Origin of the sequence: Luteimonas sp. BLCC-B24 (genome assembly GCF_028550595.1) — a bacterium.
Lineage (GTDB): Bacteria > Pseudomonadota > Gammaproteobacteria > Xanthomonadales > Xanthomonadaceae > Luteimonas.
The window spans coordinates 1-57,671 of the sequence record NZ_JAQQGN010000008.1; the positions used below are offsets into that span (position 1 = coordinate 1).

49 protein-coding genes (1 of these 49 running past the window's edge) are annotated in these 57,671 nt (G+C 69.0%); 27 read left to right on the forward strand and 22 right to left on the reverse strand.

Annotated features, from left to right (window positions below):
• Positions 1–231: 231 nt before the first annotated feature.
• The 8 genes from PQS31_RS14350 to PQS31_RS14385 all read right to left on the reverse strand — a co-directional run bounded on the left by PQS31_RS14350 (position 232) and on the right by PQS31_RS14385 (position 10,721).
• Complete coding sequence (locus PQS31_RS14350) at positions 232–900, reverse strand: hypothetical protein (protein ID WP_272763432.1); 669 nt, start codon at positions 898–900, stop codon at positions 232–234.
• A 331-nt stretch (positions 901–1,231) separates the two neighbouring features.
• Positions 1,232–1,909 (reverse strand): hypothetical protein, encoded by a 678-nt coding sequence (locus PQS31_RS14355; RefSeq protein WP_272763434.1) that lies wholly within the window; start codon positions 1,907–1,909, stop codon positions 1,232–1,234.
• Between the two features lie 66 nt (positions 1,910–1,975).
• Complete coding sequence (locus tag PQS31_RS14360; protein ID WP_272763435.1) at positions 1,976–2,872, reverse strand: restriction endonuclease; 897 nt, start codon at positions 2,870–2,872, stop codon at positions 1,976–1,978.
• A gap of 94 nt (positions 2,873–2,966) precedes the next feature.
• Positions 2,967–3,746: a hypothetical protein gene (locus PQS31_RS14365; RefSeq protein WP_272763436.1), complete on the reverse strand. Its 780-nt coding sequence runs from the start codon at positions 3,744–3,746 to the stop codon at positions 2,967–2,969.
• Between the two features lie 146 nt (positions 3,747–3,892).
• Positions 3,893–4,447, reverse strand: coding sequence for a restriction endonuclease (locus tag PQS31_RS14370; protein ID WP_272763437.1), 555 nt, complete (start codon positions 4,445–4,447; stop codon positions 3,893–3,895).
• 79 nt (positions 4,448–4,526) lie between these two features.
• Positions 4,527–5,264: a hypothetical protein gene (locus tag PQS31_RS14375; protein WP_272763438.1), complete on the reverse strand. Its 738-nt coding sequence runs from the start codon at positions 5,262–5,264 to the stop codon at positions 4,527–4,529.
• 100 nt (positions 5,265–5,364) lie between these two features.
• Complete coding sequence (locus tag PQS31_RS14380; RefSeq protein ID WP_272763439.1) at positions 5,365–6,897, reverse strand: AAA family ATPase; 1,533 nt, start codon at positions 6,895–6,897, stop codon at positions 5,365–5,367.
• 59 nt (positions 6,898–6,956) lie between these two features.
• Positions 6,957–10,721, reverse strand: a complete 3,765-nt coding sequence (locus PQS31_RS14385; RefSeq protein WP_272763440.1) for a methylmalonyl-CoA mutase family protein — start codon at positions 10,719–10,721, stop codon at positions 6,957–6,959.
• A gap of 548 nt (positions 10,722–11,269) precedes the next feature.
• On the opposite strand from PQS31_RS14385, the gene PQS31_RS14390 reads away from it, so the two are divergent.
• Positions 11,270–11,464 (forward strand): hypothetical protein, encoded by a 195-nt coding sequence (locus tag PQS31_RS14390; protein ID WP_272763441.1) that lies wholly within the window; start codon positions 11,270–11,272, stop codon positions 11,462–11,464.
• A 282-nt stretch (positions 11,465–11,746) separates the two neighbouring features.
• Here the strand turns inward: PQS31_RS14390 and PQS31_RS14395 are convergent, their stop codons facing one another.
• From PQS31_RS14395 to PQS31_RS14410, 4 genes are all read right to left on the reverse strand, one after another.
• The gene (locus PQS31_RS14395) at positions 11,747–12,676 is read right to left on the reverse strand and encodes an alpha/beta hydrolase (protein ID WP_272763442.1); all 930 of its coding nucleotides are present in this window, start codon (positions 12,674–12,676) and stop codon (positions 11,747–11,749) included.
• A 15-nt stretch (positions 12,677–12,691) separates the two neighbouring features.
• Positions 12,692–13,330: a TetR/AcrR family transcriptional regulator gene (locus PQS31_RS14400; protein WP_272763443.1), complete on the reverse strand. Its 639-nt coding sequence runs from the start codon at positions 13,328–13,330 to the stop codon at positions 12,692–12,694.
• A gap of 117 nt (positions 13,331–13,447) precedes the next feature.
• Entirely contained in the window at positions 13,448–15,514 is a 2,067-nt protein-coding gene (locus PQS31_RS14405; protein WP_272763444.1) for a C1 family peptidase, read from the reverse strand.
• A 414-nt stretch (positions 15,515–15,928) separates the two neighbouring features.
• Positions 15,929–16,693, reverse strand: coding sequence for a 3-oxoacyl-ACP reductase (locus tag PQS31_RS14410; RefSeq protein ID WP_272763445.1), 765 nt, complete (start codon positions 16,691–16,693; stop codon positions 15,929–15,931).
• A 98-nt stretch (positions 16,694–16,791) separates the two neighbouring features.
• Here PQS31_RS14410 and PQS31_RS14415 point away from each other — a divergent pair, with 98 nt between their 5' ends.
• From PQS31_RS14415 to PQS31_RS14425, 3 genes are all read left to right on the forward strand, one after another.
• Entirely contained in the window at positions 16,792–18,354 is a 1,563-nt protein-coding gene (locus PQS31_RS14415; RefSeq protein ID WP_272763446.1) for a phospholipase D family protein, read from the forward strand.
• A gap of 485 nt (positions 18,355–18,839) precedes the next feature.
• Positions 18,840–19,943, forward strand: coding sequence for a Glu/Leu/Phe/Val dehydrogenase dimerization domain-containing protein (locus PQS31_RS14420; RefSeq protein ID WP_272763447.1), 1,104 nt, complete (start codon positions 18,840–18,842; stop codon positions 19,941–19,943).
• A 147-nt stretch (positions 19,944–20,090) separates the two neighbouring features.
• Positions 20,091–21,248: an isovaleryl-CoA dehydrogenase gene (locus PQS31_RS14425; protein ID WP_272763448.1), complete on the forward strand. Its 1,158-nt coding sequence runs from the start codon at positions 20,091–20,093 to the stop codon at positions 21,246–21,248.
• 184 nt (positions 21,249–21,432) lie between these two features.
• Here the strand turns inward: PQS31_RS14425 and PQS31_RS14430 are convergent, their stop codons facing one another.
• A complete protein-coding gene (locus PQS31_RS14430) occupies positions 21,433–24,282 on the reverse strand; it encodes an autotransporter serine protease (RefSeq protein WP_272763449.1) in 2,850 nt (949 codons plus the stop codon).
• 183 nt (positions 24,283–24,465) lie between these two features.
• Here PQS31_RS14430 and PQS31_RS14435 point away from each other — a divergent pair, with 183 nt between their 5' ends.
• The 7 genes from PQS31_RS14435 to PQS31_RS14465 all read left to right on the forward strand — a co-directional run bounded on the left by PQS31_RS14435 (position 24,466) and on the right by PQS31_RS14465 (position 30,249).
• Positions 24,466–25,641: a thiolase family protein gene (locus PQS31_RS14435; protein WP_272763450.1), complete on the forward strand. Its 1,176-nt coding sequence runs from the start codon at positions 24,466–24,468 to the stop codon at positions 25,639–25,641.
• 125 nt (positions 25,642–25,766) lie between these two features.
• On the forward strand, positions 25,767–26,102 hold the full coding sequence (locus PQS31_RS14440; protein ID WP_096208994.1) for a hypothetical protein: 336 nt from the start codon (positions 25,767–25,769) through the stop codon (positions 26,100–26,102).
• Positions 26,103–26,327: 225 nt separating this feature from the next.
• On the forward strand, positions 26,328–26,687 hold the full coding sequence (locus PQS31_RS14445; protein ID WP_272763452.1) for a hypothetical protein: 360 nt from the start codon (positions 26,328–26,330) through the stop codon (positions 26,685–26,687).
• A 158-nt stretch (positions 26,688–26,845) separates the two neighbouring features.
• Positions 26,846–28,453, forward strand: a complete 1,608-nt coding sequence (locus PQS31_RS14450; RefSeq protein WP_272763453.1) for a carboxyl transferase domain-containing protein — start codon at positions 26,846–26,848, stop codon at positions 28,451–28,453.
• 222 nt (positions 28,454–28,675) lie between these two features.
• Complete coding sequence (locus tag PQS31_RS14455) at positions 28,676–29,245, forward strand: polymer-forming cytoskeletal protein (protein ID WP_272763454.1); 570 nt, start codon at positions 28,676–28,678, stop codon at positions 29,243–29,245.
• Positions 29,242–29,652 carry a hypothetical protein gene (locus tag PQS31_RS14460; protein ID WP_272763547.1) on the forward strand — a complete coding sequence of 137 codons (411 nt, stop codon included), beginning with the start codon at positions 29,242–29,244 and terminating at the stop codon, positions 29,650–29,652. Before PQS31_RS14455 ends, PQS31_RS14460 begins: the two co-directional genes overlap by 4 nt.
• A gap of 30 nt (positions 29,653–29,682) precedes the next feature.
• Entirely contained in the window at positions 29,683–30,249 is a 567-nt protein-coding gene (locus tag PQS31_RS14465) for a hypothetical protein (RefSeq protein ID WP_272763455.1), read from the forward strand.
• A gap of 18 nt (positions 30,250–30,267) precedes the next feature.
• Here PQS31_RS14465 and PQS31_RS14470 read toward each other — a convergent pair whose 3' ends face one another.
• The 3 genes from PQS31_RS14470 to PQS31_RS14480 are packed head-to-tail and all read right to left on the reverse strand — an operon-like array spanning position 30,268 to position 32,621.
• A complete protein-coding gene (locus PQS31_RS14470; RefSeq protein ID WP_272763456.1) occupies positions 30,268–30,504 on the reverse strand; it encodes a DUF6587 family protein in 237 nt (78 codons plus the stop codon).
• A 15-nt stretch (positions 30,505–30,519) separates the two neighbouring features.
• A complete protein-coding gene (locus tag PQS31_RS14475) occupies positions 30,520–32,379 on the reverse strand; it encodes a ferrous iron transporter B (RefSeq protein WP_272763457.1) in 1,860 nt (619 codons plus the stop codon).
• Positions 32,376–32,621, reverse strand: a complete 246-nt coding sequence (locus PQS31_RS14480) for a ferrous iron transport protein A (protein WP_272763548.1) — start codon at positions 32,619–32,621, stop codon at positions 32,376–32,378. The genes PQS31_RS14475 and PQS31_RS14480 overlap by 4 nt, the downstream gene beginning before the upstream one ends.
• A 111-nt stretch (positions 32,622–32,732) precedes the next feature.
• Between PQS31_RS14480 and PQS31_RS14485 the strand changes: the two genes are divergently transcribed.
• The 7 genes from PQS31_RS14485 to yeiP all read left to right on the forward strand — a co-directional run bounded on the left by PQS31_RS14485 (position 32,733) and on the right by yeiP (position 41,034).
• Positions 32,733–33,518, forward strand: a complete 786-nt coding sequence (locus PQS31_RS14485) for an enoyl-CoA hydratase-related protein (protein ID WP_272763458.1) — start codon at positions 32,733–32,735, stop codon at positions 33,516–33,518.
• Positions 33,519–33,590: 72 nt separating this feature from the next.
• Positions 33,591–35,570, forward strand: a complete 1,980-nt coding sequence (locus tag PQS31_RS14490) for a biotin carboxylase N-terminal domain-containing protein (protein ID WP_272763459.1) — start codon at positions 33,591–33,593, stop codon at positions 35,568–35,570.
• Positions 35,571–35,575: 5 nt separating this feature from the next.
• Positions 35,576–36,472, forward strand: coding sequence for a hydroxymethylglutaryl-CoA lyase (locus PQS31_RS14495; RefSeq protein ID WP_272763549.1), 897 nt, complete (start codon positions 35,576–35,578; stop codon positions 36,470–36,472).
• 14 nt (positions 36,473–36,486) lie between these two features.
• Positions 36,487–39,045 (forward strand): EAL domain-containing protein, encoded by a 2,559-nt coding sequence (locus PQS31_RS14500; protein WP_272763460.1) that lies wholly within the window; start codon positions 36,487–36,489, stop codon positions 39,043–39,045.
• 64 nt (positions 39,046–39,109) lie between these two features.
• Entirely contained in the window at positions 39,110–39,880 is a 771-nt protein-coding gene (locus tag PQS31_RS14505) for an SDR family NAD(P)-dependent oxidoreductase (protein ID WP_272763461.1), read from the forward strand.
• Positions 39,881–40,471, forward strand: coding sequence for a retropepsin-like aspartic protease (locus PQS31_RS14510; RefSeq protein WP_272763462.1), 591 nt, complete (start codon positions 39,881–39,883; stop codon positions 40,469–40,471).
• Positions 40,468–41,034 (forward strand): elongation factor P-like protein YeiP, encoded by a 567-nt coding sequence (gene yeiP / locus PQS31_RS14515; RefSeq protein ID WP_180545367.1) that lies wholly within the window; start codon positions 40,468–40,470, stop codon positions 41,032–41,034. Before PQS31_RS14510 ends, yeiP begins: the two co-directional genes overlap by 4 nt.
• Positions 41,035–41,290: 256 nt before the next feature.
• Here the strand turns inward: yeiP and PQS31_RS14520 are convergent, their stop codons facing one another.
• The 3 genes from PQS31_RS14520 to PQS31_RS14530 form a co-directional block, all read right to left on the reverse strand.
• A complete protein-coding gene (locus tag PQS31_RS14520) occupies positions 41,291–43,156 on the reverse strand; it encodes a DUF4105 domain-containing protein (RefSeq protein WP_272763463.1) in 1,866 nt (621 codons plus the stop codon).
• Between the two features lie 122 nt (positions 43,157–43,278).
• On the reverse strand, positions 43,279–43,578 hold the full coding sequence (locus PQS31_RS14525) for a DUF2388 domain-containing protein (RefSeq protein ID WP_272763464.1): 300 nt from the start codon (positions 43,576–43,578) through the stop codon (positions 43,279–43,281).
• Positions 43,579–43,652: 74 nt separating this feature from the next.
• Positions 43,653–45,041 carry an FAD-binding oxidoreductase gene (locus PQS31_RS14530; protein WP_272763465.1) on the reverse strand — a complete coding sequence of 463 codons (1,389 nt, stop codon included), beginning with the start codon at positions 45,039–45,041 and terminating at the stop codon, positions 43,653–43,655.
• Between the two features lie 125 nt (positions 45,042–45,166).
• On the opposite strand from PQS31_RS14530, the gene serA reads away from it, so the two are divergent.
• Positions 45,167–46,399 (forward strand): phosphoglycerate dehydrogenase, encoded by a 1,233-nt coding sequence (gene serA, locus PQS31_RS14535; RefSeq protein ID WP_272763467.1) that lies wholly within the window; start codon positions 45,167–45,169, stop codon positions 46,397–46,399.
• A gap of 208 nt (positions 46,400–46,607) precedes the next feature.
• Here serA and PQS31_RS14540 read toward each other — a convergent pair whose 3' ends face one another.
• Positions 46,608–47,078, reverse strand: a complete 471-nt coding sequence (locus tag PQS31_RS14540) for an NUDIX hydrolase (RefSeq protein ID WP_272763550.1) — start codon at positions 47,076–47,078, stop codon at positions 46,608–46,610.
• A gap of 286 nt (positions 47,079–47,364) precedes the next feature.
• Between PQS31_RS14540 and PQS31_RS14545 the strand changes: the two genes are divergently transcribed.
• The 7 genes from PQS31_RS14545 to PQS31_RS14575 all read left to right on the forward strand — a co-directional run bounded on the left by PQS31_RS14545 (position 47,365) and on the right by PQS31_RS14575 (position 53,805).
• A complete protein-coding gene (locus PQS31_RS14545) occupies positions 47,365–48,837 on the forward strand; it encodes an amino acid permease (protein WP_272763468.1) in 1,473 nt (490 codons plus the stop codon).
• A gap of 88 nt (positions 48,838–48,925) precedes the next feature.
• Complete coding sequence (locus PQS31_RS14550) at positions 48,926–50,236, forward strand: amino acid permease (RefSeq protein WP_272763469.1); 1,311 nt, start codon at positions 48,926–48,928, stop codon at positions 50,234–50,236.
• Positions 50,233–50,475, forward strand: coding sequence for a hypothetical protein (locus PQS31_RS14555; RefSeq protein ID WP_272763470.1), 243 nt, complete (start codon positions 50,233–50,235; stop codon positions 50,473–50,475). The genes PQS31_RS14550 and PQS31_RS14555 overlap by 4 nt, the downstream gene beginning before the upstream one ends.
• Positions 50,476–50,505: 30 nt before the next feature.
• Complete coding sequence (locus PQS31_RS14560; RefSeq protein WP_272763471.1) at positions 50,506–51,153, forward strand: methylthioribulose 1-phosphate dehydratase; 648 nt, start codon at positions 50,506–50,508, stop codon at positions 51,151–51,153.
• Between the two features lie 110 nt (positions 51,154–51,263).
• Positions 51,264–51,818 (forward strand): acireductone dioxygenase, encoded by a 555-nt coding sequence (locus tag PQS31_RS14565; protein ID WP_272763472.1) that lies wholly within the window; start codon positions 51,264–51,266, stop codon positions 51,816–51,818.
• 372 nt (positions 51,819–52,190) lie between these two features.
• On the forward strand, positions 52,191–52,877 hold the full coding sequence (gene mtnC, locus PQS31_RS14570) for an acireductone synthase (RefSeq protein ID WP_272763473.1): 687 nt from the start codon (positions 52,191–52,193) through the stop codon (positions 52,875–52,877).
• 28 nt (positions 52,878–52,905) lie between these two features.
• Entirely contained in the window at positions 52,906–53,805 is a 900-nt protein-coding gene (locus tag PQS31_RS14575) for a C13 family peptidase (protein WP_272763475.1), read from the forward strand.
• Between the two features lie 72 nt (positions 53,806–53,877).
• Here the strand turns inward: PQS31_RS14575 and PQS31_RS14580 are convergent, their stop codons facing one another.
• Positions 53,878–55,428 (reverse strand): calcineurin-like phosphoesterase C-terminal domain-containing protein, encoded by a 1,551-nt coding sequence (locus tag PQS31_RS14580; protein ID WP_272763476.1) that lies wholly within the window; start codon positions 55,426–55,428, stop codon positions 53,878–53,880.
• Positions 55,429–55,633: 205 nt separating this feature from the next.
• Here PQS31_RS14580 and PQS31_RS14585 point away from each other — a divergent pair, with 205 nt between their 5' ends.
• Positions 55,634–57,424, forward strand: coding sequence for a diguanylate cyclase (locus tag PQS31_RS14585; RefSeq protein ID WP_272763478.1), 1,791 nt, complete (start codon positions 55,634–55,636; stop codon positions 57,422–57,424).
• A gap of 34 nt (positions 57,425–57,458) precedes the next feature.
• On the opposite strand, the gene PQS31_RS14590 is transcribed toward PQS31_RS14585, so the two are convergent.
• Positions 57,459–57,671, reverse strand: partial view of an EAL domain-containing protein gene (locus PQS31_RS14590; RefSeq protein WP_272763479.1) — the 3' portion only. It continues 2,622 nt past the right edge of the window; 213 of the gene's 2,835 nt are visible here — the last part of the coding sequence; its start codon lies beyond the right edge, outside the window; the stop codon is at positions 57,459–57,461.

The window sequence follows — 57,671 nt, forward strand, 5'->3', positions numbered from 1 at the left end:
CAAACCCACCAACCCAAAGTACCCTTCAACCCCGGGCTCTCCCAGTAACTCGTGGTACGGCTACTGGGGGCAGGTCAATTGCGCCGCAACAGTTCAGTGACCGAAGGCGACGGATACGCGGCCAGGTCACGCGCGACCCGCGCATGGAAGAGAACACATCGACTTGCGTCGTCCTTCGAACCGAGACGCCACCCGCAGCACGCACCAGCGCGGCGGCGGGTGGCGTTGAGCTCAGTGCAGCTCGGCGCGGTGCTGGGCCTTCGGCTCAGCGGCCGCGACGGTGCGCACACCGTACGCCGGCGGCATTTCACGCACACGCCGGGGCTTGGCGCGCGGGTCGTCGTCGTCGAGGATCTGCGCTTCCACCTGGTTGATGATGGCGTCCACGGCCTCGGCGCCATCGAAGATCGCCGAGCCCGTCACGATGATGGTCTCCTTGGCCACATCGCCTTCGCCGCTCGCCATCATCAGATCGCCCTGGGCGCGCAGCAGATCGAGCAGGCGGTGCAGCTCGTCCAGCTGGTCCAGGGTCATGCCGAAGGCGTAATCATCGTCAGCGGAGGCTGTGGCGGGCGCCGCGTCGTCCTCGGCCTCATCCGCGTCCTCGGCGTCGTCATCGTCGGCCTGCGGCCTCACCTTCAGCGGCTTGCCCTTGGGCTGCAGGCGCGCCGGCCAGGCCACCGTATCGAGCACCTGCTGCACCTGCTCGGCCAGCAGCTCCAGGCAGCCGGCCAACGCGGAGTGATCGATCTCGGGGCCGTCCTCTTCCTCGTCCACGCGTGGCTCCGCCAGGCGCGCCAGGAACCCGATGTGCTGGTGCAGCTTGCGCAACCGGGACTGGCCGTCCTCGCTCAGGAAATAGCCCAGCGCGCCGCGATCTTCCGTCTCGAACTTCGACATCGTCGTCTCCTCATTCCATGAAGTGCCCGTCCGCCAGACGGAGGACGGGAAGTCGGGAGGTTCGAAACCGCGTACAGACGGCGGGCGTATTTCCCCGAAGGGTGTTGTATTAGCCGCCCTCCCGACGCAGGCATCGCGTCGGTCCATGCCCGCGAACAAGCGCACGGGCACAAAAAACCCACCGGTTTGACGGAGGTGGGGACCGCTGTACGAGGAGTTTCGACGCTCCTTGGGATCGAGTCTGCTACGGGTGAAACGAATGGTCAAGGCACTGCGGCGAAAAATCCTTCAGTGCGGCAGCTTGTGTCACGGATCGCCAATTCATAGGGAATCAGGCTTGTGAGAATCGCCCGTCCACGAAAGAAGCAATCTCTTCGAGACGTGCACTGGAAGGCCGTGCTCCCGTCGGGTGCGGAATTGCTATCCACGCCTGCTCGCCACCTTGAAGCTCGACTACGGTCCGCCTCCCGCCGCCTGAGTCAGAATCGCTCGCTTTCAGCTTGTAGTGCTCTTCCATCACTTTCAGAAGCCCGAGCCCAGCCACGATAACGAGCCTGGGCTTATGCAGCGCGAGCAACTTCTGGTTGGCATCAGCGCAGAATTTAAGAAGCTGATCTTGTTTCTCTAAATCGCTTCCGTACCTCAGCTTGAAATGCTTCTTGCGGTCCCTTGAACTCCAGAGAAAGACGTTTGTGTAAGCGACGCTGCGACCGCCCGTGATCTTCGACAGACGGGTCGACCAGCTTCGACTGGCCGCAAGTGCCCGGCCACTCAGCGCGTGCTGGAAATTCGATCTTGAGGACTCCTCCCGTATCGTCCTTCCGTCCCAATCCGCCGCAAGAGCGGCTGATTCACCGGGGTTGCACCCGATCACGACGATCTCAACTGGCGTTCCGGGGTGACTTCGTACATCGAAGCTCCAGTGACTAGGCGTCTTCCCGCACTCTGACAGCTCTGAAGACTTCTGCTCGATTGAAGAAAAGATCTCGTCGAGTTTCGTACTTGTCATTACGTCTCCGCTTCGGTTTTCTATTACAGCCATAGCCATGCTCAACTGAAAAAACTCAAGATTGAGTTACATCTCAGGTGTAGAAGCACGCAGAACATCCATAGCCGCGTCCGCCTTGCGTTGCGACTCGCGCACTTCTGCAAGGGTTGGCTTCGGGCGTGCGGCGTGTTCGGCGCAGCGGTCGACACTGGCACCGGTGCGCGGATCCTGATCGATGCAGAAGCTCGCGACTGCAGGCGTGGGCGCGACGGCCGGGCGCGACGGCACGAACTGGGGCGCTGGTGCGGGACGCTGGATGGACGCAGTCGCAGGTCGGCCGACGGCCTGCAGGCTTTGGTCGAGATTTCGACCAAGTGCCTGGATCACCTGATAGGCGATCAGCAGCATCACGACGAGGGCAAAACCCTTCAGCGCCAGTGTGGCGGCAGTGGCCTTGGCCCAAGACGTTGCCGCTTTGCGGCCAGCCGGCAAGGCGCGATCCATGGCAGCGTGCAGCAGATGTTCTCCGACCTGCGCGGCCAGGCTGTCGGCGGTGCGTGCTGCGGGCGGCGCCTCTGGCAAAGGCCCCAGCATGGCGCGAAGTTCGTCGCCATCGATAAGCTGGACCAACCCGTTGCGGGTCGCGGCCTCGATCGCGGCCTTGGTGAACTCACCGCTGGTCACAAGGATCGCGGCATCGGCGCGCGCGTTGACCATCAGCCCGATCAGCTGATGCACCTCATTGTGCGGCACCTTGTAGGCGTTCCAGTGCTTCACTTGCACCAGCACGACCCGACCATCGCGTTGCAGCTTCAGATCGACGCCGCCATCGAACCGACCAGCCGATGCGCCCGTCCCCACATGCTCGACCTGATAGCCCGCTTCCCGATAGTACGCGGCGAGCAGATGCTCCAGCCGGTCCCACCGCACCCCTGTCAGCGCATCGTCCCGACGATGCGCCACCCGCTTCAATCCCTGTCGCATGCCGTTCCCCTGACTGGCCTACATCGCCGCTCGCGCAGCGTCATCCTAGATAAGTGAACCTGACCCCGTTACTGCTGATTTGACCTGCGCCCCTTTAAATTCCGATTGCACACAGACCGTCGCAACGCGCATCGGAAAACGTGTGGCGAATGATTTCCAGGTCCCTACGCGCATCGGAATCGGCGCTCTTCTCCACCTGAATCACGGAGGCCAGCACCCTGAGACGTGCTGCTACCGGCAGCGTGCGCGACATTGGTGTTGCTGCCACGACCAGCTCTTTGCGCAAACGCTCACGGTCCGCGGCTGCCAATCGCTCATCGGCAAGTGTGCTCAACCCACCGAGGTAGAGGGCTTCGGCTCCAACCTTGGTTTGGCGAAGTCCGTTCAATCGGACGTCAGTCCACTCTTCGTCAGCCAACACATCAAGGCGCGTAGCCAATAGCGATAGCTGGATGGTCATGCAGCGCACCAAGACCGGCGCCAACAGGACAAGCTCATCCCGAAACCGACTGGAGTTCTCAAGAAAGACCTGCTGCATTGTCGCAAGCATTTCTGCCGGATCAGTAATCGCCTCAGACTGACTCTCCCAGCCAAAGGACGCATACCGGGTCATTGCACTTAACGGCACATGGCAGACGTGGACCAGGGTCTCAAAGTCTGCGGGCCCAAATGGGTGTTGAGCCAACACTTGGACATCAGACATGCGGCCCAAAACATCCGCAACGGCCGGGTCGGCGCGCCGAGGCAACGTGCCGTGCTTCAACGTCTCGGCAATCATGCTGTCCAGGCGCTCACCGGCCAAGACGATATCGTTGAGCTGTGGCTCACTGGCTGAAAGCGTCGCGCTCGCCGCCACACACAACATCAACAGCACCGATCCGCGCTTCGTCAGGACCGCTCGTAGATGAGTGAACCTGGCACCGTTAACTTCCCGCTTCAATCCCTGTCGCATGCCGTCCCCCTGACTGGCCTACGTCGCCGCTGGCGCGGCGTCATACTAGATAAGTGAACCTGACCCCGTTAACGCCCGGTGCCGGTGGCTTCGGCATAAGACTTCGCGGCCTTGCGTCCCACAGGCATGGCTCGACTGAGCGCGGCATTCAACAGGTGCTCGCCGACTTGGGCGGCAAGTGTCTCGTCAGAGCGGGTTGCGACAGGTGGTGCGTCCGGCAGCGGGCCGAGCATGGCGCGAAGTTCATCGCCGTCGATCAACTGGACCTGGTCGTTCCTGGCGGCAGCTTCGACGGCGGCGCGGGTGAACTCACCGCTGGTCACGACGATCGCGCCGTCGGCTTTGGCGTTGACCATTACGCCGATCAGCTGATGCACATCGTTGTGCGGCACTTGGCAGGCGTTCCAGTGTTTGACCTGCACCAGCAACAGCCGCCCTTCGCGCCGCAGTTCGAGATCGACGCCGCCATCGAACCGGCCCGCCGTCGCGCCCGTCCCCACATGTGTGACTTGATACCCCGCATCCCGGTAGTACGCGGCGAGCAGATGCTCCAGCCGGTCCCACCGCACTCCTGTCAGCGCATCGTCCCGACGATGCGCCACTCGCTTCAATCCCTGTCGCATGCCATCCCCCTAACTGGCGTACGTCGCCGCTCGCGCGGCTTCATCCTAAAGAAGTGAATCCACCACCCTATCTCGACTGCTAGCGATAGCCCCCGGCACAGAACCATTGGGAATCAGCCAAGGCTTCATAAGCAGCACGACGCCACGAATTCGCATGTGCCGCAGCGCGACTTAAAGCGACTTCGCGCAAGTGGGCGCTAATCTTATGCGGAGCGTTTCTACGAGACATACTGATCAATCCGAATCGAATATCGCTTATCTCAACGGCAGCATGCGATGCATAAAGCTCTGCAAGCTTAAATATTCTAAAATGAGATGAGATCCTTTGCGATTTAACAGCCCCCCAGTTATCTGGAGGACTTGTCCTGAATACAAGTGCAGCGGGCGTTGTTTCCAAAACTTCCGCAAAGAGCCAGCGACCATCGTCCGCATCCTCGAAGTAGGGGTGAAATGTCTGATCACCAGCCACCGCTGCTTGCAGCGCAAGCTTTGTCTTATTACATTCACTACAAACGGGAACGAGATTCAGAGGAGTCACTGTAAAAGCAGGGTTGGCCGACTGCGGCAAATAATGATCCAGTTGCGATATCGTTCTCTGCGAGCAAAGCGGACAGATATCGTTCTCTGACGCTGATTTAATGGCCCCATAATATTCACGAGTCGCCTTACTTTTAACAAAAGTCCCCTTGTACACACGCTCCATCTCAGCAGTAGAAACAGTTCCATTAACGCCATCCGCCCCTTCCACAAGATGCAGGCTTCCTTCCGCACCATGATTTGAGTAATCGAGCTCTGCTGAAACAATGAAGTCCTTCACTAGAGCAAGCCGACCAGAAAGATCTGCATCCCTAATGCTTCCAATGCATGCACTCAATGTGGCTTCTACATTCATCCCGGGAGGTGTAAGACGCCGCACGTCAGGTCTCCCCGCGCTGTGCAATTAGCGCACGAACTATCGCTCTTGCCTCGTCACCTAATTGAGCGTCAAAAGCATTAACCACCCGCTCGTAGACCCGATGCTCATCGACTGCTTTCTGCAGAAGCTGATGAAATCCAGCCCTAGTCACCTCCAGCCCAAAGACCTCCCTTGTCAGCAACCCGATATTCTCTCCGAAAGTTTCGATAGTAGGCCGCTCCACTACTGAAACGTCGCGACTTCGCCTCACTTTCCACGCACACAGACGGGGAACCTCTTGCAACACTACAGGCGAATGCGTTGCAATAATGGCCACTCCATTTCTTTTAACGAGCAAATCTGAAAGACACCTTATGAAAGCTGAAAGAAGCGGCGGATGGAGGTGCCCTTCTGGCTCGTCTATGAGCACAAGAGTGCGCTCGTCTACAAGCTCAACAAGGCGAGTTACCGTGAGCAAAATAATGGCATGACCCGAACTCAGGCGTTTGAACAGATCCTCTGCTCGCTCATCCCAATCAGGGCTTGACGGCTGATCAATAAGTGCCCTTACGTTTGCTTCTGCGAAAAGATCATCAATCTCAAGAGTCTGTACAGCGTCTCTCCAGCGTTGAGCTGAAAGACCCAAGCGACAGCGAGCTAGGCTCTTTCGAAAATCCACCGCCAATTCTGGCGCCGACTTAATCCCCGACGTCGCCCTCTGCTGATCGCCCTCGCGACGATGAAGACCCACTTGCGCGCATCCTATTCGGTCGCTCTCCAGCGGACTTAGCTCGAAGTCATCGAAAGCACTAAATGAAACAAGAACCAATCTTGCGAAAGACCAGTCTTCAAGTGGACTCCTAACTAGTTCAATCTCTCCACTCGGCCTAGCGATATTTTCACGACCTAACAAAGCCTCAGCGAGGCCGCGCATGCATCGCGTTTTCCCAACGCCGTTGCGGCCAATCAAAACATGAACATTGGTCGGAGGTATGGATTCAGGTGTCACCTCAAAATCCATCACTGCGGGAGGCACACCTTCCGGCAACGGAAGCCGATATTTAAAATGAAACCGCGTAAGACTGGCATCCCCGCGAGTGATCCGGTTGAAGCGATTCCTCACACTTGCTTCGTGAACATCGCGAAGCAAGGACTCCGACATCACTGTCTCATCCAAGTGTGCATCAAAAAGTTCTAAGTCATACGCGACATCTCTAAGCCCTATGAGAACCCTCCTCTTCAGATCCTCACTGAGCGAATTCAACGTTACATAGTAGTCTTCACCCTGCCCAAGCGAAAAGAATTGCTCGTTCAGCGCATCAAAATCGGTGCCGATTTCAGGCGCCCTTTGTCCGGGCTCGACTGTCCCTGCAGGCCTTAGTCCAACCTGCCCGATTTTTACCGCCCCCACGTCATGTACAACACCCAACTCATCAGCAACTCGAAGATAGAATTGCGTTCTGTACTTGCCCCAGTCATCCCAGCGGTCGGTAACGAGAAACGCGCGATCACGCGCGCCTGCCGGCACGCTCCCACTTAATACCGTGAAAAACATAACGCCCACTCCTTGGCTCAGTCAAAGATGTAACTCCTAGGAAAATCGCGACGACAGTTCTACATATTCCGCCGATACTCCCCACCCACGTCATACAACGCATGGCTGATCTGCCCCAGGCTGTGCGTCTTGACCGCTTCCATCAGCGCCGCGAACACGTTCTTGCGCTCGCGGGCGGTGCGCTGAAGATACGACAGGTGTTCGGTATCTGACACGTCGGCTGTAGAAGCACCCTCACCCCGGCCCTCTCCCTGGGGGAGAGGGGGAAGAGCGGAGGCAGCGGCGGCGGGCAGAGCGACGGCGTTACGGCTGGTCTGCCAGGCCTGGACGTTGGCGATCTGCTGGCCCTTCTCGTCCTCGGTGCTGCGGATCAGCTCGATCTCGGTGGCGATCTCGCCGGCGTGTTCCTTGGGCAGGAACATGTTCACGCCCACCAGGGGCAAGGAGCCGTCGTGCTTCTTGTGCTCGTAGTACATGGACTCTTCCTGGATCTTGCCGCGCTGGTACATGGTGTCCATGGCGCCCAGCACGCCGCCGCGCTCGCTGATGGCTTCGAACTCCTTGTAGACGGCCTCTTCCACGATGTCGGTGAGGTAGTCGACGGCGAAGCTGCCCTGCCAGGGGTTCTCGATGAAGTTGAGCCCCATTTCCTTGTTGATGATCATCTGGATGGCGACGGCGCGGCGCACGCTTTCTTCCGTGGGCGTAGTGATGGCTTCGTCGTAGGCGTTGGTGTGCAGGCTGTTGCAGTTGTCGAACAGCGCGTAGAGCGCCTGCAAGGTGGTGCGGATGTCGTTGAACTGGATCTCCTGCGCGTGCAGGGAGCGGCCGCTGGTCTGGATGTGGTACTTCATCATCTGGCTGCGCTCGTTGGCGCCGTAGCGCTCGCGCATGGCGCGTGCCCAGATGCGGCGGGCGACGCGGCCGATGACGGTGTACTCCGGGTCCATGCCGTTGGAGAAGAAGAACGACAGGTTGGGCGCGAAGTCGTCCACCTTCATGCCGCGCGCGAGGTAGTACTCGACGATGGTGAAGCCGTTGCTCAGGGTGAAGGCGAGCTGGCTGATCGGGTTCGCGCCGGCTTCGGCGATGTGATAGCCGGAGATGGACACCGAATAGAAATTGCGGACCTTCTGGTCCACGAAGTACTGCTGGATGTCGCCCATCATCCGCAGCGCGAACTCGGTGCTGAAGATGCAGGTGTTCTGGGCCTGGTCCTCTTTCAGGATGTCGGCCTGCACGGTGCCGCGCACGGTGGCGAGGGTTTCGGCCTTGATGCGGGCGTAGGTCTCGGCGTCGACGAGCTGGTCGCCGGACACGCCCAGCAGGCCGAGGCCGAGGCCGTCGTTGGTGGGCGGCAGCTCGCCGTGATAGCGCGGGCGCTCGCGGCCTTCGAAGAAGGCATCCATTTTCTTCTCGGCTTCGGCCCAGCGGGCGTCGTCGGCCTTGAGGTATTTCTCCACCTGCTGGTCGACGGCGCAGTTCATGAACATCGCCAGGATCATCGGCGCGGGGCCGTTGATGGTCATCGAGACGCTGGTGGTGGGCGCGCACAGGTCGAAGCCGGAATAGAGCTTCTTCATGTCGTCGAGCGTGGGGATGTTGACGCCCGAGTTGCCGATCTTGCCGTAGATGTCCGGGCGCGGCGCCGGGTCTTCGCCGTACAGGGTGACGCTGTCGAAGGCGGTGGACAGACGCGCGGCCGGCTGGCCGACGGACAGGTAATGGAAGCGGCGGTTGGTGCGCTCGGGCGTGCCCTCGCCCGCGAACATGCGGATGGGGTCTTCGCCGGTGCGGCGGTACGGGTACACGCCGCCGGTGTAGGGATAGCTGCCCGGCAGGTTCTCCTTGCCGAGGAAGGTCAGCAGCTCGCCCCAGCTTTTGTAGGTGGGGGCTGCGATCTTGGGGATCTTCTGGTGGCTCAGCGAGTCGCGGTAGTTGTCGACCTTGATCGACTTGTTGCGCACCTGGTACTCGGTGAACTCGTCGGTGATGGACTTCAGGCGCTGCGGCCACTCGCGCAGGAGCTTCAGCGATTCGCTGCTGAGGGCCTGGATGGCGTCGTTGTAGCGCTGGCGCAGGGTGAGCAGCGAGCGGTCGACGGGGTGGGCGGCGGATGCCTCGCCATGGCCCGCACTGGCGGTGCCGACATCGGGCGCGGTGCCGGCCTGGACGGGGTCGGCGGGCACGGCCGGGGACGGGCTGTCGACGACGGTGGTCATCCCGGCCCCCTCGCCCGCAGGGGGCGCGGCGTGGGCATTGCGCGCGGGCTGCACGTCGTCGGAGTGGTAGAGGTCGAGGGCCTTGGGCAGCTTGTCGTCGCCCAGTTCCTGCAGCGCCTGCCACATGGCCTGGGCGCGGTCGGCGGCCTCGGCCTGGCGCTCGATGTCGCTGTTGATGCGGCGGCCCTGCTCGGCGATCTCGGCGAGGTAACGCACGCGGCTACCGGGGATCAGCACCGTGGCGCGCGGCTCCTTGAGCGAGGTGTCGAGCTTGGGCTCGAAGCTGCACTGCCCCGCGCTGCCGGCGCCGGTCTTCTCGCGCAGCAGACGGCACAGGTTGGCGAACATCCAGCTCACGCCGGGGTCGTTGAACTGGCTGGCGATGGTGGGATACACCGGCACGTCTTCGTCCGCAGTCTGGAACGCCACGCGGTTGCGCTTCCACTGCTTGCGGATGTCGCGCAGCGCGTCCTCGGCGCCGCGCTTGTCGTACTTGTTGAGCACGATGAGCTCGGCGTAATCGATCATGTCGATCTTCTCGAGCTGGCTGGCCGCGCCGTAGTCGCTGGTCATGACGTACATCGGGAAATCGACCAGATCGACGATCTCCGAATCTGACTGGCCGATGCCGGCGGTCTCCACGATCACCAGGTCGTAGGCGAGGCTCTTGAGGAAGCCGATGCAGTCCTTGAGCACTGCATTGGTGGCGACGTTCTGGCGGCGCGTGGCCATCGAGCGCATGTAGACGCGGTGGCTGCGCAGCGAGTTCATGCGGATGCGGTCGCCCAGCAGCGCGCCGCCGCTGCGGCGACGCGTGGGATCGACCGAGATCACCGCGATGCGCATCTGCGGGAAGCTGGCGAGGAAGCGGTTGAGCAGTTCGTCGGTGACCGAGGACTTGCCGGCGCCGCCGGTGCCGGTGATGCCGATGACGGGCGTGGCCCGTTGTGATTCGTGATTGGTGATTGGTGATTGGGAAGAGCGCGGGTTCGCCCAGCCCTTTCGCATGAGTGCAAGCTCGGATTCGGAGTAGACGCCGTCCTCGATGGCGCTGAGGACGCGGCCGATGCCGATTTCGTCGTCGATCGTCGGGTTGAGGTGCTCGTTCGAATCACCAATCACCAATGACGAATCACGGTTGCGCGCTGCGCGCGCAACAACATCCTCGATCATCTCCACCAGGCCCATCTTCATGCCGTCGTTGGGGTGGTAGATGCGCTCGACGCCGTAGGCCTGCAGCTCGCGGATTTCCTCGGGCGTGATCGTGCCGCCACCGCCGCCGAACACGCGGATGTGGCCGGCGCCGCGCTCTTTGAGCATGTCGACCATGTACTTGAAGTACTCGACGTGGCCGCCCTGGTAGCTGGACAGCGCGATGCCGTCGGCGTCTTCCTGCAGCGCGGCGCGCACCACGTCCTCGACGCTGCGGTTGTGGCCGAGGTGGATGACCTCGGCGCCCTGCGACTGGATGAGCCGGCGCATGATGTTGATGGCCGCGTCGTGCCCGTCGAACAGGCTGGCGGCGGTGACGAAGCGCAGCGGCGAGGCGTCGGCGCGGGCGGCGGTGGCGGTGGAATCGATCTGGCTGGCCGGCGTGCTCATGGCGCGCTCCTGCGGGAAAAAAAGATGGGCCGATTGTAGCGGTGGGCGCCTTGACGTTTTCAGTTGAAAGCATGCTGCGGTGCGGCAAAACACCGGCCGCAACGCGCCCGCGCCGCTCCTTGCAAGGCGCGTGGGAGGCGCCGCGGCGCCGTGGCGCGACGCCGGGTTCCGGCCTGCGGGAACGTCGGGTGTCGGAACACGGCGGATCGTCATCGATGCCGGGCGTTTGCGGACGCTGCGGTTACGGATGGTCGAACGCGTCCGCTTTCGGCCGTCCTTCCGGTAAGGGCGGGCATCCAGCGCCTCGCGTTCTGAAGGCCCGACGTCGCACGATCCCCGCCTGAGCGGACACGCGTGCTTTGAGCGCAGCGGGATGACGGGGTGATTCAGACCTCCCCAGCGCGGCGCAGGCGCGGGAATGCAGGCACGCTGCGGTTGATCGACGTGGCCCGCGCGGACTTTCCGACAGGCCGAGCGCCGGCCTCGCTTTGCCATCCGTCGACAGCCTTGCGCGCAGCATCGGCATTCGATGCAGCGGAGTTCCTGGAATGACCCCACTCGACAAGCCGCTCAAGCGCGAGGTCCAGATCGATGCCCAGGCCTATACGCTGACGATCGACCCGGACGGGCTGACGCTGGTGCCCAAGGGGAAACGCAAGGGTCTGGTGCTGCGCTGGACCGATCTGGTCAGCGGCGATGCGGCACTGGCGACGGCCTTGCAGGCCTCGCTCGAGACGAGGTGAGGTGCGCTGCGACGCGGCAGTCCGATCGCGTTGTTGACGGCTCGGCCGATCCGCGCGTTCGTAGACGCGCTCGCGCGCGAACACCGTGGCGAGGCACCCCGGTGCGGGCACGGGCCGGGGCGTGCAGAACGCAGGCCACGCGCGAGCGGTCGGCCATGCGGGCGGCCGCAGACGGCATGGCCGGACCCGCGGACTGCGGGCACCGGATGTGCGTTCACGCATTCGGGCCGACCGCGTTTGCGCGCTCGCGCCTACGTCGAGGAATGCGTACGCCTCCGTCGCTCAGCAGACCCCGAACGGCAGCGCGCCGGTGGAAACCACGCGCTGGCCGACGGTATCGCCCTGCAGGAAGGCGATCGCATCGGTGACCACACCCGGATCATTGGCGATGCGGTGATGGCCCAGGCCGGTGGTGCTGAGCAGGCGCGCCTGCGGCCAGTAGCGCGCGTAGCGTTCGCCTTCGGCCCAGGGCACGTCGCGGTCTTCGAGGTCGTGCACCACCAGCCCCGGGCGCGCGATGCGCGGCGCGGTGGCATGGGCCTGCAGGTCGGCGACCGACTGCGCGGTCACCGCCTCGTAGTCGTCGAAGATGCGCCGCGTCAGGTGCTGGGCCAGGCCGATGACGCCGGCGAAGCGGCGGGCGGCGTCGACGGGATCGGCCGCGGGCGCCAGCAGGATGGCCCGCTCGGCCTGCAGGCCACGGCTGAGCGCGATGGCCACGGCCGCGCCGCCGAGCGAATGCCCGACCACGCCCGCCAGCGGGCCCAGATGCGCGGCCACGGCCTGCACGCCCGCGACGAACATCGGCAGGTTGGCGCGGCGGCCGCTGCTGCGGCCATGCGCGGTCTGGTCGAACGCGACGACCGCATAGCCGGCGCGTTGCAGCGGCGCCACCCACGGGAGGAAGCGCAGGCCGTAGCTCGACCAGCCGTGGGCCAGCAGCACGCAGGGCCGGGTGCCGGGATCGCCCCAAGTGTAGACGGTCAGCTGCTCGCGGCCGAGCGGCAGGCGACGGAGGCGCGCGCCGCCGGTGTCGGCATTGCGGGCACGTTCGCGCGAGGCCGACATCGGCGTGCCGAACAGATCGAATGCGCGCTGCAGCGTGCCCGCGGGCGCCAGCCAGCTGCCCAGCCGGAACCGCCAGCGCAGCAGCGCGAGCCCGGCATGTTTTCGAACGGTCGTGCTATTTGAGGACGCGGCGGCGGTGGCCATGGCGGATTCCAGGGGTCAGGCGGTGGGAGACGGGGTCGACGCGCGGCCGTTGTTGCCGGCGCCATAGGACGCGAGCAGCCGGTCGAGCGCACGCAGCGCGAGCTGGCGCGCGTGGTCGGGGTCGTACAGGCGCGCGGTGTGCAGCCCTTCGGTGACGGCGAAGAGCTCGAAGGCGAGCAGCATGGGATCGGTCGACGGGGCCAGCTCGCCGGCATCGATGCACATACCGACAGCCTTCGCCAGTTGCTGGCGCCAGTGCTGCAGCCAGCGCACGGTGCGCTCGCGCAAGGCACCGGGGCGCGCGTCGTATTCGTTGGCCGCGCCGAGCATCACGCAGCCGTCAGGGTTGTCCAGCACCCACTGGAACCAGCCCTCGGCGATCGCACGCAGGCGTGGCAGGCCACGCGGCCGTGCCAATGCCGGCGCCACGACCACTTCGGCGAAGCGTGCGGCGGTCCAGTCGAGCACGCTGAGCTGCAGCTCCTCGCGCGAGCCGAAATGGGCGAAGACCCCGCTCTTGGACATGCCGGCGGCGCCGGCCAGATCGCCGATTGACAGGCCTTCGAGGCCCTGGCGCGAGGCGATGGCATAGGCGCGCTCGACGATCATCTCGCGGGTCGCACTGCCTTTGCTGGTGGCGGGCACGGGGGTCATGCCGCGATAAATAGCACGAACGTTCGTATTTTCAAACCCGGCGTCGCGCCGCCCTCCCCCGGCATCCATCGGCCGCACGTTTCGACTCCCGCGCCCCGACCCGGCCGGACGCCAGGCTCACCGCCGGACCGGCGTGTCCAGGGCCTCGCACAGCTGCCGGCGGCAATCGGCCAGGCCGGCTTCGGAGCGATGGAGGCGTACCGGCCCGGCCGCGGTGCGAGCGCCGGTGATGCGGGCCAGCGTGGCCTGCAGCGTGGCGGGGTCGTCGTCGAAGGCGCCGTGGCTGGTGGCGGTGCTGCCATCCGCCGCGTCCGCCGGCGGGCCCTGCACCGGCGCCTGGATCCAGTCCAGGCGGTCGGTGGCCAGCAGATCGCGGATGGCGCCGTTGGCCTCGATGAAGCGCGCCATGCCGAGCAAGGGCGTGCCCTCGCGGTGGGTGCTGCGCACCCAGCTGCGCGCTTGCGCTTCGAAAGCATGGGCCACGAGGTACAGCAGCGATTTGTTGTAGATGCGCGCGCAGTGGTCGTAGCGCTCGGCGCGGTCGGTCAGCGTGAACAGCGCGCCGTGACCGATGCGGCCGTCAGTCAGCGCCGGCGCGAACGTCTGCTCGAACAGCGCCATCGTCATCGCCGGCGCCCACAGGCTGACGCTCGCTACCGGCAGGCCCAGGCCCTGCATGCCGGCGGCCGGACCGGCCTCCACCACGCCCCGGGTGGTGAGCAGTTGGGCCAGCGGCGCGAGCAGGACGGCGCCGGCGCTGTGGCCGACGAGGTGCAGTTCGACGGTCGGATCGGCGCGCATCCATTCGCCCAGCAGACGCGCCACCTGGGCGGCGCCGCCGGCCTCGGTGAGCGCATCGCCGTTGCGCACCACGGCCGTGGTGGCCAGCCGGGCGTTCTCCTTCATCTCCTCCCACAGCGCGCGGCCGCCGAGCGCGCGGGCCAGGGGCTCGATGGTGTCGTCGATGCGGTCGAGCAGCAGATCCTTGGCGCGGTCGAGCAGGCCTTCGGTGCGCGGGCGCACCGCATCGCGCAACAGGTTGCCGAGCGTGCTCCAGAAATCGGTCTTCCACACGAAGCACAACGGGTAGACCTGCTGCGGCAGCATCAGCTCGCGCAGGTCGGCCACGCGCTGGATGGCGGCCTGCTCGGGCACCAGGCCGCCGTGGGCGTAGAGCACGATGCGCTTCTTCGGCCAGGTGCGGGTGATGCGCGGCAGGTCCTCGCGGATGATGTTGCGCACCGCGTCCTGCCCGGTGGCGAAGCGGCCGCTGGCGCGCAGACGACCGTCGTTGCCGAGGCTCACGACATGCGGCCGCAGGTCGGCCTGGGCGTAGCCGTTCGACTGGCGGGCGATGCTGGAATTGCTGGCCGCGGTGGCCTGCGCGCGTTGCAGGCGCACCGGCACCGCGAGCCGCGCGGCCCAGACATCGGTGCCGCGCTGCAGCCATTCGTCGTAGCTCACCCAGCCGTAGCCGCGCTTGCCCCAGCGCGTGCCCCAGGAGTTCTGCAGCCAGAAGCCGTCGCGGTCGTAGCCGACGATTGCAAAGGCGTGGTAGCCGGTGACGGGCTGTTCGGCCCAGTCGATCACGCCGCTCGCGGGCGGCGCCAGCCAGCCGTCGTGCACCGCGGCCGAGGCGTAGAGCACCCCGACTTCGGCGAAGGCCGCATGCAGGGCGACGAGGTCGCGATGGTTCACCCGGTAGTAGGCGCCGAGCGGATGTTCCTGCGCGGCGCGGGCGCGTTCCTCGGTGAGGATCTCCTCGAGCGGCCCGGGCGTGCCGGGCCAGCAGTCCTCGGCGCAGACGCCGTGGCGGTGCCAGCCTTTCATCGCGCCGCGGCAGCTGGAGCCTTCGTAGTCCTCGCCTTCCCACTCGTCGTAGCGGCGGGCCATGTCGTAGAGCATGCGCGTGCTCACGCGCTCGGTGACCGGCTCGGGCCGGCGACGGCGCAGCAGGGCGTGGGCGACGGTGGCCAGACCGTACGCGGTGCAGGCGCCCGCCTCGCCCTGGTCGAGGACCGGCACACCGAGCGCGGTGAACCGGGCCAGCGGCATCACGCTGGGCACGTCGACGAGGCTGGGCTCGAACATGCGGTCACGGAAATCGGCGGTGTCGGGGCGTGCGTCGAGCAGCCGGGGCGTGGGCGTGGTGTTGCGGCGCGTGCCGCTTCTTCGGGTGGCCATGCGGGTGTCTCCGTCCCTGCGTTGAACGTGACCGGCGTCTGATCCCGGCCCGGATCCCCCGGGTGCAGTGTGCACCGCCCGGGTGACGGTCCGGCGTGGAGGCGCGATGCCTCGGTGACACTCTGCTCCCGGTGGATCGCACCGTGCGCGACGATCCGGGCGGCGAACGCGCCGGGCCTTGCCGGCGACACCCTCGCGAGGGCGCGCTCCTGCAACGGCGTCGGGGCGGTGCGAGCGCGTGGGCGATCGGGGCCGCCGCGCCCTGCCCGCTCGTGGTCATCTCGCGACACCGCGCCGTGCAGGCGCCTGTTCGGGTGCGACGAGCTTTCCGGACGCGCCCGAGCGCTCGTACAGGCGCGAGACGATCGCGCGGTACCGGCGATCCGAGCAGCCGGCGCGCGCTCGCGCGGCGCCTCAGTCCTTGACCAGGCCGCCGTCCACGACCAGGTTCTGGCCGGTCACGGCGCGGGCCCAGGGCGAGGCGAAGAACAAGACGGCGTCGGCGAATTCGGCCGGGGTGGTGACGCGGCGCAGCGGGGTGCTGGCGGCGATGAGGTCGAACACGGCCTCGGGCGTCGCGGCGCTGGCGTCGGTGGTGCGCAGCAGGCCGCCCGAAACCATGTTGACGGTGATGCCGTCCGGGCCGAGATCGGCCGCCAGCGTGCGGGTGAGCGACAGCAGGGCCGCCTTGGCGGCGGTGTAGTCGTGGTATGGCACCACCGGGTTCTGGAACAGGTTGGTGCCGATGTTGATCACGCGCCCGCCGCCGGCGCCGCGCATGCCCGGCAGCGCCGCCTGCACGGTGTTGAGCGCGCCGCGCACGCTGCCTTCGAACTGCGCGGCGAAGCGCGGCCAGGTGATCGCATCGGCCTGCGGACGGGCGTCGCCGTCGAAGCGGAAATCGGCCAGGGCGTTGTTGACGACCGTGGTCACCGGTGCATCGAAATGCGCCTGCGCGCTCTCCACCAGCGCACGCATGGCGACCGGATCGGTGACGTCGCCCTGCAGCGCGAGCGCGCGGCCCGGGGCCGCGTCCGCCAGGGCCGCGGCGGCATCCGCGCTGCGGTGGAAATTGACCACCACGCGCGCGCCGGCACCGAGAAACGCCCGGCTGATCGCCGCGCCGAGGCCGCGCGCCCCGCCCGTCACCAGCACCACCTGATCCGCCATCGCCGTCATCGCGTCGCCCCGAATACCGAGCCCGCGAGTATCGCAGCCACCGCACGGCCTGCACACGAATCTGCGATGCTTGCCGCGATCACAGGGGCCCTCGCACCATGAAGAAACGCGTCAAGAAGCTGATCGGCTGGGGCCTGTTCACCCTGCTGGTGATGGCGGTCAGCAGCATCTTCGTCGCCGACCACCTGTTGCCGCCGGCGAGCGGCCGGCCGAGCACGGCGCTGCCGTTGGCCGAGGCCGACACCGCCCTGGACCGCGAGCTGGTGCCCCTGCTCGCACGCCACCCCGGGCAGACCGGCGCGATCCTGCTGCCCGACGGCATCGATGCCTACGCCGCGCGTGCGATCTCCGCGCGTCAGGCCGGACGCAGCCTGGACCTGCAGTACTACATCTGGCACGACGACCTGACCGGTCGGATGCTCGCCAACGAGGCCTGGACCGCCGCCGAGCGCGGCGTGCGCGTGCGCATCCTGCTCGACGACGTCGGCATCGGCAACATGGACGCCACGCTGCTGGCGATGGATTCGCACGAGAACATCGAGCTGCGCGTCTACAACCCGTTCCGCAACCGCACCGGCGTGCTGCGCCTGCTGGAAATGGTGCAGCGCGCCTGGGGCGTGAACCACCGCATGCACAACAAGGCGTGGATCGCCGACGGGCGGGTGGCCGTGGTCGGCGGGCGCAACATCGGCGTCGAGTACTTCAGCGCCGCGGAGGAGTTCAATTTTCACGATCTCGACATCGTGCTGTTCGGGCCGGCGGTCGCGCAGGCGAGCACGATCTTCGACGACTTCTGGAACAGCGAGGCGGCGATTCCGATCGCCGCGCTCAACCGCAAGCGCCCGTCGACGATCCGCGAGGTGCTGGCACAGATCCACGAGGAGGCCGAAAGCGAGGAGGCGCGCAAGTTCCTCGACGCGATGGACGTCTCGCCCAGCGTGCGGCGCTACTTCTCGCAGGAACTCACCCCCATCTGGACCGAGGGCGTGCAGGTGCTGTCGGATCCGCCGATCAAGTGGCGCGGCGACGACCGCGAAAACTGGCTGGTGGACCATCTGATGGACCAGATCACCGGCGCCGAACGCGCCGCGCTGCTGATCTCGCCCTACTTCGTGCCCGGCGCGGACGGCGCCGAGGGTCTGGTGGCGCTGGCCCGCCGCGGCGTCAACGTCTCGGTGGTGACCAACTCGCTGGCGGCCAACGACGTGGTCGCGGTGCACGGCGGTTACATGCGCTACCGCAGGCAGCTGCTCGAGGGCGGCGTGCATCTGTTCGAGACCCGCAGCCAGGCCGACGCCCAGGCCGCGAGCAGCGTGTTCGGCAGCAGCGGCGCCAGCCTGCATACCAAGGCGGTGCTGATCGACGGCGCGCGTGGCTTCGTGGGCTCGTTCAATCTCGATCCGCGCTCGGCCAACCTCAACACCGAGATGGGCGTGCTGTTCGACGATCCCGAGCTGGGCGCGGCACTGCTGGAGGAATACCTGCACCTGGTGGGCGCCGACATGAGCTACTGGGTGTTCCTCGATGCCGACGGGCGCACGCGCTGGCTCGACCGCGCAGCCTCGCCGCCAAGCGTGCTCGACAACGAGCCCGACAGCACCCGCCGCCAGCGCGCGACGGCGAACGTGGTGCGCTGGCTGCCGATCGAGTCGCAGCTCTAGGCGAGCGCCGGCCGTCGGCCGCGGCGTGCGTGCGGCCGCTACCGAGGACCGCGTGGGCCGCATGGCGGACGCGCGCGCCCTTCGCCCCGCATCGAGCGGCACGGACGACACCGCGTCCGGTGTCGAAACGCGCATCCGCGTCCACCAGATCACCAGAGATGCAACGTGAGATCCCAGGCGGCGGCGAAGCGGCGCGCACGCGCGCATCGCTCCGTGGCACCGGGTGGCGCCCGCCCGCGCGATTGCTGCGTCGCAACAGCCTGAACAGGCGCGACCCGGACGCTTCAACCCATTGATCTGAATGGTGATCGCGGTGATTGGTTGCGTCTTCAACCAATTCCGGAACGACCGGCGTAAAATGCCGCCCCACATCGCCACCACCGCGGCCCTGTCCGATATTCCGGCCGCACCGGCCGATCGCTTCAGCCCCCTCGCCGCTCCAGCCACCACACGTGCCGGGCCCCGCGCCCGCGACGGAGTTTTGAATGATTTTCGAGCACCTCGACACCTACGGCCACGAGCAGGTCGTGTTCTGCCACAACAAGGATGTGGGCCTGAAGGCGATCATCGCGATCCACAACACCGTGCTGGGCCCGGCGCTCGGCGGTACGCGCATGTGGCCGTACGAGTCCGAGCAGGACGCGCTGAACGACGTGCTGCGCCTGTCGCGCGGCATGACCTACAAGAACGCGGTGGCCGGCCTGAACATCGGCGGCGGCAAGGCCGTGATCATCGGCGACCCGGCCACGGACAAGTCCGAAGCGCTGTTCCGCGCCTTCGGCCAGTTCGTCGAATCGCTGGGCGGTCGTTACATCACGGCCGAGGACGTCGGCATCGACGTCAACGACATGGAATACGTCTACCGCGAAACCCAGTTCGTCACCGGCGTGCACCAGGTGCACGGCGGCTCGGGCGATCCGTCGCCCTTCACCGCGTACGGCACGCTGCAGGGACTGCTGGCCGCGCTGAACCGCAAGTTCGGCAACGAGGACGTGGGCAACTACAGCTACGCCGTCCAGGGTCTGGGCCACGTCGGCATCGAGTTCGTGAAGCTGCTGAAAGAGCGCGGCGCGAAGATCTTCGTCACCGACATCAACAAGGAGCGCGTGGAGCGCGCGGTCAGCGAGTACGGCGCCGAAGCCGTGGGCCTGGACGAGATCTACGACGTCGATGCCGACGTGTACTCGCCGTGCGCGCTGGGCGGGACCGTCAACGAGAAGACCCTGCCCCGCCTCAAGTCGAAGATCATCTGCGGCGCGGCGAACAACCAGCTGGCCAACAACGCGATCGGCGACGAAGTGGAGAAGCGCGGCATCCTCTACGCGCCCGACTACGCGGTCAACGCCGGCGGCGTGATGAACGTGTCGCTCGAGATCGACGGTTACAACCGCGAGCGTGCGATGCGCATGATGCGCACGATCTACCACAACCTCACGCGCATCTTCGAGATCGCCGAGCGCGACGGCATCCCGACCTACCGCGCGGCCGATCGCCTGGCCGAGGAGCGGATCGAGGTCATCGGCAAGCTCAAGCTCCCGCTCGGACGCGCGCAGCCGCGCTTCCAGGGCCGGATCCGCGGCGGCAGCTGATCCGTACTTGACGATGGGGCTTCGGCCCCATCGTCGTCTCCGGCCTCCGCACATGCTGCACCCGCACATGCGCGGCGCCGGCTCTCTTCTTCGCGCGATCACGCGCAGCGGCCACGCCCGTGGCCGCGTTCCGTACCAGGAGACCTCATGCGTACTTTCCCGCTCGGTGACGACCTCGATGCACTGCGCGATGCCGTGCGCCGGTTCGCCGAGACCGAGATCGCCCCGCGCGCAGAGGCGATCGACCACGAGAACACCTTTCCGCAGGACCTGTGGCCGAAGCTCGGCGAACTGGGTCTGCTCGGCATCACCGTGCCGGGCGAATACGGCGGCAGCGAGATGGGCTATCTCGCGCATCTGGTGGCGATGGAAGAAATCTCGCGCGCGTCGGGCTCGGTGGGCCTGTCGTACGGGGCGCATTCCAATCTGTGCGTCGCCAACCTCTACGCCAACGGCACCGAGGCGCAGCGCCAGCACTACCTGCCGAAGCTCTGCACCGGCGAATGGAAGGGCGCGCTGGCGATGAGCGAGCCGGGCGCGGGTTCGGACGTCGTCGGCTCGATGAGCTGCCGCGCGGAACTGCGCGGCGATGTGTGGGTGGCCAACGGCAACAAGATGTGGATCACCAACGGCCCCGAGGCCGACGTGCTGATCGTCTACATGCGCACCGCCGGCAAGGACGCGGGCAGCCGGTGCATGACCGCGTTCCTGGTCGAAAAGGGCATGCCGGGCTTCCGCACCGCGCAGAAGCTCGACAAGCTCGGCATGCGCGGCTCCAACACCTGCGAGCTGGTGTTCGAGGACTGCGAGATTCCGGCGGAGAACGTGCTCGGCGAGGTCAACGGCGGGGTCAAGGTGCTGATGCGCGGCCTCAACACCGAGCGTCTGGTGCTGACCGGCGGTCCGCTGGGCCTGATGCAGGCCGCGCTCGACATCGCCCTGCCCTACGTGCGCGAGCGCAAGCAGTTCGACGCGGCCATCGGCACTTTCGGCATCATGCAGGCCAAGATCGCCGACATGTACACGGCGCTGCAGTCCAGCCGCGCGTTCGCCTACACCGTCGCCCGGGACTACGACGCCGGGCACAGCTCGCGCGTGGATGCAGCCAGCTGTCTGCTGCACGCCTCCGAGGCGGCGGTGCAGGTGGCGCTGGAAGCCATCCAGACGCTCGGCGGCAACGGCTACATCAACGAATACCCGACCGGCCGCATCCTGCGCGACGCCAAGCTCTACGCCATCGGCGCGGGCACCAACGAGATCCGCCGCATGCTGATCGGCCGCGAACTGTTCGACGGCAAGAACTGACACGCGTCGTCTCCCGCCCGGACCCGCGCCTGTGGGCGCGCGCTCGCGGCCGTGCAGGTTCGCGCGTCGACCTGAACCGGCGCGGCCACTGCGCATCACGATGCGCTCGTCGCCGTTCAACCCGGGCCGCGGGCGCCGGCAAGCAGGCCGCCCACAGGCGGCCTGGTTTTGCTGGATGAGCGCGTCAGAACCCGTGGGCGAAGCGCAGCGACGCCATGCGGTCGTTGCCGCGCGGCCCGAAGCGCTGGTCGATTCCGAACCCCATCTGCGTGCGCGGTGAGAGCCATGAAGCGAACGCGATGCCGGTGATACCGCCGGAACGCGCCGGCGTCATGCCCGAGATCGGCGCCCAGGCATCGATGCCGGTGAAGCTGGCCTGGAGGTCGAACCCGCTGGACGCGAGGGTGTGCTGCCACTCGCCGTAGCCGTACAGCGTGAAGCCCGGAGCTTCCCAGCGCGCGCGCAGACCGCCGATGGCCTGGCTGCGTTGCACGTCCCACCCCACGGCACGCAAGCCGAACCCGTCCCCGCCCCGCTCGTCGAAACCGTCGCTGCGCACGCGCACGTGCTCGGCCCCCAAGTAAGGCGCGAGCTCGGTCGCCCCGAGGCGCCAGCGTCGGCCCACTTCCACCGCCGCCTGGCTGACGTCGCCCGCATAGCGCGTCGACACGCCCTGCCAGTCGGCACCTGCGAAGAGCTGACGCCGCAGGTCGCGTTCGACGCGGCCGCTGCCCATCTGCGCCATCACGTAGGCATCGCCGAATGCGCGCGCGAGGTAGACCTGCGCCTGCGTCTGGCGACCGCGGCTGCGGTCGCCCCGCGCGTGCATGACGCCGTCCCCGCGCAGCTCACCGAATGCGAACCCGGCGAGGATGCCGTCCCCGAGCGTCTGGTCGCGGCCCAGGCTCCACCCGTCGACCTGGAAACCGTCCCCGGCAAAACCGCCGTCGCCGCCCTGTCCGAGGGCCTGCTGCCAGGCGCCGGGGCGCGCGTCGTGTGCCGCGACCTCGCCGACGCGCGCGGCGACCGCGCGCCGCGTCATGTCGACCTGGTCGAACGTCGCATTGAGCGCGCGGGCATGCTGCGCGCCGGACAGGCTGTCCAATGCCGCCAATGCGGCATCGCCGTGCTGGATGCGCTGGAAGGCGCCGGCCGTGCGTGCGAACGGCGTGTCGATGGCGCGTCCGTCATGCGCATCGAGGGCCGTGAACGCCCCCTCGATGCGCTCGGCCGAGCCGATCGCCTGCGCCGTGGCCCCCGCCAGGGACGCGGTCGTCGCGGCGACGTCCAGGCGGGTGATGTCGAGCCAGGCGCGCGTGCTGTCGTAACCGAGCGTAGCATCGAGAAACACGCCCGGACCCCGCCCCAGGCTGGTGAAGGTCCCGCTGAGCCCGCCGTAGGCGCGCACCACGGTTTCGTTGCTCTGGTAGGTGTAGCCGCGGACCACACCGGTCACCAGCAGTTCGCCCGCCAGACGTGCGCTGCCACTGACCGACAGCGGCGCGCCGATCGGCACCGCCAGGCGTCCGGTGACCGTCTGCTCGAAATTGCCGGTGATCGTGCGCGCGCGGGAGTCTCCCGTCAGCGCGAAGCTGCCGCGATTGAGGACGTTGCCGCCGATCAGGCTGCCGGCCCACTGCAGGCTTCCGACCGTGTCGACACTGATCGCCCCCGCGATCGCCCCCTGGCCGGCGAACACCAGCGTGCCGCCCTCCACGCGCGTCGCGCCGCGGTAGGACGCGTTGCCGTCGAGGCGCAGCGTGCCGGCGCCGCGCTTGATCAGGCCGCCGTCACCGGTGATGTCGTTGCCCCAGACCGAGGTGCCCCCGCTGAAACTGGCGGTGACGTCGCCCCAGTCGAACCGCGCCGGCCCGCGCACCGCCTTGCCCACGTTCAACGCGCCGTAGCCGAACACCGGATCGACCCCGGGCGCGCCGATGTCGGTCGCGGTGCCCAGCAGGGTCTGACGCACGAGATCGTTGTTGAAGTACGGGAACGCTTCCCACACGAGCGCCGCGGCGCCGGACACCAGCGGCGCGGCCAGCGAGGTGCCGTTGTACTTCCAGTACTCGGGGCGGTCGGGCGCGTCGTTGGTGCCGGTGACCACCACCGTGCCCGGCGCCACCAGGCAATAGCGCATCGCGATGCCGCAGGCGTTGGAATAGCTCGCAAGCTGTGTGGTGCTGCCTTCCGCGAGCGCCGAGACCGTCAGCCAGCCGCGTTCGAGATCCGCGCCCGGGCGCGTGCCGTTGGCGAGTTGCTGGCTCGGCAGTGCGGCGAGATCGGACGGGTTCGCTCGCTCGGCATTGCCGGACGCGAACACCACCAGCCCGCCATGCTGGACGACGAAGGGCCGGTACTCGGCGGCGATCGGCGTGGCGGCGGCCGGGTTGTCCAGATACAGACCGCCCCAGGAGTTGTTCATGATCCGGACGTTGCGGTTGATCAGGTCGCGATGGATCGGCTCGAGGCCGAGCGCGCCGTCGACCGGATTGCCGTTGCCCGAGCCGTCGTCGACCGGGGGTTTGTCGCTGATGATCCGCGCCGAGACCAGCGTGGCACCCGGCGCCACGCCGCCCGGCCAGGCACCGAACGGCTGGCCCGCCGCTGCCTGCGCCACCGCGGTGCCGTGTCCCACCACGTCGTCGACGCTGGTGTTGTTGGTCTGCCGGTTGACGTAGATCAGGTTGTCGGTCACCCGCCCGCGCAGGGCTGGATGGTTGCGGTTGATGCCGCTGTCGAGGAAGCCGATGCGCACCCCCTGGCCGGTCAATCCGGCGGCGTGTGCGGCGCCGGTATTGGTGTCGGCGAGATGGCGGCTGTAGGCCGGGTTGGGCGGCTGCACCACCGCGGGCGGCTGCGTGGCGGGGGGCGGGGTGACGGGCGGCGGCGCCAGCGGCGGTGGCGAGGGCGGCTGCACCAGCCCACTCCCCGAACCGCCACCTCCGCACGCCGCCAGCACCGTCGCCAGCGCACACGCCAGCGCCGCCCGGCGCGGATGCCGCGCCCTGGTCAAATCTGCGATACCCGTCATCACCCCGTCTCCCTGCGCGCGACCGCGCATTCCGCCCGCCCCTGCCGGTGCATCTATACCCCGATTCGGCGTATGCGCCAAACCCGTGCGACGGCGCATCGCGGGGCGGCGCCGGGACTTTCCAGTGCGGCGGATGCGATAATCGACGTTCTGTGCCGTTCACACATCCGGAGTCGTTCCGCCATGACTGACATCGTCATCGTCGGTGCCAAGCGCACCCCCATCGGTTCCATGCTCGGACAGTTCACCGGCGTACCCACGCCGACGCTCGGCGCGACCGCGATCACCGCGGCGCTGGAACACGCCGGGGTGACGCCGGACCTCGTCGACGAGGCGATCATCGGCTGCGTGCTGCCGGCCGGCCTCGGCCAGGCACCGGCGCGCCAGGCCTCGCGTGCGGCGGGTATCCCCGACTCGGCAGGCTGCGTCACCATCAACAAGGTCTGCGGCTCGGGCATGCAGGCGGTGATGTACGGCCACGACCTGATCAAGGCCGGCACCGCAACCTTCGTCGTCGCCGGCGGCATGGAATCGATGACCAATGCGCCGCATCTGCTCAACGGCTCGCGCACCGGCATCCGCTACGGCAGCGCCGAGATGCTCGACCACATGGCGTGGGACGGCCTGACCAATCCCTACGACGGCAAGTCGATGGGCGTGTTCGGCGACATCGCCAGCACCAAGTACGGCTTCACCCGCGAAGACCTCGACGCCTACGCCGTGGAAAGCGCCACCCGCGCCAAGCAGGCGATCGCCTCGGGCGCGTTCAAGGCCGAGATCGCGCCGGTGACCGTGCAGACCCGCAAGGGCGAGACGACCTTCGACACCGACGAAGCGCCCGGCAAGATCCAGCCGGAGAAGATTCCGACGCTGCGGGCGGCCTTCGGCAAGGACGGCCTGCTGACCGCCGCCAGTTCCTCGAGCATTTCCGACGGCGCCGCGGCCCTGGTGCTCACCTCGGCCGAGGAAGCGAGCAAGCGCGGCCTCGCCCCGCTCGCCCGCATCGTCGCCCACGGACGCCATTCGCAGGCGCCGGAGTGGTTCACCACGGCGCCGGTGACGGCTATTCAGAATGTGCTCGACAAGGCCGGATGGTCGGTGGAAGATGTCGATCTGTTCGAGGTCAACGAGGCCTTCGCCAACGTCGCGATGGCGCCGATGAAGGACCTGGGCATCCCGCACGACCGTCTGAATGTGAATGGGGGCGCACTGGCGCTCGGCCACCCGATCGGCGCGAGCGGCGCCCGGCTGATCGTCACCCTGATCCACGCGCTGAAGGCACGCGGCCTGAAACGCGGCGTGGCGTCGCTCTGCATAGGTGGCGGCGAAGCGACGGCAATTGCAGTGGAAATGGCGTGAACTTCGGATAACGTGTTTTTTACGAAAAAACCACGCGACGCCGCTTGACACTGAAACGCGGCTTGTCATCATGTTGCCGGCGCGCATTAAGCGCGTTGCCCAAACTTTCAGACGAGGAAGACACAATGACGATCAACAAGGCTCTGCTGGCCCTGGCTATGGGTTTTGCACTGGCTGCTTGCAGCAACGCCGATCAGGCCCAGAGCTCGGCCGAAGGCGCCGCTGACGCTGCCGCCGACGCGCAGGCTGCTGCCAACGAGACCACCGATCCGGCCCTGGCCGGCACCGCGCAGGCTGCTGCCGACGACGCCGCTGCTGCAGCCGACGCCGCTGCCGACGCGGCTGCCAACGCCGCTGCTGCTGGCACCGACGCGGCTGCCGAGCACGCTGCTGACGCCGCCGACCACGCCGAGCAGCAGGCTGAAGACGCTGCTTCGGCCGCGGAAGAAGTCACGCCGTAATTCACTCGATGGCCGTTCGGCCATCGTCAGTGATCTGGAAAGCCGCCGGTTTCCGGCGGCTTTCTTTTTTGTCCCGACACGCGCCCCTGCAGGCGACCTCAATCGGGCGCCTGGGTTCTTCTTTTGCGCATTCAGCGTGCAGTTGTTTCCGTGCGGCCGGGTTCGCGTGACGCTCACGTCGCCGCGCCCACCATCCGCGCCACCCACCGGAACAGGAGAGCTGCCATGCGTTTCACCCTGATGACTGCGACCGCCCTCACCGCACTCGCGCTGGCGGCCTGCACCAACACGTCCCCCGATGCGCAGCGTGAGCGCGCCGAAGCCGAAGCCGCCGCCGACAACGCCGGCCGTGCGATTTCCGACGCGGCCGCGGCCACCGGTCAGGCGGCGCGCGAAGGTGCCGATGCCGCGGCCGCCGCCAGCGCGGATGCCGCGCGCGAAGCCGAGATTCGCGCCGACGCCGCCGCAGCACGCACCGAAGAAGCTGCACGCGAAGCCGCTGCCGCGACCGGCCGTGCCACCCAGCGCGCGGGTGAAGCGATCGAGCAGACCGGCGAGCGCGTGGAAGAACGCGCCGAGCGCTGAGCCCACGACGCGCCTTGCACAGGCCCGCCTCCGGCGGGCCTTTTTTTATGGGCGGCTGCGCTGCACTCGGGTGTGGCTGTACACGCCCTTGGCCGCCTCCGCGCTGCGCGCATCCGACGGGTTCCGTATCCTTGCGGTTTTCACCAGGCGATCGACGGATGCCCGCACTGACCTCGCAGCTCGACCCGCGCTCGGCGGATTTCATCGCCAATGCCGACTACCACCGCGCGCTCGCCGACGAACTGCAGACGCGCCTGGCGCGCGCGGCCGAAGGCGGCGGCGCACAGGCGCAGGCGAAGCACACCGCGCGCGGCAAGCTGCTCGCGCGCGACCGCATCACGGCCCTGCTCGATCCCGGCGCGCCCTTTCTCGAGATCGCGCCGCTGGCGGCCGAGGACATGTACGACGGTGCCGCGCCTGCGGCCGGTGTGATCGCGGGCATCGGCCGCGTGCAGGGCCAGGAGGTCGTGATCGTCGCCAACGATGCGACGGTCAAGGGCGGCACCTACTTCCCGATGACGGTGAAGAAGCATCTGCGCGCGCAGGAGATCGCGCGCGAGAACCGCCTGCCCTGCGTCTACCTGGTCGATTCGGGCGGCGCGTTCCTGCCGCTGCAGGACGAGGTGTTCCCGGACAAGGAGCACTTCGGCCGCATCTTCTACAACCAGGCACGGATGAGTGCCGAGAACATCCCGCAGATCGCCGTGGTCATGGGCAGCTGCACCGCCGGCGGTGCCTATGTGCCGGCGATGTGCGACGAGTCGATCATCGTCAAGGAGCAGGGCACGATCTTTCTCGGCGGCCCGCCGCTGGTGAAGGCGGCCACTGGTGAAGTGGTCGACGCCGAGGCGCTGGGCGGCGCGGACGTGCACACCAGTCTGTCGGGCGTGGCGGATCATTTCGCCGAGGACGACCGGCACGCGCTGCAGATCGCACGCGACATCGTCGGCCACTGCAACCGGCGCAAGACCCTGACGGTGGCGCTGCGCGAACCGCGCGAGCCGCTGTATGCCGCCGACGAGCTCTACGGCATCGTGCCCAAGGACACCCGACGCCCGTTCGACATCCGGGAAGTGATCGCGCGCATTGTCGACGGCAGCGCCTTCGACGAGTTCAAGGCGCGCTACGGCAAGACCCTGGTCACCGGCTTCGCGCACATCCACGGCATGCCGGTGGGTATCGTCGCCAACAACGGCATCTTGTTTTCCGAGAGCGCGCTCAAGGGCGCGCATTTCATCGAGCTGTGCAACCAGCGCGGCATCCCGCTGGTGTTCCTGCAGAACATCACCGGCTTCATGGTCGGCCGCAAGTACGAGAACGCCGGCATCGCCAAGGACGGGGCGAAGATGGTCACCGCGGTCGCCTGCTCCAGCGTGCCCAAGTTCACCGTCGTCATCGGCGGCAGCTTCGGCGCCGGCAACTACGCGATGTGCGGCCGGGCCTATGGCGCGCGCTTCCTGTGGATGTGGCCCAACGCCCGCATCAGCGTGATGGGCGGCGAGCAGGCCGCGAGCGTGCTGGCGACGGTCAAGCGCGACGGCATCGAAGCCAGAGGCGGCCGCTGGAGCGTGGAGGACGAGGACGCGTTCAAGGCGCCGATCCGCGACCAGTACGAATCCCAGGGCAGCCCGTGGTACGCCACCGCCCGGCTGTGGGATGACGGCATCATCGATCCCGCCGACACGCGCCGGGTGCTCGGGCTCGGTATTGCGGCCTCCCTCAATGCGCCGATCGAGCCCGCGCGCTTCGGCGTGTTCCGCATGTAACGCCGCGACGCCGGGCGACCTGCGGTGATGCCTTGCGAACACCGGGCAAGTGCTTGCCGTGTCTCGATTCCGCTGTCTCGATCACAGTCGACTGTCGTCATGCCCGTGCTAGGCTCGACCTCCGCGTCGGCGGTCTGACCGTGGCGGCGCGGATCCCCCGTTCGAGCGCCCGTTCGAGCATGTTCGAGCCGTCCACCCTGTCCAACCGAGGTAACGCGCGACATGGCCATCTTTCCGCAGTCCGGCAACGCCAACGCCAAGACGAATTCCCCCAGCTTCGCCTCCGATCCGCCGCCGGCACCGCCCGCGCGCGAGCCCGCCCCGGCCGTCGCCGATTTCTCGCCGTCCACGCCGCCGACCGCACCGCGCCAGGCCCCGGCCGCCGCACCGGTGAGCAAGGAGTCGGTGATCGCGGCCGACCTGACCATCGAAGGCAAGATCGAGGGCTCGGGCGATGTGCGCATCGCGGGCCGCTTCAAGGGCGACGTCAACGTGCAGGGCAACCTGACCATCGAACACGGCGCCAAGCTCAACGGCGGCGTACGTGCCAAGCAGGTGCTGGTCTCGGGCGAGCTGGAAGGCAACATCGAATCCGCGTCGCTGGTCGAGCTGCGCGACTCGGCCGTGCTCACCGGTGACCTCAAGGCGGGCTCGCTGACCGTCGCCTCGGGCTCGAAGATCCGCGGGCACATCGAATGCGGCTGGGGCGAGGTCAAGGCCGCCGGTACCGGCCCGGCCCCGGGCAACGCCAAGGACAAGGCCGCCAACGACAAGTCCAGCGACGCCGCCTGACCGTGAGCAGCCGTCCGGGCGCGGCAGGGGCCACGCGCACCTGTCCGCATTGCAAGACCGTGATCCTGGAAAGTGCGGCACGCTGCCCGGCGTGCCAGCACTTCATCAAGCTGGGCGCGGCGCCGGGGTCGCCGATCGTGGCGCGACACGCGGTGCAGCGCGAGGCGACGACCACCGCGCTGGAAGTCGAGGGCCGCATCCGGCATCCGTCGGATGGCGGCGCCTGGGAATACTCGGTGGTGCTGACCATCCGCGACGGCGACGGCAAGGAAATCAACCGTCAGGTCGTGGGCGTGGGCGCGCTGCTGATCGGCGACGAGCGCACGTTCAATCTGTCGGTCGAGGTGACGCCGACCGACGACAAGCGCCGCCCCACCCGCTCACCCCTGAGCCGCGGCCGCCACTAGCCGGTCCGCGGATCACGTCCGGGACGTGCCATGCCGAATCCGACCCCTTCCCCACTGCTGCCGACCGTCCTGTGTGCGCTCGCGCTGGCGACGCTGGGCGCCTGCAGTCCGACGCCGACGAGCGGCGGCGACGACGCCTCGACCGCCACCGCTGCCGCACCCGATGCTGCAGACGTCGGTGTCCTCGACGCCGCACCCGACGACGCGGGCCCCCGCGGCCCCACGCTGGAGGCGCCGTGCGCGGACGCGGCCGCGATTCCGGACACGCCCCCGGGTCGGGCACGTCGCCAGGCCTACGCGGCACGCGAGGCACTCCGCGCCTGCATCGTGCTGCGCAGCCAGGGGGATGGCGGGCGCCGCACCCCGGTCTACAGCGGCTACCGGCCCGACGTCCGGCTGACCCGCGACGATGCGACCGGGCCGCTGCGCTGCGCCCTGCGTTTCGACGAGGACGGCGGTGTCGAACCCGGCAGCCGGGCCGCCGCGAGCCTCGCCTGCGACAGGCCGGTCGAGATCGGATCCGACGCCCCCGGCTTCGTGCTGATCGAGGGCGGGCGCGAGGTGGGCAGCGGCACCGTCATCCTGCCACCGGGCTGAAGCCCCGCGCCGGCCTCGTCACTTCGGGCCGCAGCGCCCGCAACTGCCGCAGCGGCCCGCCTCCGACGACGGCGGCGCGATACGGCGTCCCAGCGCACGCACCCAGGCCGGTCGCGTCCCGCGCACCAGCGGCACGGCGATACGCAGACGCAGTGCACGCGCCAGCGCCGGCGCCTGTGCGGCCAGCACCGCCCAGGCGCTCAGCAGCACGGCGACGGCGATCACCACGTACTGGAAGACGAGACCGGCGCCCATGTGCGATCGCCGCCTTCAGCCCGCGCCGAGCGCGACCGCGAGCTGGTAGGTCACCAGCGAGGCCAGATACGCCAGCGCGAATAGGTAGCCGGCGTTGAGCGCCATCACTCGCCATGAGCCCGTCTCGCGACGGATCGTCGCCCAGGTCGACAGACACTGCGGCGCATAGACGAACCACACCAGCAGCGACAGCCCGGTGGCGAGCGACCAGCCGTCGGTGATGATCGGCGTGAGCGCCTCGGCCGCGGCCGCGTCGTCGGCGGCCGACAGCGCGTAGACCGTCGCCAGCGAGGCCACCGCGACCTCGCGCGCCGCGAGACCGGGGATCAGCGCGATGCAGATCTGCCAGTTGAAGCCCAGTGGTGCGAACACCACCGCCAGCGCGTGCCCGATGCGACCGCCGAAGCTGTACTCGATCGCCGCGCCGGTGGCATCGGCCGGGGGCGCCGGGAACGACAGCAGGAACCACAGCAGCACGGTCAGCGCGAGGATGATGCCGCCTACGCGCTTGAGGAAGATCATCGCGCGCTCCTTGAGGCCGATCGCGAGATCGCGCAGATGCGGCATCCGGTACGACGGCAGTTCGAGCAGCAACGCGTGTTCGCCGGTATCGCGGCGCCAGCGTTTCATGGTGTAGGACACCGCGAGCGCGCTCAGGATGCCGGCCACGTACAGCGCGAACAGCACCAGGCCCTGCAGATTGAACAGTCCGGCGACCTGCCGCTGCGGGATGAAGGCGCCGATCAGCAGCGCATACACCGGCAGCCGCGCCGAGCAGGTCATCAGCGGCGCGACCATGATCGTCGCCAGGCGGTCGCGCGGATCCTGGATCGACCGGGTGGCCATGATCCCGGGAATCGCGCAGGCGAAGCTCGACAGCAGCGGAATGAACGACCGCCCCGACAGGCCCGCCCCCTTCATCATCCGGTCGAGGAGGAACGCCGCGCGCGGCAGATATCCCGATTCCTCGAGCGCGAGGATGAAGAGGAACAGGATCAGGATCTGCGGCAGGAACACGACCACCCCGCCGAGGCCGGCGACGATGCCGTCGGCCAGCAGGCTGGTCAGCGGCCCTTCCGGAAACGTGGCATTCACCCGGTCGCCGAGCGCCGACGTTCCCGCATCGATCAGGTCCATCAGCGGCGCGGCCCAGGCGTAGACGGCCTGGAACACCAGGAACATCACCACGGCCAGCGCCAGCAGGCCGAACACCGGATGCAGCAGCCAGCGATCGAGCGCATCGTCGATGCGCGCAGTGCGGCGCGGCATGGTGACCGTGGCGGCGATCAGGGCCCGGGTTTCGTCGTGGAGATCGCGCGCGCCGTCCTGCGCGGCGGCGTCGGGCGCGCGCGGATGCGCCAGCACGTCCGCGAGCCGCGCCTGCAGGGCCTGCGCCCCGTCGCGGCGGATCGCCACGGTTTCCACCACCGGCACGCCGAGGCGTGCTTCGAGCGCGGCGCGGTCGATGACGATGCCACGCCGCGCCGCCGCGTCGGCCATGTTCAGTGCCACCACCATCGGCCGGCCCAGGCTGCGCAGTTCCAGCACGAAACGCAGGTGCAGGCGCAGGTTGGTCGCGTCGACCACGCAGACCAGGACGTCCGGCGCAGGCTCGCCGGGATAGAAGCCCCGGCACAGGTCGCGGGTGATCTGCTCGTCCAGACTCGCCGGCTGCAGGCTGTAGGCGCCCGGCAGATCCAGCAGCGCCCAGGTCTCGCCCGACGGCCCACGCATCCGGCCTTCCTTGCGCTCGACAGTGACTCCGGCGTAGTTGGCCACCTTCTGCCGGCTGCCGGTGAGCAGGTTGAACAGCGCGGTCTTGCCGGCGTTGGGACTGCCGACCAGGGCCATCCGCGGCAGCGTCGCCGTGCTCATGCGCCGGCGACCTCGCGGAGGCGGACGCGGGCCGCCTCGCTGCGGCGCAGCGCGAACCGGGTGAAGCCCACCTGCACCAGCAGCGGATCGCCACCGAACGGCGCGGCGGCGACGATCTCGACCGGTTCGCCCGGCACGAACCCCAGCTCCCGCAGCCGCCGGGCGATGGGATCGTGTGCGCGCAGATCCTCCACGGCTTCGACCTCGGCGGACGTGCGGCGCGGCAACTGGGAGAGGTTCACGGGGTCGGCCAGATCGGAATGGTTCTCAATTCTAGCGCCGCCATCGCACTGCGGCATGGCCGCTTCGGGCGAATCGTTATGATTCCCGACTGTTTTCAGTGCGACCCCGTCATGTCCGATGTCCTCACCCTCGAACGCCGCGCCGCGGTGGCCCGCCTGCGCCTCGACCGGCCCGACCTGCACAATGCCTTCGATGCCGGTCTGATCGCGCAGCTCACGACCGCGCTCGACACGCTCGGGCGCGATCCCGAGGTGCGCGTGGTGGTGCTCGAAGGCAGCGGCCGTTCGTTTTCCGCCGGCGCGGACCTCAACTGGATGCGGGGCATGGCCAGCGCCGGAGAGGACGCCAACCGCGAGGACGCGCTGGCCCTCGCCCGCCTGATGCGCACCCTGGACGAACTGCCCAAGCCGACCATCGCCCGCGTGCACGGCGCGGCATTCGGCGGCGGCGTGGGCCTGGTGGCGTGCTGCGACATCGCGATCGGCGTGCCGCAGGCGACGTTCGGCCTTACCGAAAGCCGGCTCGGTCTGCTGCCCGCGGTGATTTCGCCCTATGTGATCGCCGCCATCGGCCCACGCCAGGCGCGGCGCTGGTTCGCCACCGCCGAGGTCTTCGACGCCGCGGAGGCGCTGCGTATCGGCCTGCTGCACGCGGTGGTCGACGCCGCGCAGCTCGATGCGGAAATCGACCGGCAGATCGCGCTGTTGCGCAAGGCCGGCCCCGTCGCCGCGGCCGGCGCCAAACGGCTGGTGCGCACCGTCACCGCCGCCGCCGACCGTGACCGGCTGGATCACGACAACGCCGCATTGATCGCGGCGCTGCGGGTCTCGCCCGAGGGCCAGGAAGGCCTCGGCGCGTTTCTCGACAAGCGTGCGCCCGCGTGGGTGGCACCGTGATCCGCGCGGCCTGATCGCCCTTCCCTGCCCGGCGTCTGCGGTCCGACCGCGCGCCCCCGACCGGATGTCCCGATGTTCTCCAGTGTCCTGATCGCCAACCGCGGCGAAATCGCCTGCCGCGTCATCCGCACCTGCCGGCGGCTCGGCATCCGCACGATCGCGGTGTATTCCGAGGCCGACGCCGATGCCCAGCACGTGCGCCAGGCCGACGAGGCCTGGCCGATCGGCGGACCGCGGCCGCAGGAGTCGTACCTGCGCGGCGACGCGATCCTCGAGGTGGCACGCGCCAGCGGCGCCGAGGCGATCCATCCGGGCTACGGTTTCCTCAGCGAGAACGCCGACTTCGCCGATGCGGTCGAAGCCGCGGGCCTGCGCTTCATCGGCCCCTCGGCGGCGTCGATGCGCAGGATGGGCAGCAAGGCCGGCGCCAAGGATCTGATGCACGGAGCCGGCGTGCCGGTGGTGCCCGGCTATACCGGCGAGGACCAGAGCCAGGCCACGCTGGCGCGCGAGGCCGCGCGGATCGGGTTTCCGCTGATGATCAAGGCCGCGCACGGCGGCGGCGGCAAGGGCATGCGCATCGTGCGTGCGCTCGAGGAGTTCATTCCCAGTCTCGAAAGCTGTCAGCGCGAGGCGAAGAACGCCTTCGGTCGTGACCGGGTGCTGCTCGAGCGCTACATCGAGTCACCCCGGCACATCGAGATCCAGGTGTTCGGCGACCACCACGGCGGCGCGATCCATCTGGGCGAACGCGAGTGCTCGGCCCAGCGGCGTTACCAGAAGGTGTTCGAGGAAGCGCCCTCGCCGTTCCTCACCTCCGAGCTGCGCGCGGCCATGGGCGCGGCCGCGGTGCAGGCCGCCCGCGCGATCGACTACGCCAACGCCGGCACGGTCGAGTTCATCGTCGCGCCGTCGGGCGAGTTCTTCTTCATGGAGATCAACACCCGGCTGCAGGTCGAGCACCCGGTCACCGAGCTGATCACCGGCCTGGACCTGGTGGAATGGCAGCTGCGCATTGCCGCCGGTGACGCGCTGCCCCTGGCCCAGGACGCGGTGACGCGCCACGGCCACGCGATCGAGGTGCGCCTGTATGCCGAGGATCCCGATGCCGGCTTCCTGCCCGGCTCCGGCACGCTGCGCACGCTGCGGCTGCCGGCTCCGTCGGCGCACGTGCGCATCGACTCGGGCGTGGTCGAGGGCGATACGGTGACGATCTTCTACGACCCGATGATCGCCAAGCTGATCGTCTACGACGTCGACCGGCCGCGGGCGCTGGCGCGGCTGCGCGAGGCGCTGGCGCAGTGCGCGATCGATGGGCCGAAATCGAACATCGCCTTTCTCGAGCGCCTGGTCCGGCATCCGGCGATCGTCGAGGCGACCATCGACACCGGCTACCTGGACCGGCATCTCGACGAATTCGTCGCCGGCGATGCCGCGCCCGCGCCCGAGCCGGCCCTGCTGGCGGCAGCCGCGGTCGCCACGCTGCTGGACCGGGCGTCCGTCACGCCGGGCGATGCCTCGCCCTGGGCCCGGACCGACGGCTGGCGGCTCGGGGCGGCGGCGGCGCGGCGCGTGGTGTTCGACCACCGGGGCCAGCCGCTGGCGCTCGCCGTCACCGGGGACGGCGGGGACTACGACGTGGACGTGGATGCCACGCGCGTCGAGGTCCGCGGTGCGCGTCTGCAGGACGGCCGCCTCACGGCACGCATGGATGGACGCGGGCGGCGGCTCGCGGTCTCGATCGTCGACGACGCCGTGCGCGTGCACGACGGTGAGGCACGTCTCGAACTGCGGCGCCTCGCCGGCGATCCGCGTGCCGGTGCCGGGGATGGCGCCACCGACGACCGCGTGCGCGCGCCGATGCCCGGTCGCGTGGTCGCCGTGCGCGTGCAGGCCGGCGACACGGTCAGCGCCGGCCAGGAACTGCTGGTCATGGAGGCGATGAAGATGGAGCTCGCGCTCAAGGCGCCGCGCGACGGCACCGTGTCCGAGGTGCGCGCGACGGTCGGCGAGTTCGTCGAGGCCGATGCCACGCTGGCGGTGCTGGAATGAGCGCGCTGCCGGCGGACGTGCGCATCGTCGAGGTCGGTCCGCGCGACGGGCTGCAGAACGAGGCCGCGATCGTGCCGGCCGCGACCAAGATCGAGCTGATCGACCGGCTCTCGGCCACCGGCCTGCGCACGATCGAGGCCACCAGCTTCGTCAGCCCGAAGTGGGTGCCGCAGCTCGCCGATGCCGCCGAGGTCTATGCCGGCATCAGCCGGAAGGCCGGCATCGCCTATCCGGTGCTGGTGCCCAACGCCACCGGATACCACCGCGCGCGCGCGGTCGGCGTCGAGGAGATCGCGGTGTTCACCGCGGCGTCCGAGGCGTTCAACCGCACCAACATCAACGCCGGCATCGACGAATCGCTGCAACGCTTCGCCCCGGTACTGGCGCGCGCGCAGGCCGACGGCGTGCGCGTGCGCGGCTATGTGTCGACCGTGCTCGGCTGCCCCTACCAGGGCGAGGTGCCGCTGGCCGATGTGGTGCGCGTTGCGCGTTCCCTCCACGACATGGGCTGCTACGAGATCTCGCTCGGGGACACCATCGGCGTGGGCACGCCCGGCAAGGCGCGCGCGATGCTGCGCGCGGTCGCCTCGGAAGTGCCGCTGGCCGCGCTGGCCGTGCACTTCCACGACACCTACGGCCAGGCGCTGGCGAATCTGCTCGCCTGCCTGGAAGACGGTGTGGCGGTGGTCGATGCCTCGGTGTCCGGCGCCGGCGGCTGCCCCTATGCCAAGGGCGCCAGCGGCAACGTCGCCACCGAGGACGTGGTGTATATGCTGCAGGGCCTGGGCGTGCACACCGGCGTGGACCTCGATCTGCTCGCCGACACCGGCCGCTGGCTTGCCGCGCGCCTGGGACGCAGCACCCACAGCAAGGTCGGAGAGGCATTGGCCGCACGGGAATGACGCAGGCGACGGGCATGGAGGACGCCACGCGCCCGGATCGTCCGGACGATGAGCCGCCATTGCCCGACGCGCTGGCCAGCGCGGCCGACGATCCCACCCTGCCCGCCTCCATGCGCGCGCTGCTGCGCCGCGCGCGCGAGGCGCTGCTCGCCGCACGCGCGGACGCGGACGCCGCGCACCTGCGCTACCACGCGCTGTTCGATGCGGTGCCCGATCCGGTCAGCATCCTCGATGCCCAGGGCATCGTGCTCGACCTCAACCGCGCCGGGCTGCTCGCCTACCGGCGTCCGCGCGAGGCGATCGTCGGGCAGCCCATCGAGGTGTTGAACCCCGATCTGCCGCGCGACCATCTGGCGCCGGTCTGGGACGCGGTGCATCGCGGTCGCACCTACGTCATCGAAGTGACCAACATGCGCGGCGACGGTTCGCGCTTCCCGGTCGAGGTGCATTCCGCCGGTTTCGAACACGAGGGCCGGCCGTGTCTCGTGGCCGTGGCCCGCGACCTGAGCGAGCGCCGCGAGGCCGAGGTGCGCTACCGCGAGCTGATGGACGTGATGGACCGCGGCATCGCGATCCACGACACCGCGGGCCGCTTCGTCTACGGCAACCCCGCCGCGCTCCGCCTGCTGGGCATCCGCCAGGGCACGTCGCTCGGCGACACCGCGAACCTCGGCGACTGGATTCCGCTGGCCCCCGACGGCGGGGAGATGCCCTGGGATGCGCTGCCCCCGGTGCGCGCACTGCGCGAGGGCCGTGTGGTCGAGAGCACGCTGGTCGGCCTGTACCACCGGATGCGCCGCCAGCTGTACTGGTTGATGGTCACCGCGGTCCCCCAGTACCCGCCCGGCGGTGACCGGCCGCACCAGGTGCTGTCGTTGTTCAGCGACGTCACCACGCTCAAGCGCGACAGCGCGATGTTCGACCGGGTGCAGGCGCTCGCCCACATCGGCGGCTGGGAGCTCGACTGCAGCAACGACCGCCTGCACCTGACCGCGGAAGCGGCGCGGATTCTCGACGTCGATGCGCCACCGGCCACGATGGAGGCCCTGATCGCGATGCTGCTGCCCGGCGACCAGTCCCGTCTGCGCGACGCCCTGGGCGCGGCGATGCTCGAGGCCTCGGGCTTCGATCTCGAACTGCAGGGGCTGCGCCGCGACGGCCAGCGGTTCTGGGTGCGCGCGATCGGTGGGCCGCGCCACGGCGATCCGGCGACCTCGAGCCTGACCGGCACCCTGCAGGACATCGCGCGCAGCAAGCGCGACGAAGAGATCCTGCGCCTGCAGGCGCGTACCGATCCCCTGACCGGCCTGCTCAACCGCGATGCGATTCTCGGCGAACTCGACGCGCGCATGGGCGGCGGCGGGCGCGGCGAGGTCGCGGTGCTCTACATCGACCTCGACCGGTTCAAGTTCGTCAACGATGCCCTGGGCCACAACGCCGGCGACGAGCTGCTCGTCGCCGCCGCGCATCGCATCCGCCGCGCGGTCGGCGATGCCGGCAGCATCGCGCGCTTCGGCGGCGACGAGTTTCTGGTGGTCTGCGAGGCAGGGCCCGCGGCCAGCCATGCCGAACGCGTCGCCAACGCCATCCTCGACGGCTTCGGCGACGGCTTCCGCTTCGACAGCGACGAATTCTCGATCACCGCGAGCATCGGCATCGCGCGCGCGCCCGAGGACGGCGATCGCCCGCAGACGCTGATCCAGAACGCCGACGCCGCGATGTACGAGAGCAAGCGCCGGATCCGCAACGGCTGGCAGCGCTTCACGCCGGCGCTGGCGCAGAGCCAGCAGGATCGCCTGCGCGTGGAGACCCACCTGCGCCGGGCGATCGACAACGACGAGTTCCATCTCGTCTACCAGCCCCAGGTGGAGCTGCGTCACGGGCGCATCGTCGCGGCCGAGGCGCTGATCCGCTGGCGCAACCGGCAGCTGGGCGAGATGCGCCCGGACCATTTCATCGACCATGCCGAAAGCACCGGCGACATCGTGCGCATCGGCGCCTGGGTGATGCGCGAGGCCTGCCGCCAGTCGGCGGCCTGGCGCGATGCCGGGCTGGGCGTCGTGCGTGTGGCGGTGAACGTCTCGTTCCGCCAGCTGGTGGGCGACGATCTGGCCGCCCAGGTGGGCGCCGTGCTCGCCGAGTTCGACCTGCCCGGCAGTGCGCTGGAGCTGGAGTTCACCGAACGCGTGCTGATCGAGGACGCGCCGGACACGCTGCGAACGTTCGCCGCGCTGCGGGCGATGGGCGTGCTGCTGACGATCGACGATTTCGGCGAGGGCTACAGCGCGCTCAACTACCTGCGCCGGCTGCCGATCCACGGGCTCAAGCTGAGCCAGCTGTTCGTCGCGGGTGTGCCGGACGACCGCTCCGACGTCGCGGTGTGCCAGGCGGTGGCCGGCATCGCCCGGGGGCTCGGCCTCGGCCTGGTGGCCGAGGGCGTGGAGTCGGAGGCGCAGCGCCGCTTCCTGATCGAACTCGGCGTGCCGGTGGGCCAGGGCTTTCTGTTCGCGCCGGGCATGTCGGCCGACGAGTTCGCACGCCGGATACGCGACACCGGCGGCGTGCTCGGCTGAACGGCTGCGGCGGCACGTCCCGCAGGCCGGTTAAACTGCGCGCTTTCCGTTCAAGGATCCGCGCATGCGCCTCGATTCCGTCCGCGCCATCGTCACCGGCGGCGTCTCCGGCCTCGGCCTCGCCGTCGCCCGCCATCTCGTCTCCGCCGGCGGCAAGGCCGTGCTGTTCGACGTCAACGACGACAAGGGCGCCGAAGCGGTGGCGGCGCTGGGCGAAGCGAATGCCCGGTACCTGCGGACCGACGTCACCGACGAGGCGGGCGTCGTCGCCAACGTCGCTGCGGCGCGGGATTTTCTCGGCGGCCTCAACGCGGCCGTGAACTGCGCCGGCATCCTCGGCGCCGGCCGCGTGCTCGGGCGCGAGGCGCCGATGCCGCTCGAGACTTTCAGCCGCACGGTCATGGTGAACCTGGTCGGCAGCTTCAACGTCGCCAAGGCGGCCGCAGCGTCAATGCAGGGCAACGAGGCCGGTGACGACGGCGAGCGCGGGGTGATCGTCAATACCGCATCGGTCGCCGCCTACGAAGGCCAGATCGGCCAGGCCGCGTACTCGGCCTCCAAGGGCGGCGTGGTCGGCATGACCCTGCCGATGGCGCGCGAACTCGCGCGCTTCGGCATCCGCGTCAACACGATCGCGCCGGGCATCTTCTGGACGCCGATGGTCGACGGCATGCCCGACGAGGTGCAGCAGTCGCTGTCGGCCTCGATTCCGTTCCCGTCGCGTCTCGGCCGGCCGGAGGAATTCGCCGATCTCGTCGCCTACATCCTCGGCAACCGCTACCTCAACGGCGAGACCATCCGCCTCGACGGCGCGGTGCGCCTCGCGCCGAAGTAAGTGAGGCGTCTGCGGCCCTCGTTCGCACCCGGCGCCGCCGCGCTGCTCGCGGCCGCGCTCGTGTGCGCGCCCGTCGCCGCCCAGAACGCGGTGCCGCCCGACGTGGCCGCGGCGCTCGAAGCCGGCGGTTACGCCGCGGTGCCGATGCGCCGGCACGGCGATGCGCATCTCACCGTGCGGATGCAGCTCAACGGCGTGCCGGGGGTCTTCATTCTCGATACCGGGGCGGGGCGCACCGTGCTCGACCGCGCAGCGCAGTCACGATTCGACGAAGGCCGCACGCCGGTGTCGGGCGGCGTGGCCACCGGTGCAGGCGGCGCCGGCGTGGCGATCGCCGCCCTGCCCGACAGCCGCCTGCGCATCGGCGACTACCGCGACGAGGCGTTCACCGTGCACGTGATGCCGCTCGACCACGTCAATGCGGCGTTCGTGCGCCGCGGCGAGGCCGCGGTCGACGGCGTGCTCGGCGCCGATGTGCTCGAGCGCGGCGGCGCGGTCATCGACTATCCCAATCTGCGCCTCTACCTCCGCAACCCCGACGCCGGTCGCGGCGGGGCGTCCTCTTCACCCTCTATCAGCGAACAGCGATGAAAGCCTACGACGTCAAGAAAGGAAACGTGGTCGAACACAACAACGGCGTGTACCAGGTGCGCGACATCGAGCGAAGCTCGCCGCAGGGCCGCGGCGGCAACGTGCGCTTCCGCTTCACGATGTACAGCGTGCCGGGCGGCACCAAGACCGACGCCAGCTTCGACGGCGACGACGAACTGCGCGAGGTCGATCTCGCCCGCCGCCAGGCCAGCTTCTCGTACAAGGACGGCGATGCGTTCGTGTTCATGGACGACGAGGACTTCACCCAGTACACGCTGGACGCGAACGTCGTCGGCGACGGCGCGGGCTACATCACCGACGGCCTGACCGGCTGCTTCGTGCAGGTGATCGACGACGCCCCCGTCGGCCTGCAACTGCCGCAGAGCGTGGTGCTCGAAGTCGTCGACACGCCGCCGGAACTCAAGGGCGGCACCGCGACCAAGCGCCCGAAGCCGGCCGTGCTCAATACCGGCATCGAGATCCAGGTGCCCGAGTACATCACCAACGGCGAACGCGTCTGGGTCAACACCACGACCGGCGAATTCGGCGGCCGCGCGGACTGACGCGGCCCGGGGCGCCCGGCGCCCCGCACGGCGCGCGTTGGATTGCACCCGCGCGTCCGGTGGAGACCATTTGCACGCGGGCGCTCCAGGCGCGGCGGCCCGACGCCGGTGGCGCGCACCGGTACGCCAGGAGCGTTGTCGAAAGATCCACGCGTACCTGCAAGACGAGGTGCATTGCCCCGGGGCGTCGACGATGGCGCGGCGCACCGGACGCTGGACCTCCCGTCCTGCGCGGCGCTGCCGCACGCACGGGTGATCACTCCAGGCGCAGTCCACCGGCCTCGTGATGCAGGACGCGCAGCCGCGTCCCGAGCGCGTCGAGATTCCGGTCCGAGGCGCGGATCCGCGCCTGTGCCTCGGGCGACAGTGCCGAACGCGCCTGGTCCTCGAGCCGGCTGCGCAGTCCGCGCAGCGTCCGCGCACCGGCGCCGACCTCGGCCGCGAGTGCATCCCGCTCCTCGCCATGGGGCAGTCCGTATCCACCATCGAGCAGTTGCGCCGGCCGGCTGAGGCCGTCACCCGCCGCCTGCAGCGCGCGCAGGGTCGCCACCGCGGGCGCGATCTCCGTCGCCCGCTGCGGATCGCGCAACTGGCGCTTGAGCACGTCGCGCAGCGCCAGATCGTCGCGGCGACGCGCCGCCTGCTCCAGGACCAGCAGGGCCGCGCCGTCGCGCAGTTGCGTGGTCGCGAGCCAGGGCGCGCGCGCAGCGGGACCGAGTTCGAACCAGTCGGCGACCCGCGCGACCGGCAGCGGCTGCGCGCCGCGCGCGACGTCGAACAGCGACTGGTATTCGTTCTCGGCGGACGGAAAATACGCACCTGCACGTACCGCATCCTCGCGCTCGAGCACCGATGCATCCGCCATGCCACGACGCACGAGCCGCCGCAGCAGACCGGTCGGCGTGATGCTGCGCAGCCCGGCGCCCGCGAGGCGTGGCACGCCGGTCTGCAGCAACGCCCAGGTCTCCACCGCACAGTTGTTGCTGACGAAGTAATACCGGCCGTCATAGCTCCAGTGCAGCGTGGCCGCCTGCACCATCAGGCCCGCGATCTCGTCGCCCGACAGCGCCAGCGGAATCGACTGCAGACCGCGCAATTCCAGTTTCGTGTACTCCTCGATCACCTGGTCGAGCGGCAGCACGAACAGACGCGAGGGATAGCGTCCGGTCAGCCCGCGCCAGCTGGAGATCTGCACGTCGTCGACGAAGGCGCGGAACGACAGCACACGATGGTGTGCGAGATCGAACCGGCAGTCCGGGCCGGGCGCGCGCCCCGGCGCGCAGATCACCAGCCGCAGCATGCTGTGGCCCCAGCGGCTCATCGGACGCGCGTTGCCTTCGGCGAGCAGGTAGTCGACCGCGTAGATGCGTGCCGGATCGAGATCGAGCAGCGGCGACGCGCCCGTCTCGTGGAGGTGCACGGCGTCGGCCTCCACGAACGGCAGCGCCGGGTCGCAGGCTGCGCCCTCGGGCGCCCACGCGAAATGCGCGGCGAAGTGGGCATGCAGCGCCGGCCGGCGACAGGCGTAGTCCGGGTCGAGCAGGAAGTGTTCGAGATTGACCGCGACGAACTCGGCCGGCGCGTGGCGTTCGTAGGGATCGGGGCTGCGATCGGTCATCGCGTTGTCGGCGGCGCGCAGCCCGAAACGCAGCGGCCGGACCGGCCAGCCGGCCAGATCACGCAGGCGCGCATCCCGCGACAGCCCGCCGTGTGGCGAACGATCGTAGCGGTGGGCAAGTTCGTGCAGCACGGCGGCGAGCGCCGCGCGACGCGCCGGGGCCTCCACCCCGGCCGCGGCGCCGGCGCCGATCCAGTCGTCGAGCAGGGTCCGCCGCAGCAGGACGCGGTCGCCACGCGAGTGGCCGTGCACGCCGTCGCGCAGGTCGTCGCGCCACTGCACGCGGACGTCGAGTCCGTCGGCACTGCGCCAGGCCGGCGGCAGCGCGGCCACCGCGGCCTCGAGCACCTGCGTGGCCGCCGCGTGGCGGGACGGGTCCAGCGCCGCGGCGTCATGCGTGTCGAGTTCCCAGCGCCAGGACGCCAGCGCGCCGCTGCTGGCAACGCACAGCAGCAGGGCGCCCAGCGCCTGCACCACGAAGACGTGCCTGCCGCCTGCGGCCATCAGGGCGTCCCCTGCTGCGACACGGGGCGCGCGTTCGATCGCGCGCGACCGGGCGTCGCCCCGCCCTGCGCAGACTCGGGCACGGCCATGCGTCGCCGCCGGAGGCCGGACGCGGCGTGGCCTCAGCGGGCGAGAATCGCCTGGGCCAGCTGGAGATCGCTGGCGGTGCGTGCATCCGCGTTCGAGGCGCGCAGATGACGCAGTGCGGCCTCGAGCTGCACGCCACGGATGCGTCCGTCGCTGGCGACGAAGCTCGCCGCGTCCTCGCGGGCCTGCACCACGACCTTGTCGTTGCCCGACGTGCTGCCGCTCGAGGCCGACGATCCCGCCGCGGACGCGCCGCCGGTGGTGCCGGCGAAACTGCCGGCGAGCGCGGGCGACGAGAGGGCGATCAGGGCGCAGGCGAGCAAGGGACGGGACATCGCGGGATCTCCGGGCAGGGGCGGCCGACTGTACACGACGTGCACACCCTGCTCCCGCGGCGCGCGTGGGTCGCTCAGGGATCGAACAGCTTGCCCGGATTCAGGATGCCGGCCGGATCGAGTGCCGCCTTGATGCCGCGCATCACGGCGATCTCCGCATCGCTGCGGGTCGAGCGCAGATAGGGCTTCTTGACGAGGCCGATGCCGTGTTCGGCCGAGATGCTGCCGCCGTGCCGCTGCAGCGCGGCGGCGAGCAGCTTGGTCACGCGCTCGCACTCGACCACGAAGTCCGCGTTCGCCATCACCTCGGGCTTGAGCACGTTGATATGCAGGTTGCCGTCGCCGATGTGCCCGAACCAGACCACATCGAACTGCGGATACTCGGCCGCCAGCAGCGCCTGGGTCTCGGCCAGGAACGCCGGCATCGCCGACACCCGCACCGAGACGTCGTTCTTGTACGGCACGTAGGGCGCCAGGCTTTCGGTGATGCCCTCGCGCAGGCGCCACAGCTGGGCGGCCTGGGTGTCGCCGTGACTGATTACGCCGTCCTCCACCCAGCCCTGCTCCACGCAGTGCTCGAACGCCGACAGCACCGCCACCTCGCCGGCCTCGCCCTCGCTGGCGAACTCGGCGACCACGTAGAACGGGTACGCGGTGTCGAACGGCGGCTGCGCGCCGTGGGCGACCACGTGATGCAGCGCGCGGTCGGTGAAGAACTCGAAGGCCTCCAGCCCGAGCCGCTCGCGCAGCGCCTGGAACACCTGCATCAGCACCTCGAACGACGGCAGCGCGAGCAGCATCACCCGCGTCGCCGGCGCCGGCCCGGCCAGCCGCAACGTGGCCTCGACGATGACGCCCAGCGTGCCCTCGGACGCGACGGCCAGGTGCCGCAGGTCGTAGCCGCTGGAGTTCTTGACCAGGCCGCGGTTGAGATCGAGCAGTTCGCCGGTGCCGGTGACCAGCTTGACCCCGGCCACCCACTCGCGCGTGTTGCCGTAGCGCACGACGCGGATGCCGCCGGCGTTGGTGGCGATGTTGCCGCCGATCGTGCACGAACCGCGCGCGGCGAAATCCACCGGATACTGCAGGCCATGCGCGCGCGCGGCGTCCTGCACCGTTTCGAGCGCGGCGCCGGCCTGCACGGTCAGCAGGCGGTCGACCGGTTCGAAGGCCAGCACCTTGTTCATTTTCTGCAGGCTGAGCACCAGCTCGCCGTTCGCGGCGACCGCGCCACCCGACAGGCCGGTGCGGCCGCCCGAGGGCACCACGGCCAAGCCGTGCGCATGGGCCCAGTGCATCACCGCCTGCACCTGGGCGACATCGGCCGGCAATGCGATCGCCAGCGGCGCCGGCGTCCAGCGTCGGGTCCAGTCGACGCCGTAGTGGGCGAGGTCGGCAGGATCGGTCAGCACCTGCAACGCGGGCACCGCGGCCTGCAGGCTGGAAACGCGCGCGTCGGACATGCGTGGGCGCCGGAATCGAGGGGGAGGCCAGCCTGCCAGCCGCCCCTGTCCGCGTCCAGCGCCGGGCCGCGCCCGCACCGCGCTTCTGGCACCATGTGGCGCCCCGTCGAAGGCGCCGTGTACCGATGAAGACTTCGTTTCCCAAGGGCGACATCCGCGTCCTGCTGCTCGAAGGCGTGAGCCAGAGCGCGGTCGACGTGTTCAAGGCGGCCGGCTACACCCAGATCGACGTGCACCCCAAGTCGCTGCCCGAGGACCAGCTGCGCGCACGCATCGCCGACGCGCACATCGTCGGCATCCGCTCGCGGACCGAACTCACCGCCGAGGTACTCTCCGATGCGCGCCGGCTGATGGCGATCGGCTGCTTCTGCATCGGCACCAACCAGGTGGACCTGGACGCCGCGGAACGCGCCGGCATTCCGGTGTTCAATGCGCCCTACTCCAACACCCGCAGCGTGGCCGAACTGGTCGTCGCCGAGGCGATCATGCTGCTGCGCGGCATTCCGCAGAAGAATGCGCAGTGTCACCGCGGCGGCTGGAGCAAATCCGCGCTCGGCAGCCACGAAGCGCGTGGCAAGACGCTGGGCATCGTGGGCTACGGCCATATCGGCACCCAGGTCGGCGTGCTGGCCGAAGCGCTGGGCATGCACGTGCTCTTCCACGACATCGAGACCAAACTCTCGCTCGGCAATGCGCGCAGTGCCGCGAGCCTCGAGGATCTGCTCGCGCGCAGCGACGTGGTCACGCTGCACGTGCCCGAGACGCCGGCGACCAAGCTGATGTTCGGCGCCGCGGAACTCGCGGCCATGAAGCCCGGCGCCCACCTGATCAACGCCTCGCGCGGCACGGTGGTCGACATCGACGCACTCGACGCCGCGCTGCGCAGCGGCCAGGTCGGCGGCGCGGCGATCGACGTGTTTCCGGTCGAGCCCAAGGGCAATGACGACGCCTTCGAATCCCCGCTGCTGGGCCACGACAACGTGCTGCTCACCCCGCACGTCGGCGGCAGCACGCTCGAGGCCCAGGACAACATCGGCGTCGAGGTCGCCGCCAAGCTGGTGCGCTACAGCGACAACGGCAGCACGCTCTCGGCGGTGAACTTCCCCGAAGTCACCCTGCCCGAGCACGCCGGCAGCCACCGCCTGCTGCATCTGCACCGCAACGTGCCGGGCGTGCTGTCGAAGATCAACGAGGTGTTCTCGCGCGAAGCGATCAACATCGACGGCCAGTACCTGCGCACGAATGCGAACGTGGGCTACGTGGTCATCGACGTCGCCGCCACCGAAGACCAGGCCACGCATCTGCGCAGCGAGCTGTCGAAGATCGACGGGACGCTGCGGACGCGGGTGCTTTACTAGCTGTGATTCGTGATTCGTGATTAGGAGAAGCGGGGCGGCGCTGCGGGCTGATCGGTACACGAAGGCTCGGTGAGTGGAAAGCCGCTGTCGGGAATGCCAGCTCGATATGCGTGTTCGACTGCCGAAGGCATCGCATGCTGCGCTTTGTTGTGATTGCGCGGAAGGACTTGGAGCGCGGCAGCTCCCCTTTCGAATCACCAATCACCAATCACGAATCACCGCCTCGATGCTTCCTCGCCATCCGACGCAGCGACGCGTCGTAGGCTGCATCGTCGACCATGGCGACGATCGGCACCCACGCCAGCGCATGCGATTCCTCGCTGACGACGAACGTCTCGTCGGCGCCGGCGTGGACGATGTAGCGCACGTCGTAATGCCAGTGCGCGGGCACGCCCTTGTGCTCGGGAATGCGGTGCCGGTCGAGATCCACGATCACCGGGTCGACGCGGACGTCGCGCAGGCCGGTTTCCTCTTCGGTCTCACGCAGCGCCACGCGGGCCAGGTCCTGGTCGCCATCGGCATGTCCCCCCGGCTGCAGCCACAGACCGAGCTTGCGGTGGTGGGTGAGCAGCGTGCGCGCACCGTCGGCGCTGACGACGAAGGCGGATGCGGTGAAGTGCCCGGCCAGGCGTTCGCGCACGAACGGATCGAGGGGATCGTCGAGCAGATCGAGGAACAGCCGCGCGGTGTCGGCCTCGTCCGGATGACGTCGCGCGTAGTCGACGAACGCGGCGGCGAGCGCAGGATTTCGGGACGGAACGGGGCGTGAGTCGGGCACGGGAATGCTGCGCTGCGGCGTGACAGTGACGGGGAAATACCGCGGAGCGATGCGCCGTGACGCGTACTCCACGTCGCTTGTGCGGGGCGTCCGCGTTTGGCATGGTACCGCGATCCCCGCGCAGCCACGCCGCGCGGATTTCGAATCGCGCAAGCGTTCGCACGACCACTCGGGGAAGTACGCACCCATGCTCAAGAGTCTGTTCCGGGTCAAGCCCGTTGAAGCCGCGCCTCATGTCGACGCCGGTGAACCCGTCGAGGGCAGCCTGCAGGGCGAAGCCACGCTCAAGCGCACGCTGACGGCCAGGCATCTGGTGTTGCTGGGCATGGGCGCGGTGATCGGTGCGGGCATCTTCGTGCTGACCGGTCAGGCCGCGGCCAATCACGCGGGCCCGGCGATCATGCTCAGCTTCGTGCTCGCCGGCCTGGCCTGCGCGTTCGCCGGTCTGTGCTACGCCGAGTTCTCGGCCCTGCTGCCGGTCTCGGGCAGCGCCTACTCCTATTCCTACGCCACGCTCGGCGAGTTCATCGCCTGGTTCATCGGCTGGTGCCTGGTGCTCGAATACCTGTTCGCCTCGTCGACCGTCGCGGTCGGCTGGTCCGGATATTTCGTGAGTTTCCTCACCACCACACTCGGCCTGCCGTTCCCCGCCGAACTCGCCGGCGCGCCGCTGGCCTGGGTGGACGGCGGCTTCGTGCGCACCGCGAACATGTTCAACCTGCCGGCGGTGATGATCGTCGCCGCGGTCAGCGGGCTGTGCTACGTGGGCATCACCCAGTCGGCCTTCGTCAACGGCATCGTCGTGGCGATCAAGACCGCGGTGATCGCCGCGTTCCTCGGCTTCGGCTTCTTCTATGTCGATCCCGCCAACTGGACGCCGTTCATTCCCGAGAACGTGGGCCCGGGCCAGTTCGGCATGGACGGCGTGTTCCGCGCCGCGACGATCGTGTTCTTCGCCTACATCGGCTTCGATGCGGTGTCGACGGCGGCGGGTGAAGCGAAGAATCCGCAGCGCGACATGCCGATCGGCATCCTCGGTTCGCTGGCGATCTGCACCGTCATCTACATCGCGGTGTGCGCGGTGCTCACCGGCATGCTGCCCTATACCGAACTCAACACCGCCAAGCCGGTCGCCACCGCGCTGGAGGCGTATCCCAACCTCGCCTGGCTCAAGACCGCGGTCGAGATCGGCGCGATCGCCGGCCTGTCGTCGGTGATCCTAGTGATGCTGATGGCGCAGCCGCGCATCTTCTACACGATGTCGCGCGACGGCCTGTTGCCCAAGGTGTTCGGCAAGGTCCACCCCAAGCACCAGACGCCCTACGTCGGCACGATCGTCGTCGGCATCGCCGCCTGCCTGCTCGCCGGCCTGATGCCGCTGAGCGTCCTGGGCGAGCTGGTGTCGACGGGCACGCTGGTCGCGTTCGCCACCGTGTGCCTGGGTGTGCTGGTGCTGCGCCGCACCCGTCCGGAACTGCATCGTCCGTTCCGCGTGCCGATGGCGGCGGTCATCTGTCCGCTCGGCTTCCTGTCGTGCATGTTCCTGTTCTTCCAGTCGTTCCGCGAACACTGGCACCTGTTCGTGGCGTGGACGATCATCGGCATGGCGATCTACTTCCTCTACGGCCGGCGGCACAGCAAGCTCAACACCGCGGCCTGAGCCCGCCCGCCTTCCGCCCACGGCCCGCCCTCGCGCGGGCCGTGTCGGTGATGGCACCGTCCGCTTCAACCTCCAGCCGGTAGCCCCGATGTCCACGACCTCCACCGCCAAGAAGATCGGCCCGGTACTGGCCACGTTCGTGGTCGCCAACAACATGATCGGCTCGGGCTTCTTCCTGCTGCCGGCATCGCTGGCCGGCGTCGGCGGCGTCACCGCGTTCGCCTGGCTGCTGGGCACGATTCTCGCGGTGGCCCTGGGCGGCGCGTTCGCACGGCTCGCACGCCAGTATCCGGACCTCAACTCGCCCGACGACTACGTGCGGCCCGCGCTCGGACGCGACATGGGCTTCCTCGCCACCACGCTGTACTGGATCTCGTCGTGGATGGGCAACAACGCGATCGCGGTCGCGGCCTTCGGCTATCTGGTGATCCTGCTGCCGATCGACGACGGCGGCGGCGTGCGCCTGGTCGGCCAGGTGGTGCTGATCTGGCTGATGTTCGCGCTGAACCTGCTGGGCCCGCGCTCGATCGCGCGCTTCCAGTCGATGTGCGTGATCTTCGGCCTGCTGCCGGTGGTGGCGGTGCTGATCGCCGGCTGGGGCAGCTTCGATGCCGACATCTACCGCGACGGCTGGAACGTCACCGACAACTCGGATACCGCGGTCGTCTTCGGCGCACTGGCCTCGGTGTTCTGGGCCTTCGTCGGCCTGGAGACCGGGGCCATGGTCGCCGGCGTCGTCCGCAACCCGAACCGCAACGTCCCGATCGCGACGCTGGGCGGCATCCTGATCGCCGGCGTCGTCTACCTGGTGTCGTCGGTGCTGATGATGGGCATCGTGCCCGCCGAGCAGATGGCCGCATCCAGCGCGCCGTTCGCGCTGGTCGCCGGGCAGATGTTCGGCGCCTGGGCGATTCCGGTGATCGCGGCGGCCGCGGCGCTCAAGGCCACCGGCACGCTGGGCGGCTGGATGCTGGTCACCGGTGAATCCGGCGCGCGCGCCGCGCAGCGCGGGTTCCTGCCGGCGATCTTCGGCCGCGTGCGCGCGAACGGTTCGGCCGGCTGGGGGTTGTTCATCATCGCGCTGTCGATGACCGCCATCGCGGTGCTGACCCAGGCGCCGACGGTCGGCGAGCAGTTCGGCACGATCATCGAGATGGTCGTCACCCTGGTCGTCATGGCCTATGTCGCGGCCGGCCTGAGCCTGCTGTTCGGCACGCCGGCGCGGCGCCCCACGGGCAGCGATCGCGCCCTGGGCATGGGCGCCCTGCTCGCCTGCGGCCTGCTGGCGTGGTCCACCGATACCGACATCCTGGTCGGCGCGCTGATCGTTGCCCTGCTCGCCTGGGCCGCCTACCGGGGCTTCTCGCGCCGGCGCGTCGAGGACGGCCCGCGCGCATGAGCGCACCCGACCGCGACCCCTGGTTCCCGGCCAAGACCGTCGGCTTCGGCTGGGGCCCGCCGCGGCGCTGGCAGGGCTGGGTGGTGCTCGCGTTGTACGTGGCGGCGGTCGTCGGTCTCGCGCTGCGTTTCCCGCCGCAGCGCGAGCCCGCCGTGTTCCTGATCGGCGTGGGCCTGGCCACCGTGCTGCTGATCATCGTCTGCGCCCTGAAGGGCGAACCCCCGCGCTGGCGACGCTGACCCGGCATTCCGCGCGCTAGACTTCGCGTCATGTCCGAGACCACCACGCCCTACGACGTCCACCGCCTGCGCGAGCTCGCCGGTGAGCTGATCGTCAACATCCGCGAGCTGGCCCAGGCCGGCTGGACGCCCGCCACGAGCAGCAATTTCTCGCGCCGCCTCGACGACCGCCACGCGGCGATCACGGTCTCGGGCCGCGACAAGGGCCGGCTGAAAGAGGACGACATCATGGTCGTCGACTTCGACGGCGCGGCCGTCGGCAGCGCGCACCGGCCGTCCGCCGAGACCCTGCTCCACACCCAGCTCTACCGCCGGTTTCCCGATGTCGGCTGCATCCTGCACACGCATTCGCCGACCCAGACCATCGCCTCGCGCCTGTTTGCCGATGCCGGCCACGTGCGTCTGGACGGCTATGAACTGCTGAAGGCCTTCGCCGGCAATCACACGCACGAGATGGCGGTCGACGTGCCGGTGCTGCCCAACAGCCAGGACATGCAGGTGCTGTCGGCGCAGGTGGAATCGCTGCTCGATGCCGGACCGATGTGGGGCTACCTGATCGACGGCCACGGCCTCTACGCCTGGGGCCGCGACATGGCCGAGGCACGCCGGCACCTGGAGGCCTTCGAATTCCTGCTGCATTGCGAACTCGAATTGCGCCGGTTCGGCGCGCGCGGCTGAAGCCGCGCGGACCGCGCACCCGTGGAACGCCCGCGTTCCAGCGCGGTCAACGTTGCGGCGCGAAGGCTTTGCTAACCTGAGCCGCCCGCATCGCGCCGAGTCCGACCGCCATGAGCCGCCTCCGCATCTTCGACGACACCGCGCCCGAGACACCGCTGTTCGACAGCCGTGACGGCGACGCCATTGCCCGCGAACTGCAGGCCATCGGCGTGACCTTCGAACGCTGGCAGGCCGCGAAGCCGGTCGAGGCGGGCGCTTCGTCCGAGGAGGTCATCGCCGCGTACCAGGCCGATATCGACCGCATCAGCGCCGAGCGCGGCTTCAACACCGTCGACGTGATCAGCATCGCGCCCGACAACCCCAAGCGCGACGAACTGCGGGCGAAGTTCCTCGAGGAGCACTTCCACAAGGAAGACGAGGTGCGCTTCTTCGTCGACGGCTCGGGGCTGTTCACCCTGCACGTCGAGGGCAAGGTCTACGAGATCGAATGCGTGAAGAACGATCTGATCGGTGTGCCCGACGGTGTGACCCACTGGTTCGACATGGGCCCGGAACCGCGCTTCGTCGCGATCCGCTTCTTCGAGCAGCCCGACGGCTGGGTGGGTCATTTCACCGGGTCGGACATCGCGCAGAAGTTTCCGCGGTACGAGCCCGGTTCGCGCTGAAGCGGCATCCGGCGATCCGGCCGGCGCGTGCATGGACGCACGCATCCCCACGGCCGACAGTGTCCCGTCCACCGCCATGCCCGCGCAGGCGGGAATCCGGTGTCGTCGCGTTCGACGTGCGGCAGCGCAATCGCTCGTCGCCGTGCGCACGGGGTCTATTCGATGCCGCAAACCCGCGCCGCCTCAACCAGCCCGGAAGGCGCTTGGATTCCCCCCTGCGCGGACGGACGGATTCGGCGACTCGCGTGGTCTGCGGCGCGTGCCCGGCGGAGCGGCTGGCACTGACGCGCCGGGCGTCCAGGCCAGACCGCTGCAAGCCGGGCCGACACCCGACGCCGTACACTTCCACGCCCCGAACCGGCTGACCCGCGGATGATCCTGACCGACATCGAAGGCACGACCAGCAGCATTTCGTTCGTCAAGGACGTGCTGTTCCCGTACGCGCGACGCGCCCTGCCCGGCTTCGTGGCCGCACACGGCCACGCGCCCGAAGTGCGCGCCTGGCTGGACGCGGTGCGCGAGGAGACCGGTGCCGCCGACGACGCGGCCGTCGTCGCGACGCTGCAGGACTGGATCGACGCCGATCGCAAGCACACCGCGCTCAAGGCGCTGCAGGGCATGATCTGGGCCGACGGCTACCGCGATGCCGACTTCACCGCGCACATCTATCCGGATGCGGCCGAGGCGCTGCATCGCTGGCACGCCGCAGGCGAGCGGATGGCGGTGTATTCGTCCGGCTCGGTGCCGGCGCAGAAGCTGTTCTTCGGCCACAGTGACGCCGGTGACCTGACCGGTCTGTTCTCGGCCTGGTTCGACACCGAGATCGGCGGCAAACGCGAGGCGGCGAGTTACACCCGGATCGCCGAGGCCCTGCAGGTCGCGCCGGTGGAGCTGCTGTTCCTGTCGGACGTGGTCGCCGAGCTCGACGCCGCACGCGAGGCGGGCCTCGGCACGGTGCTGGTCGATCGTCTGGACGATTACCCCGAGCCGCGCGACGCCACCGCGGCCAACGGCCATCCCCGGGTGACGCGTTTCGACGCGATTGATCCGGCGCGCTGACCCGGCGTCCGTCGTGCAGGGCCGGCCCGTGTCCCGTCCCGTCCGCCCACGCTGGCCGCATGCGCTCGCCGGGCTGTTGCTGGCCTTCGCCTGCGCCTGGGCCGCGGCGAACGACACGGCGGCGCCCGGTCCGCAGGCGGCACTGGCCGTCCGCGACCGCGCCCTGATCGACACGGCGGTGGCGCGCATGCCCGCCCCCGCGGACGAGGCGCCGGTGCTGTACGTGATCGGCATGGCCGGTGACGGCACCGAGGACGTGTTCCGCAACGAGGTGCACTTTCTCGAAAGCGGTGCAGCCGCGCGCCTCGGCGCCGGTGCGCGCACGCTCACGCTGGTCAACCACGCCGACAGTCTCGACGCGCGGCCGCGGCCGCTCGCCACGGCCGCCAATCTGCGTCATGCGCTGGAACGGGTGGCGGCCCGGCAGCGGCCCGACGATCTGCTGCTGCTCTACCTCACGATGCACGGCAGCGAGGACCACCAGCTCGGCGTGCATTGGCCGCCCTACGTGGACGAGACCATCCGCCCGAAGGCATTGCGCGCGATGCTGGACCAGGCCGGCATCGGTCCGCGCATCGTCGTCGTGTCGGCGTGCTACGCCGGCGGTTTCGTTCCCGCGCTGCGTGCACCCGACACGCTGGTGATCACCGCCGCCGCGGCCGACCGGCCATCGTTCGGCTGCGGGAGCGAATCGACCATCACGTTCTTCGGTCGCGCGTGGCTGCTCGACGGCCTCAACCGGGATCGCGACTTCACCGCGGCGTACCGGCACGCGACGCATGCGATCGCCGCGCGTGAAACCGGTCTCGGCTTCACGCCGTCGCGCCCGCAGATCGACGTCGGCAAGCGTGTGCCGCCGCGTCTGGCGCGCTGGCTGGCGACGCTGCCGCCCGCCGCCCCGGCCCGCTACCCCTATCCCGTGGACTGAGCCGCGCCCGGCGCGCGCGCCGCTCCCGGCTGCCCTCGTGGCGAGCCGCAGCGACGGGCCGCCCTCGGCACGTCAGTCTGCGGACCAGGCCTCCAGCCGATACGCCGTCGATGCGCGGCGCTCCCCGTGCCACGGGTCGAACACGCGCACCTCGACCGCATGGGCACCGAGCGGCAGGTCGGTCGGCAGCGCGCCGCGCCACAGATGACTGGACAGATCGGCTTCGGGAGACCGGTCGAATCCGCGCAGCTCGGGCGTGGTGTCGTCACGGACGTTCTCGATCACCAGTCCCGGATCGGCGCGGTCCACCCGCCGCATCGGCCGCCAGTCGCCGTCGCCGACGCGGTACTCCACGCGTGTATCGGCCTGCCCCATGAACACGTTGGCGTAGACCCCCCAGGCCGGGTACGCGCCCTGTCGCAGCACGCGGGGTGCGTGCAGGGCCATCGCCTCCGTCGTCGCCGGGTCGTCGTCGCGCCGGGCGGGATGCCAGTCGAGTCGGTAAGCGGGGCCGGACTCGACCCGGAGACTCGCGAACCCGTGCGGCGTGCCGTCGGCCATGGTCGCGGCCGGAATCCCGTCGGCATCCGGCGCGCCGCTCCAGAACGCGCCGCTGGCCGCGCCCACGTTGTACTCGTGCAACGGCGTCGCCCCGTGCCAGCCGCTGTCGGGGCCGTGATGCACGTGGCGCTGCGTGTGCCGGTGGCCACTGAGCAGCAGCACGTGCGGAAACCGCGCCAGCAGCGCGAACAAACGCGCGCGGTCGGCGCTGCGCACGGTCTCGGCCGCGCCCTCGGCCGCGGTGTCGAACCAGGGGATGTGGGCACCCACCACCAGCAGGCGATCGGTCGGCGCCCCGGCGAGATAGGCCTCGACGAACGCGAACTGGTCCTCGCGCAGACCGCCCACGTAGGCAGGCCGCGCGCCGGGCTGGTAGATCACGTTGTCCAGCATCAGCACGCTGGCCTGCGCCTCTTCCCAGGCATAGGTCTCGGGCCCGTAGACGGCGCGGTAGGACGCCGTCGACGCGGGATCATCGCCGGCCTCGAAATCCAGATCGTGATTGCCCGGCAGATGCAGCCACGGCACGTCGAGCTGCGCGGTCGCACGATTGATCGCGGGATACAGCGCCGGCACGTCGTTGCCGATATCGCCAAGGGTCAGGCCCAGCGATGCTGGCACGTCGCGCGCCCGCGCGACCACGGAACGTTCGTAGTAGCCGACCTCGGCCTCGCGTCCGGCCTGGGGGTCGGCGAACACCAGCACGTCCAGCGCGGCCTCCGGCGTCCGCGGCTGCAGGGCGAACGTACACGCGTCGCCGCGCGCACCGGCGGCCCGCCAGAAGCGCGGCACCGCGCCGTCGCGCGCGACGCCGTAGCCCGCCGGCTTGATGACGAAAACCACGGCGCGACCATCGAGACCGGAAAAGCGCCCGTCTGCACCGGTGTCGACGATGCGCCGGCCATCCGATACCCGGATGCCGGCGAGCCCCGGTTCGCCCGCGTCCTGGCGCCCGTCGCCGTTGCGATCCTCGAACACACGGCCGCGGTCGCAGGCGAGCAGCGGGCCGGCGGACACGAGGAGCGGAATCAGCAGGCACAGGGCGCGGCGTGACGGAGGCATGGGGCATCGACCGGACAGAACGACGGAGCGCGGATTATGCCCTCGGGTGATTTCAGCTGGCCGCTGCCGTACGCTGGCTGCGTTCGCTAGTGACCGATGGACAGGTCGCGGTCAGATGTCGAAACGCGTGCGCAACAGGGAATCGCCACAAGGGGCAACAGGGATGGGGACAGGCAGCATCGGAACCCGCCGCCGTGGGTGGCGCATGGCGGCCGGCCTGCTGCTCGCCTGTCTGTCGCTGCTCGCGTCCGCCGCGCCGCCCGACGTCGAACTGTTGCCGGGCGTGGGCACCGTCGCGCTCGGCCCGCATGCGCGCTATCACCACGACGTCGGCGGCGACGAACACGCCGAAGCCCTGTGGACCCGCGTCGCGGACGAGGCGCTCGCGCCCCTGCCCGACGGCAACGGCGCCTTCGGCTTCCAGTCCGGCGCGTTCTGGTTCCACGTGCGCGTGGTCAACCGCGATCCGACGGAGACGCGCTGGCTGCTGGTGCAGGAGTACCCGCTCAGCGACCGGCTGGATGTCCACGTACGTCGTGCCGACGGCCACACGTCGGTCCACGCCGGCGGCGACCATCGCCCCTTCAGTGCACGCAGCATCCGCTACCGGCATCCGAACTTCGCGCTGGACCTGCCCGTCGATGTGCCGGTGGACCTGCTCGTGCGGGTGGAGAGCCAGAGTTCGATGCAGGTGCCGCTGCAGCTCTCCACACCGGCGGCCTTCACCGAAGTCTCGCGCGATGCGCAGTTCGCGATCGGCCTGTACTACGGCATCCTGCTCGCGCTGTTCTTCTACAACCTCGTGTTGTGGCTGTGGCTGCACGATGCGAGCTACTTCTGGTATCTGTGCCACATCACCGCGTTCGGGCTGGTGCTGTTCACGCTCAACGGGCTGGGCTTCGAATACCTGTGGCCCCGGTCACCGTGGCTGGCCGACCACATGGTGCCGATCTCGATCTGCCTGGCACTGATCGCGATGCTGCAGTTCTCGCGCACCTTTCTCGAGCTGCCACGCCGCTGGCCGGCCGGCAACCGCCTGCTGCAGGCGTTGATCGTGTTCTTCGTCCTGCTGGGCATCGCGTCGTTCTGGCTGCCGCTGCGGATCTCCACGCCGCTGGCCTCGCGTGCCGTGCTGATCGGCGTGGTCGGCATCGTCATCGCCACCGTCGTCGTGCTGCGTCGCGGCTACACGCCGGCCAAGCTGTTGCTGCTGGCCTGGTCGGCCTTCCTGCTCGGCACCGCGGCGTTCACTCTGCTGGCATTCGGCGTACTGCCCAAGGTGTTTCTCACCGAGTACGGCGTGCAGATCGGCTCCGCGCTGGAGATGCTGCTGCTGTCGATCGCGCTCGGCCATCGCTACGCGGCGCTGCGCAACGAGAACCAGCGCATCGTCGCCGAGACCAACCAGCGGCTCGAGCGCAAGGTCGCGCAGCGCACCCAGGAGGTGCGCAGCGCACTGTTGCGCCTCGAGGATGCGCATGCACGCCTGCGCGACTCGAGCCGGCGCGACGGACTGACGGGGCTCTACAACCGGGCCTGGTTCCAGGAGGCCTTCGCCGCGCTGTCGGAACAGGCGCGGTCCGCCGGCACGCCACTGGCGCTGATGATGATCGACCTCGACCACTTCAAGGCGATCAACGATCGCCACGGCCATTTCGCCGGCGACGACTGCCTGCGCTGGGCGGCCCACCGCATCGGCCGGACCCTGCGTCCGCACGACGCCCTGCTCGCCCGCTTCGGCGGCGAGGAGTTCGTGGCCGCGTTGCCGGGTGAGGACCTGGACGGCGCGGTGGCGATCGCCGAGCGGATCCGCCGCGCGCTGAACGAGGAGCCCTGCGTTTCGGGCGATCTGCGCATCCACGTCACCGCCAGCATCGGCGTGCACGTGATGGCGCCCGCGCACGGCGAGCGCATCGAGGTCGCATTCGCGGTGGCCGATCGCGCGCTCTATGTCGCCAAGGCCAACGGCCGCGATTGCGTCGAGGTCGCGGCCTGACCCGCGCGCCGGGCGCTGGTGACGCGGCGCTCACTCAGTCCGCAGGGTGCGCCACCGGGTCAGGCGCCGGACGTCCGTAGAAAAACCCCTGCGCGTACTGGCAGCCGAGTCCGTCGAGCAGTTCCCGCTGCTGCTGGGTTTCCACGCCTTCGGCAATCGTGTCGATGCCCAGCGTTCCGGCCAGGGCGAGGATCGCGCGCACCAGCGCCAGGCTCTCGGCGTGCATGCCGCTGCCGAGGCCCTGCAC

Coding starts and splice junctions, on each gene's coding strand:
- PQS31_RS14530 (WP_272763465.1), bottom strand. CDS start 45,041: ATGTCCGACGCGCGCGTTTCCAGCCTGCAGGCCGCGGTGCCCGCGTTG.
- PQS31_RS14465 (WP_272763455.1), top strand. CDS start 29,683: ATGCCGAATCCGACCCCTTCCCCACTGCTGCCGACCGTCCTGTGTGCG.
- PQS31_RS14415 (WP_272763446.1), top strand. CDS start 16,792: ATGAAGAAACGCGTCAAGAAGCTGATCGGCTGGGGCCTGTTCACCCTG.
- PQS31_RS14445 (WP_272763452.1), top strand. CDS start 26,328: ATGCGTTTCACCCTGATGACTGCGACCGCCCTCACCGCACTCGCGCTG.
- yeiP (WP_180545367.1), top strand. CDS start 40,468: ATGAAAGCCTACGACGTCAAGAAAGGAAACGTGGTCGAACACAACAAC.
- PQS31_RS14525 (WP_272763464.1), bottom strand. CDS start 43,578: ATGTCCCGTCCCTTGCTCGCCTGCGCCCTGATCGCCCTCTCGTCGCCC.
- PQS31_RS14380 (WP_272763439.1), bottom strand. CDS start 6,897: ATGTTTTTCACGGTATTAAGTGGGAGCGTGCCGGCAGGCGCGCGTGAT.
- PQS31_RS14400 (WP_272763443.1), bottom strand. CDS start 13,330: ATGACCCCCGTGCCCGCCACCAGCAAAGGCAGTGCGACCCGCGAGATG.
- PQS31_RS14500 (WP_272763460.1), top strand. CDS start 36,487: ATGGAGGACGCCACGCGCCCGGATCGTCCGGACGATGAGCCGCCATTG.
- PQS31_RS14560 (WP_272763471.1), top strand. CDS start 50,506: ATGTCCGAGACCACCACGCCCTACGACGTCCACCGCCTGCGCGAGCTC.
- PQS31_RS14475 (WP_272763457.1), bottom strand. CDS start 32,379: ATGAGCACGGCGACGCTGCCGCGGATGGCCCTGGTCGGCAGTCCCAAC.
- PQS31_RS14385 (WP_272763440.1), bottom strand. CDS start 10,721: ATGAGCACGCCGGCCAGCCAGATCGATTCCACCGCCACCGCCGCCCGC.
- PQS31_RS14505 (WP_272763461.1), top strand. CDS start 39,110: ATGCGCCTCGATTCCGTCCGCGCCATCGTCACCGGCGGCGTCTCCGGC.
- PQS31_RS14485 (WP_272763458.1), top strand. CDS start 32,733: ATGTCCGATGTCCTCACCCTCGAACGCCGCGCCGCGGTGGCCCGCCTG.
- PQS31_RS14550 (WP_272763469.1), top strand. CDS start 48,926: ATGTCCACGACCTCCACCGCCAAGAAGATCGGCCCGGTACTGGCCACG.
- PQS31_RS14520 (WP_272763463.1), bottom strand. CDS start 43,156: ATGGCCGCAGGCGGCAGGCACGTCTTCGTGGTGCAGGCGCTGGGCGCC.
- PQS31_RS14390 (WP_272763441.1), top strand. CDS start 11,270: ATGACCCCACTCGACAAGCCGCTCAAGCGCGAGGTCCAGATCGATGCC.
- PQS31_RS14435 (WP_272763450.1), top strand. CDS start 24,466: ATGACTGACATCGTCATCGTCGGTGCCAAGCGCACCCCCATCGGTTCC.
- PQS31_RS14355 (WP_272763434.1), bottom strand. CDS start 1,909: ATGACAAGTACGAAACTCGACGAGATCTTTTCTTCAATCGAGCAGAAG.
- PQS31_RS14410 (WP_272763445.1), bottom strand. CDS start 16,693: ATGACGGCGATGGCGGATCAGGTGGTGCTGGTGACGGGCGGGGCGCGC.
- PQS31_RS14360 (WP_272763435.1), bottom strand. CDS start 2,872: ATGCGACAGGGATTGAAGCGGGTGGCGCATCGTCGGGACGATGCGCTG.
- PQS31_RS14470 (WP_272763456.1), bottom strand. CDS start 30,504: ATGGGCGCCGGTCTCGTCTTCCAGTACGTGGTGATCGCCGTCGCCGTG.
- PQS31_RS14580 (WP_272763476.1), bottom strand. CDS start 55,428: ATGCCTCCGTCACGCCGCGCCCTGTGCCTGCTGATTCCGCTCCTCGTG.
- PQS31_RS14430 (WP_272763449.1), bottom strand. CDS start 24,282: ATGACGGGTATCGCAGATTTGACCAGGGCGCGGCATCCGCGCCGGGCG.
- PQS31_RS14440 (WP_096208994.1), top strand. CDS start 25,767: ATGACGATCAACAAGGCTCTGCTGGCCCTGGCTATGGGTTTTGCACTG.
- PQS31_RS14545 (WP_272763468.1), top strand. CDS start 47,365: ATGCTCAAGAGTCTGTTCCGGGTCAAGCCCGTTGAAGCCGCGCCTCAT.
- PQS31_RS14565 (WP_272763472.1), top strand. CDS start 51,264: ATGAGCCGCCTCCGCATCTTCGACGACACCGCGCCCGAGACACCGCTG.
- PQS31_RS14455 (WP_272763454.1), top strand. CDS start 28,676: ATGGCCATCTTTCCGCAGTCCGGCAACGCCAACGCCAAGACGAATTCC.
- PQS31_RS14490 (WP_272763459.1), top strand. CDS start 33,591: ATGTTCTCCAGTGTCCTGATCGCCAACCGCGGCGAAATCGCCTGCCGC.
- PQS31_RS14395 (WP_272763442.1), bottom strand. CDS start 12,676: ATGGCCACCGCCGCCGCGTCCTCAAATAGCACGACCGTTCGAAAACAT.
- PQS31_RS14350 (WP_272763432.1), bottom strand. CDS start 900: ATGTCGAAGTTCGAGACGGAAGATCGCGGCGCGCTGGGCTATTTCCTG.
- serA (WP_272763467.1), top strand. CDS start 45,167: ATGAAGACTTCGTTTCCCAAGGGCGACATCCGCGTCCTGCTGCTCGAA.
- PQS31_RS14585 (WP_272763478.1), top strand. CDS start 55,634: ATGGCGGCCGGCCTGCTGCTCGCCTGTCTGTCGCTGCTCGCGTCCGCC.
- PQS31_RS14405 (WP_272763444.1), bottom strand. CDS start 15,514: ATGGCCACCCGAAGAAGCGGCACGCGCCGCAACACCACGCCCACGCCC.
- PQS31_RS14370 (WP_272763437.1), bottom strand. CDS start 4,447: ATGCGACAGGGATTGAAGCGAGTGGCGCATCGTCGGGACGATGCGCTG.
- PQS31_RS14450 (WP_272763453.1), top strand. CDS start 26,846: ATGCCCGCACTGACCTCGCAGCTCGACCCGCGCTCGGCGGATTTCATC.
- mtnC (WP_272763473.1), top strand. CDS start 52,191: ATGATCCTGACCGACATCGAAGGCACGACCAGCAGCATTTCGTTCGTC.
- PQS31_RS14420 (WP_272763447.1), top strand. CDS start 18,840: ATGATTTTCGAGCACCTCGACACCTACGGCCACGAGCAGGTCGTGTTC.
- PQS31_RS14425 (WP_272763448.1), top strand. CDS start 20,091: ATGCGTACTTTCCCGCTCGGTGACGACCTCGATGCACTGCGCGATGCC.
- PQS31_RS14555 (WP_272763470.1), top strand. CDS start 50,233: ATGAGCGCACCCGACCGCGACCCCTGGTTCCCGGCCAAGACCGTCGGC.